At 64.1% G+C, this 57,671-nt stretch carries 47 protein-coding genes (1 of these 47 running past the window's edge); 29 read left to right on the plus strand and 18 right to left on the minus strand.

All coding sequences use genetic code 11. The features are described from left to right. The first annotated feature begins 219 nt into the window (after positions 1-219). From IPL79_17050 to IPL79_17060, 3 genes are all read left to right on the plus strand, one after another. Entirely contained in the window at positions 220-978 is a 759-nt protein-coding gene (locus IPL79_17050) for an SDR family oxidoreductase (GenBank protein MBK9072686.1), read from the plus strand. Positions 979-1,064: 86 nt separating this feature from the next. Then, on the plus strand, positions 1,065-2,621 hold the full coding sequence (locus tag IPL79_17055) for an AbgT family transporter (GenBank protein ID MBK9072687.1): 1,557 nt from the start codon (positions 1,065-1,067) through the stop codon (positions 2,619-2,621). 42 nt (positions 2,622-2,663) lie between these two features. Beyond that, positions 2,664-3,797, plus strand: a complete 1,134-nt coding sequence (locus tag IPL79_17060) for a hypothetical protein (GenBank protein ID MBK9072688.1) — start codon at positions 2,664-2,666, stop codon at positions 3,795-3,797. Between the two features lie 25 nt (positions 3,798-3,822). Here IPL79_17060 and IPL79_17065 read toward each other — a convergent pair whose 3' ends face one another. Then, positions 3,823-4,926, minus strand: coding sequence for a ChaN family lipoprotein (locus IPL79_17065; GenBank protein ID MBK9072689.1), 1,104 nt, complete (start codon positions 4,924-4,926; stop codon positions 3,823-3,825). Positions 4,927-4,982: 56 nt separating this feature from the next. Here IPL79_17065 and IPL79_17070 point away from each other — a divergent pair, with 56 nt between their 5' ends. The 5 genes from IPL79_17070 to IPL79_17090 all read left to right on the plus strand — a co-directional run bounded on the left by IPL79_17070 (position 4,983) and on the right by IPL79_17090 (position 9,796). Further along, a complete protein-coding gene (locus IPL79_17070) occupies positions 4,983-6,092 on the plus strand; it encodes a tRNA pseudouridine(13) synthase TruD (protein MBK9072690.1) in 1,110 nt (369 codons plus the stop codon). Further along, on the plus strand, positions 6,076-6,720 hold the full coding sequence (locus IPL79_17075) for a glutathione S-transferase N-terminal domain-containing protein (protein MBK9072691.1): 645 nt from the start codon (positions 6,076-6,078) through the stop codon (positions 6,718-6,720). The genes IPL79_17070 and IPL79_17075 overlap by 17 nt, the downstream gene beginning before the upstream one ends. A 101-nt stretch (positions 6,721-6,821) precedes the next feature. Further along, complete coding sequence (locus IPL79_17080; protein ID MBK9072692.1) at positions 6,822-7,061, plus strand: hypothetical protein; 240 nt, start codon at positions 6,822-6,824, stop codon at positions 7,059-7,061. Beyond that, positions 7,058-8,770, plus strand: coding sequence for a hypothetical protein (locus tag IPL79_17085; protein MBK9072693.1), 1,713 nt, complete (start codon positions 7,058-7,060; stop codon positions 8,768-8,770). The genes IPL79_17080 and IPL79_17085 overlap by 4 nt, the downstream gene beginning before the upstream one ends. A 123-nt stretch (positions 8,771-8,893) precedes the next feature. Beyond that, positions 8,894-9,796, plus strand: coding sequence for a hypothetical protein (locus IPL79_17090; protein MBK9072694.1), 903 nt, complete (start codon positions 8,894-8,896; stop codon positions 9,794-9,796). 37 nt (positions 9,797-9,833) lie between these two features. Here IPL79_17090 and feoB read toward each other — a convergent pair whose 3' ends face one another. Together feoB and IPL79_17100 are read right to left on the minus strand one after the other, a co-directional pair. Continuing rightward, positions 9,834-11,951: a ferrous iron transport protein B gene (gene feoB, locus IPL79_17095; GenBank protein MBK9072695.1), complete on the minus strand. Its 2,118-nt coding sequence runs from the start codon at positions 11,949-11,951 to the stop codon at positions 9,834-9,836. Further along, positions 11,948-12,181, minus strand: a complete 234-nt coding sequence (locus tag IPL79_17100; protein ID MBK9072696.1) for a ferrous iron transport protein A — start codon at positions 12,179-12,181, stop codon at positions 11,948-11,950. The genes feoB and IPL79_17100 overlap by 4 nt, the downstream gene beginning before the upstream one ends. Before the next feature lie 178 nt (positions 12,182-12,359). Here IPL79_17100 and IPL79_17105 point away from each other — a divergent pair, with 178 nt between their 5' ends. The 6 genes from IPL79_17105 to IPL79_17130 all read left to right on the plus strand — a co-directional run bounded on the left by IPL79_17105 (position 12,360) and on the right by IPL79_17130 (position 21,634). After that, positions 12,360-12,899 carry an HNH endonuclease gene (locus IPL79_17105; protein MBK9072697.1) on the plus strand — a complete coding sequence of 180 codons (540 nt, stop codon included), beginning with the start codon at positions 12,360-12,362 and terminating at the stop codon, positions 12,897-12,899. Positions 12,900-12,916: 17 nt separating this feature from the next. Continuing rightward, positions 12,917-14,584, plus strand: coding sequence for an acyl-CoA/acyl-ACP dehydrogenase (locus IPL79_17110; GenBank protein ID MBK9072698.1), 1,668 nt, complete (start codon positions 12,917-12,919; stop codon positions 14,582-14,584). A 135-nt stretch (positions 14,585-14,719) separates the two neighbouring features. Further along, on the plus strand, positions 14,720-17,440 hold the full coding sequence (locus IPL79_17115) for a hypothetical protein (protein MBK9072699.1): 2,721 nt from the start codon (positions 14,720-14,722) through the stop codon (positions 17,438-17,440). A gap of 41 nt (positions 17,441-17,481) precedes the next feature. Next, positions 17,482-20,058 (plus strand): hypothetical protein, encoded by a 2,577-nt coding sequence (locus IPL79_17120; GenBank protein ID MBK9072700.1) that lies wholly within the window; start codon positions 17,482-17,484, stop codon positions 20,056-20,058. Next, the gene (locus tag IPL79_17125; GenBank protein MBK9072701.1) at positions 20,010-20,564 is read left to right on the plus strand and encodes a DTW domain-containing protein; all 555 of its coding nucleotides are present in this window, start codon (positions 20,010-20,012) and stop codon (positions 20,562-20,564) included. The genes IPL79_17120 and IPL79_17125 overlap by 49 nt, the downstream gene beginning before the upstream one ends. Beyond that, on the plus strand, positions 20,564-21,634 hold the full coding sequence (locus tag IPL79_17130) for a SpoIIE family protein phosphatase (protein MBK9072702.1): 1,071 nt from the start codon (positions 20,564-20,566) through the stop codon (positions 21,632-21,634). Before IPL79_17125 ends, IPL79_17130 begins: the two co-directional genes overlap by 1 nt. Here IPL79_17130 and IPL79_17135 read toward each other — a convergent pair. Both IPL79_17135 and IPL79_17140 read right to left on the minus strand, forming a co-directional pair. Continuing rightward, on the minus strand, positions 21,588-22,562 hold the full coding sequence (locus IPL79_17135) for a hypothetical protein (protein MBK9072703.1): 975 nt from the start codon (positions 22,560-22,562) through the stop codon (positions 21,588-21,590). The two genes, IPL79_17130 and IPL79_17135, sit on opposite strands and share 47 nt — an antisense overlap. Continuing rightward, positions 22,555-24,213 (minus strand): carbon starvation protein A, encoded by a 1,659-nt coding sequence (locus IPL79_17140; protein MBK9072704.1) that lies wholly within the window; start codon positions 24,211-24,213, stop codon positions 22,555-22,557. The genes IPL79_17135 and IPL79_17140 overlap by 8 nt, the downstream gene beginning before the upstream one ends. Before the next feature lie 50 nt (positions 24,214-24,263). Here IPL79_17140 and rpsA point away from each other — a divergent pair, with 50 nt between their 5' ends. The 3 genes from rpsA (at position 24,264) to IPL79_17155 (ending at position 26,551) form a co-directional block, all read left to right on the plus strand. Beyond that, positions 24,264-25,451 (plus strand): 30S ribosomal protein S1, encoded by a 1,188-nt coding sequence (gene rpsA, locus IPL79_17145; GenBank protein ID MBK9072705.1) that lies wholly within the window; start codon positions 24,264-24,266, stop codon positions 25,449-25,451. Between the two features lie 10 nt (positions 25,452-25,461). Continuing rightward, on the plus strand, positions 25,462-25,713 hold the full coding sequence (locus IPL79_17150; GenBank protein MBK9072706.1) for a hypothetical protein: 252 nt from the start codon (positions 25,462-25,464) through the stop codon (positions 25,711-25,713). Positions 25,714-25,927: 214 nt separating this feature from the next. Beyond that, positions 25,928-26,551 (plus strand): hypothetical protein, encoded by a 624-nt coding sequence (locus IPL79_17155; GenBank protein MBK9072707.1) that lies wholly within the window; start codon positions 25,928-25,930, stop codon positions 26,549-26,551. A 168-nt stretch (positions 26,552-26,719) separates the two neighbouring features. On the opposite strand, the gene IPL79_17160 is transcribed toward IPL79_17155, so the two are convergent. After that, complete coding sequence (locus tag IPL79_17160; GenBank protein MBK9072708.1) at positions 26,720-28,321, minus strand: hypothetical protein; 1,602 nt, start codon at positions 28,319-28,321, stop codon at positions 26,720-26,722. A 264-nt stretch (positions 28,322-28,585) separates the two neighbouring features. On the opposite strand from IPL79_17160, the gene IPL79_17165 reads away from it, so the two are divergent. Continuing rightward, positions 28,586-30,697, plus strand: a complete 2,112-nt coding sequence (locus IPL79_17165; GenBank protein MBK9072709.1) for an elongation factor G — start codon at positions 28,586-28,588, stop codon at positions 30,695-30,697. 31 nt (positions 30,698-30,728) lie between these two features. On the opposite strand, the gene IPL79_17170 is transcribed toward IPL79_17165, so the two are convergent. Then, on the minus strand, positions 30,729-31,460 hold the full coding sequence (locus IPL79_17170; protein MBK9072710.1) for a hypothetical protein: 732 nt from the start codon (positions 31,458-31,460) through the stop codon (positions 30,729-30,731). A gap of 81 nt (positions 31,461-31,541) precedes the next feature. Here IPL79_17170 and IPL79_17175 point away from each other — a divergent pair, with 81 nt between their 5' ends. Next, positions 31,542-32,171, plus strand: a complete 630-nt coding sequence (locus IPL79_17175) for a DNA-3-methyladenine glycosylase 2 family protein (protein MBK9072711.1) — start codon at positions 31,542-31,544, stop codon at positions 32,169-32,171. On the opposite strand, the gene IPL79_17180 is transcribed toward IPL79_17175, so the two are convergent. Together IPL79_17180 and maf are read right to left on the minus strand one after the other, a co-directional pair. Then, on the minus strand, positions 32,172-33,218 hold the full coding sequence (locus IPL79_17180) for a COX15/CtaA family protein (protein ID MBK9072712.1): 1,047 nt from the start codon (positions 33,216-33,218) through the stop codon (positions 32,172-32,174). Positions 33,219-33,310: 92 nt separating this feature from the next. After that, positions 33,311-33,916 carry a septum formation protein Maf gene (gene maf / locus IPL79_17185; GenBank protein ID MBK9072713.1) on the minus strand — a complete coding sequence of 202 codons (606 nt, stop codon included), beginning with the start codon at positions 33,914-33,916 and terminating at the stop codon, positions 33,311-33,313. A gap of 218 nt (positions 33,917-34,134) precedes the next feature. On the opposite strand from maf, the gene IPL79_17190 reads away from it, so the two are divergent. Next, complete coding sequence (locus tag IPL79_17190) at positions 34,135-34,887, plus strand: hypothetical protein (protein ID MBK9072714.1); 753 nt, start codon at positions 34,135-34,137, stop codon at positions 34,885-34,887. Positions 34,888-34,893: 6 nt separating this feature from the next. Here the strand turns inward: IPL79_17190 and IPL79_17195 are convergent, their stop codons facing one another. The 3 genes from IPL79_17195 to IPL79_17205 all read right to left on the minus strand — a co-directional run bounded on the left by IPL79_17195 (position 34,894) and on the right by IPL79_17205 (position 39,062). Next, on the minus strand, positions 34,894-35,526 hold the full coding sequence (locus IPL79_17195) for an ATP-binding protein (GenBank protein MBK9072715.1): 633 nt from the start codon (positions 35,524-35,526) through the stop codon (positions 34,894-34,896). A gap of 56 nt (positions 35,527-35,582) precedes the next feature. Continuing rightward, positions 35,583-37,109 carry a family 10 glycosylhydrolase gene (locus IPL79_17200; protein MBK9072716.1) on the minus strand — a complete coding sequence of 509 codons (1,527 nt, stop codon included), beginning with the start codon at positions 37,107-37,109 and terminating at the stop codon, positions 35,583-35,585. Positions 37,110-37,178: 69 nt separating this feature from the next. Beyond that, positions 37,179-39,062 (minus strand): hypothetical protein, encoded by a 1,884-nt coding sequence (locus IPL79_17205; GenBank protein MBK9072717.1) that lies wholly within the window; start codon positions 39,060-39,062, stop codon positions 37,179-37,181. 191 nt (positions 39,063-39,253) lie between these two features. Here IPL79_17205 and IPL79_17210 point away from each other — a divergent pair, with 191 nt between their 5' ends. Together IPL79_17210 and IPL79_17215 are read left to right on the plus strand one after the other, a co-directional pair. Beyond that, positions 39,254-40,516: a (2Fe-2S)-binding protein gene (locus IPL79_17210; protein MBK9072718.1), complete on the plus strand. Its 1,263-nt coding sequence runs from the start codon at positions 39,254-39,256 to the stop codon at positions 40,514-40,516. Continuing rightward, positions 40,513-42,039, plus strand: a complete 1,527-nt coding sequence (locus IPL79_17215) for an FAD-dependent oxidoreductase (protein MBK9072719.1) — start codon at positions 40,513-40,515, stop codon at positions 42,037-42,039. The genes IPL79_17210 and IPL79_17215 overlap by 4 nt, the downstream gene beginning before the upstream one ends. A 132-nt stretch (positions 42,040-42,171) precedes the next feature. Here the strand turns inward: IPL79_17215 and IPL79_17220 are convergent, their stop codons facing one another. Then, a complete protein-coding gene (locus IPL79_17220; protein MBK9072720.1) occupies positions 42,172-43,137 on the minus strand; it encodes a hypothetical protein in 966 nt (321 codons plus the stop codon). Between the two features lie 49 nt (positions 43,138-43,186). Here IPL79_17220 and proC point away from each other — a divergent pair, with 49 nt between their 5' ends. The 3 genes from proC to IPL79_17235 all read left to right on the plus strand — a co-directional run bounded on the left by proC (position 43,187) and on the right by IPL79_17235 (position 45,563). Next, on the plus strand, positions 43,187-44,038 hold the full coding sequence (proC, locus tag IPL79_17225; protein MBK9072721.1) for a pyrroline-5-carboxylate reductase: 852 nt from the start codon (positions 43,187-43,189) through the stop codon (positions 44,036-44,038). Positions 44,039-44,046: 8 nt separating this feature from the next. Further along, positions 44,047-44,376: a YggU family protein gene (locus IPL79_17230; protein MBK9072722.1), complete on the plus strand. Its 330-nt coding sequence runs from the start codon at positions 44,047-44,049 to the stop codon at positions 44,374-44,376. A gap of 296 nt (positions 44,377-44,672) precedes the next feature. Beyond that, a complete protein-coding gene (locus IPL79_17235) occupies positions 44,673-45,563 on the plus strand; it encodes a hypothetical protein (protein MBK9072723.1) in 891 nt (296 codons plus the stop codon). Positions 45,564-45,584: 21 nt separating this feature from the next. Here the strand turns inward: IPL79_17235 and IPL79_17240 are convergent, their stop codons facing one another. Genes IPL79_17240 through IPL79_17255 form a run of 4 tightly spaced genes read right to left on the minus strand, consistent with a single transcriptional unit; the run spans position 45,585 to position 51,166 of the window. Next, entirely contained in the window at positions 45,585-46,676 is a 1,092-nt protein-coding gene (locus IPL79_17240) for a hypothetical protein (GenBank protein ID MBK9072724.1), read from the minus strand. After that, the gene (locus IPL79_17245) at positions 46,648-47,856 is read right to left on the minus strand and encodes a hypothetical protein (protein MBK9072725.1); all 1,209 of its coding nucleotides are present in this window, start codon (positions 47,854-47,856) and stop codon (positions 46,648-46,650) included. Before IPL79_17245 ends, IPL79_17240 begins: the two co-directional genes overlap by 29 nt. A 44-nt stretch (positions 47,857-47,900) precedes the next feature. After that, positions 47,901-50,381 (minus strand): hypothetical protein, encoded by a 2,481-nt coding sequence (locus IPL79_17250; GenBank protein ID MBK9072726.1) that lies wholly within the window; start codon positions 50,379-50,381, stop codon positions 47,901-47,903. Next, a complete protein-coding gene (locus IPL79_17255) occupies positions 50,378-51,166 on the minus strand; it encodes a DUF4159 domain-containing protein (GenBank protein MBK9072727.1) in 789 nt (262 codons plus the stop codon). The genes IPL79_17250 and IPL79_17255 overlap by 4 nt, the downstream gene beginning before the upstream one ends. A 117-nt stretch (positions 51,167-51,283) precedes the next feature. Here IPL79_17255 and IPL79_17260 point away from each other — a divergent pair, with 117 nt between their 5' ends. The 3 genes from IPL79_17260 (at position 51,284) to IPL79_17270 (ending at position 55,026) form a co-directional block, all read left to right on the plus strand. Continuing rightward, complete coding sequence (locus IPL79_17260; protein ID MBK9072728.1) at positions 51,284-52,264, plus strand: ABC transporter ATP-binding protein; 981 nt, start codon at positions 51,284-51,286, stop codon at positions 52,262-52,264. 23 nt (positions 52,265-52,287) lie between these two features. Continuing rightward, positions 52,288-53,115 carry an ABC transporter permease gene (locus tag IPL79_17265; protein MBK9072729.1) on the plus strand — a complete coding sequence of 276 codons (828 nt, stop codon included), beginning with the start codon at positions 52,288-52,290 and terminating at the stop codon, positions 53,113-53,115. Positions 53,116-53,223: 108 nt separating this feature from the next. Continuing rightward, entirely contained in the window at positions 53,224-55,026 is a 1,803-nt protein-coding gene (locus tag IPL79_17270; protein ID MBK9072730.1) for an OmpA family protein, read from the plus strand. 47 nt (positions 55,027-55,073) lie between these two features. Here the strand turns inward: IPL79_17270 and IPL79_17275 are convergent, their stop codons facing one another. Continuing rightward, a complete protein-coding gene (locus tag IPL79_17275; GenBank protein ID MBK9072731.1) occupies positions 55,074-55,451 on the minus strand; it encodes a PilZ domain-containing protein in 378 nt (125 codons plus the stop codon). A gap of 119 nt (positions 55,452-55,570) precedes the next feature. Between IPL79_17275 and IPL79_17280 the strand changes: the two genes are divergently transcribed. After that, on the plus strand, positions 55,571-57,671 hold the 5' portion of the coding sequence (locus IPL79_17280; protein ID MBK9072732.1) for a zinc-ribbon domain-containing protein. It continues 230 nt past the right edge of the window; only the first 2,101 of its 2,331 coding nucleotides appear in the window; the start codon lies at positions 55,571-55,573; the stop codon falls past the right edge of the window.

The raw sequence follows: 57,671 nt of genomic DNA on the forward strand, positions 1-57,671 counted from the left end.
TTGCGACCCAAAGTGCTTAATTTCCAAAGCCTGAATTCGCTGGATGTTGAAATCAAGCACTTTGATTTGCATGTGCTTTAGATCAATCGGGTATTTGACGTAGTACGTGACCCCGAGCGGTGGGAAGGGTGAGCGCTTGATCTCCGCGGCGCGCCGGCGCAACATCGCTCGGTCAGCGACCAACCCAACAGCCAGCTTGCCTACTAAGGAGTCATCCACATGCAAAATTCGCTAAAAGGACACGTCGTACTCGTTACCGGCGCCGCCCGCGGCATGGGCGCCGAGCATGTGCGGCAACTGGTGGGCCTTGGCGCACGCGTCGTTGCGACGGACGTGCTCGATGACGAAGGCCAAGCCCTCGTCGCGGGCCTTGGCGATGGGGCGGTCTATCTACATCACGACGTAACCGTCGAGGCCGATTGGGTGGCGGCGGTGGCCAAGGCCGAGGCCACCTTTGGCCCCATCAAGCACTTGGTTAACAACGCCGGCATCGTCACGTTCGGCGCCATCGAGTCCACGGCGCCGGCGGAGTTTCGCCGGACGATCGACGTCAACCTCACAGGGTGTTGGCTTGGCATGCACGTCGCGGTGCCGTCGATCCGCCGCGCCGGTGGCGGCTCAATCGTCAACATCGCCTCGACGGCGGGGTTACAAGGCTACGCCAATCTCGGCGCATACGTCGCCAGCAAGTGGGGCCTGCGCGGCCTTACCAAAGCAGCGGCGCTGGAGCTAGGACCTCTCGGTATACGCGTCAATTCGATCCATCCTGGGCCGATTCGGACGCCCATGATTGCCGGCCTTGATGCGGACGCTCTTGCCGCGACGCAACCGATTGCGCGCGTCGGCGAGCCGGCGGAGGTCACGGCGATGCTGCTCTATTTGTTGGCCGACGCGACCTACTCTACGGGACACGAATTCATCATCGATGGCGGCGCGGTGATCGGCCAAGTGGTGAAAACCCTCGTCGACCAGGGCTGACGCAAACGCCGCTTAGCGCACGACCAGGCAAAGCAAGGTCACCCAGTCGTCCCGAAACGTCAGGGGGCCGCGCTAGCGTGCGCGCCATGACCCAAGCCTCATCGCCGCCGGCCGCTGAGCCGAGGCCGTCTCTGGGCGCGCGCGCCCTTAATCTAATCGAACGCGTCGGCAACAAGTTGCCTGACCCTGCGGTGTTGTTTGTCATCGCGCTCGCTCTGGTATGGGTGATTTCCGCGCTGCTCGATGGCCACAAGTTCGACGTGCCATCTAAGGACGGCGTGGTCGCCAAGGCGGTTGAGAGCCAGCTCAGCGGCAAGGCGATCGCGACGTTTTTGAGCGACATGGTGAAGACCTTCACCAGCTTTCACCCGCTCGGCGTGGTGTTGGTTGCGCTGCTCGGCGTCGGCGTAGCCGAGCACTCGGGCTTTATTAACGCTGGCCTTAAGCGCTTGGTCGCCTTTACGCCCAAGGCACTGCTGACGCCGATGCTCATCTTCGTCGCCATTATTAGTCATACCGCGGCGGATGCTGGCTATGTGCTCGTCATTCCGCTCGGCGCTGCGATCTTCTACGCCGCCGGGCGGCACCCACTCGCGGGCATTGCTGCGGCGTTTGCCGGCGTCTCGGGCGGCTTCTCAGCCAATCCGGTGCCCTCGAGCCTCGATCCAATGTTGCAGGGCATTACGCAGCAGGCCGTTGGCATCTTAGATCCCGCCCGTACCGTCAACCCGCTGTCTAACTGGTTTTTCATGGGCGCTTCGTCGCTATTGATCGTTTTGGTGGGCTGGTACATCACCGACAAAATCATCGAACCACGCCTGCGCAAGGTGCCGGTCGACGCCGACACCAGCGACATTCCATCGATGGGCGACATGTCAGACGCTGAGCGCAAGGGGCTGCGCGCGGGCGCGATTGCGTTCGTACTGGGGCTGATCGCGCTGGTTGCCGTGGTGTGGCCGGCCAGCTCGGCGATGCGCGCGCCTGATGGCGGGCTGACCGCAAGCGCCGCGCCGCTGATGCAGTCGATCGTGCCGCTGATCTTTTTGCTCTTTTTGCTCCCTGGCCTCGCTCACGGCTACGCGTCGGGCACGTTCACCAGCCATCGCGATGTCATCAAGGCAATGGCCAAGGCGATGAGCAGCATGGGTTATTATCTAGTCATGGCGTTCTTCGCCTCACTCTTTATCTATTCGTTCAACAAGAGCCAACTCGGAGCGCTGCTCGCCGTCGAGGGCGCCACTGCCTTGCAAGGCGCCGCGCTACCAGTCTGGGTGACTATCATCGCGCTCATCTTGCTCACCGCTAGCGCAAATTTGCTCATTGGCTCGGCGAGTGCCAAGTGGGCGCTCTTGGCCCCGATCTTCGTGCCCATGCTCATGCAGCTCGGCATTGCCCCCGAGTTTACCCAGGCCGCCTATCGCGTCGGCGACTCGACCACTAACATCATCACACCGCTGATGCCGTATTTTCCGCTCGTCGTCGCGTTCTCGGCCCGGTATGTCAAGAACACCGGGATAGGCACGCTCACGGCGTTGATGCTGCCGTACTCGATGGTGTTTTTGCTGCTGTGGACGATTTTTCTTCTTGGCTTTTGGGTCCTGGGCATCCCGCTTGGCATTGGCGGCGCGTACGTTTATCCGTAACCCGGGCGCGCCCCCGCTTATGGTGTCGGTATACAATGCGGCATGACTACAGGCGACGAGCTACCATCGACTTCATTGCGTGACGATTGGCGGCTCGCGTCGCCACGGCAGCGCAAGTGGCTGCTTGTCTGGCTGGGATCGCTGATCGTAGCGTCGGTGGTCGCGGGCTTTTGGTTGGTCGCGCATCGGCGCGGAGAGCTGGCGCGCACTGCGGCGCACAACAGCGGCCTGATGGGCGAGAACGCCAGCCAAACCGAGCCGGCCCGCACGCCGCCCGCAGGGCATGAGCAAGACATCGCCATGCCGGTAACGGCAGGCATCTACCTCAATCGCGTTCCCACCGTCTCGCTCGCCGAGGGGACATGGAGCGTCGACTTTTATATTTGGTTTAGCTGGGTTGGCGCCGAGCTCGACCCCGGCGAAACCTTTGCGGTTGTCGACGGCGAGATTCTCGGCAAGACGCTGATCGAGCGCGCCGAGCGGCAGGGACGCCAATATGCGCGCTACTACGTCCAGGCGACCATCTCCAAGCCCTTTGATGGCAGCCGTTTTCCGCGCGACGAGCATCTGCTGACCATCGCCATCGAAGATCAGAAGCGGCAGTCGTATCAGCAAGTGTTCGTGCCCGATACCACCGGCACGGTGGTCAGCTCGCGCGTCGCCGTCCATGGCTACGAACTTGGCGCCGCCGATATAAAAGTTCGAGCGCACGGTTACAAGTCGCGGATGGGCGATCCAGGCCTGCCCGACGACTATCGCGCCACTTACTCGCAGCTAGTTTTTGGCGTGATGTTGCAGCGCCATTCGTGGGGGATTTTCTGGCGCCTATTCTTGGCGCTCTATATTTCGGTCGGTCTCGCCTTGCTCGGGCTCTTGCTGCACTCCGTCGGCGAGCGGCTTGCCATGGCGGGCACCGCCCTATTTGTCGCCATCATCAATGCCGAGACCATTGCGCCGCTGGTGCCCGAGACGGCCTCGGCGACCTTTGTCGACATCGTCAATGCGGTCGGCTATGTCGCCATCTGCATCGTCATCGTGCAGGGCATCATCTCGCAACGCTACTTCGCTCCTCGCGCGCAGCGGCGGCACGCGAGCCACCTATTCGACATCTTGACCTTGGCCGTTGTAACGGCCGCATATGTGGGCCTTAACATCGCGGTACTAGCCGCGACGTAAGCCTGCGCCTCACTGCATCGCGGCACTAGGGCTTACGCAGGATCATCAAGTAATCATATTGCCGCGAGGAAATTTCATCGGCGATCGCATCGTCGCTCGCATCGACGATCGGCCGCACCGAGGCAATCTTCTTGATGCCCCGGCGCTGGGCACGTGCGGGCACCCCGAGCGCATGGCAATGGCCGGTACCAGCAAGCACGATGACGCGCCGGTTCTTGTCGAGCCGCAGCCATTTGGTCGCGCCCTCGGCCATGGTCTCATCCCAGATTTCCTGCACCTGATAGTAGCGATGGCCACGCCCCGGCGTCTTGCTGCCTGCCTCATCGGTTGTGTCTGCCTCCGCACCGCCAGTCGTCGGATGGCCCAGGCCCATCATCTGCTGCCAAAACCACGTCTCATGCGCGGGCAAGGCTACGATGGGCGGCAGCTGCGCCTTCTCATCAGCCGACAGCGCCTCGAGCCCATCTCGCACCACGCGCCGGGTCAGCTCGCGCGGCGCATTGAGCGCTAGCAGCTTGATCCTGGTCGCGATCGCGGTGGCGAGGATTGGTTGATAGAAGCCAAAATCGTAGCCCCATCGCGTGGTCCATCCACTGCGGGTTAGAAAGGTGGCGACGTCGATCGCCTTGGCCTCGTAGTCATCGAGTACGCCCTGAAACGGCGCCTGCACCATTTCCAGCCCAAGCGCGAGGCTGCCCGGAATTGCGCCAATGCTGAGGTTCTTCACCAACTCGCGCTGCGCCCAGTGATGGCGGACGTCATCGTGTTCTTCACCAATGCACACCAGTTGTACCGAGCTAAGCTGCGCGAAAGCGGTCGGTGTGTCGATGCTGCGACCCGTCTTGCCGTCGATGAATGCATAGCTCATCGCGGCTTTCTCGAATTGCTCCGGCGTGATCGGCGGCGCGGCCGCCTTGGCCGGTTGGGTTGCCTTTGCCGCGGCCTTGGGCTCGCCGGCGACAGGCGTGGCGGTGGGTAGTCGCGCGCCATCCGCTGCTGGCTCGGCCGCCGCCGACGCAGTTGGCGCCGGACCTCGGGCCGCAGGGCGCGAGCCAACCATCGATTTGCAGCCGAGCAAGCCGCTCGCAAGCGCGCACAAAGAAATGGCAGTTATCGTCGGGCGCGGCATAGGCTTTTATTCTACGCTGCCCGCGCGCGCGCTGCACGCTACATGCGCGAACCACAATGTCGGACACCTACCACCTCAACGCCGACCCCACGTGGTTGACCACGACGCCGGGCGTAGGGGGACAAATCAAGACCTCACCCGAGGACTTTGTGGTTATAGAAGAAGGCGGGCCCGAGGCCAGCGGGCGCGGCGATCACTGGCTGGTGCGCGTGCAAAAGCGCAATGTCACCACGCCCTTTGCCATGAAGCAGCTCGCGCGCGCCCTCGACATCTCCGATCGCGACATTGGCTACGCGGGGATGAAAGACAAGCTCGCGCTCACCACCCAGCAGCTAACGCTCCCTGCCAAGTCAGTGACCGCCGCGCAATTGGCGGCTATCCGTATTCCGGACATCGAGGTGCTCGATGCCAAGCTGCATAGCACCAAGCTCCGGCTCGGCCACCTGGCGGGTAATCGCTTCGTCATCGCGGTGCGCGGCCTGGCCGACGCGGACGCCGCGCTCGCGCACGCCTCGCGCGCGCTTGCCGAGCTGGCCGCGCCGCCGGGCGTGCCTAATTGGTTTGGCGGGCAGCGCTTTGGCAGCGACCTCGATAATCATATCGTCGCGCGCGACATGTTAACCGGCGCGCTGCCGTGGCCGCTCGATCGGCGCAAGGCGCGCTTTTTTGCGTCGTCGCTGCAGTCGCATTGGTTCAACGCGTGGCTGCGCGCGCGCCTTGCCGATGGCCTCTTCGCCACGGTGCTTGGCGGCGACTGGCTCAAAAAGCATGCGGGCGGCCAGTTTACCGCGGAGGATGCCATCGCCGAAACGGCGCGGCTGCGTGGCGACGAGCTGGCAATTATGGGGCCGATGTTTGGTGCCGAGATGCGCCCCTCACCGCCAGGGAGCGACGCCGCGGGGCGCGAAGCGGCCATTCTCGCCGCCGCCGACGTGACGCCAACGAACCTGCTCGCCATGGCCCGGCATGCGCCGGGCGCGCGTCGCCCCTCCTCGTTTGCGCTGCGCCAAGCGAGCGCTCGCCACCTCGCACCCGATGCGATCGAACTTTCGTTTTGGTTGCCTAGCGGGGCCTATGCCACCGTGGTAATGGCCGAGGTGCAGAAGCCGGCGCGCGCCGCCCTGGACTCGCTGCGAGGAGAATCCAACGATGAGTCAAACGCGTGACTACGGGGCGCTCAGCCCTATTGACCTGTATTTCGCCAACACACCAAATGGACAAAAGATTGTCATTGGGTGCGAGGAAATGGGCGTAACCTACAAGCTGCACCGGATTAGCTTTGCCAACAAAGACCAGTTCACGCCCGAGTTTTTGGCGATCAGTCCGAACAATAAGATTCCCGCCATTGTCGACCCCACCGGGCCAGATGGCGCGCCCTTGGCGTTGTTCGAATCGGGCGCGATTCTGCAATATCTCGGCAACAAGACCGGGCTTTATTACCCAACCGCAGCGCGCGCGCGCGCGACTTGCGAGCAGTGGCTCTACTGGCAGATGGCGGGGCTGGGGCCCATGTCCGGGCAAGCGATGCATTTCGTTAAGTTCGCGCCCGAACGCGTGCCTTATGGCATCGAGCGCTACACGACTGAAGTGCGGCGGCTCTACGGCGTGCTCAACCAACAACTAGGGGGCCACGAATTTATCGCGGGCGATTATTCGATCGCAGACATCGCGGCCTATCCATGGGTGGTGCCCCACGCCGCCATTGGGCTCGACCTAGCGGATTTTCCGCACATCGCGCGTTGGCTCGGCGAGCTTGGCCGTCGCCCCGCCGTGGCACGCGGCATGTCCATGTAGGTAACTGCGCACAGCCACAGCCTGGCAAAATTGTCGCGATTGCTTGGAAGCCGTGGCGCCATGCGCCTTGGCTCTAACAATCTCAAGTAGAATAGATCTCGATGAGTCGCCGAGTAACGCGAGCGCCAATTGCCACGCCGGCCGCCTTGTATTTCATGGCTGCGATGATAACCGCGGCCTTTGCGGTTTCGCCGACGTCCAGCTGGGCTCAACCGCAGGCGCCGTACGACCCAGCGGTCGCGTTGCAGACGCTTGAGTTGCCGCCCGGCCCGCGGTCGTTTTGTCCGTCGACGACGGCCCTGTCGCGGCACCCAAACAGCTTAGCGTTGATGTCCTGGTGACCTATCTGACCAATCCGTTGGTCGTCTACACCTTGCGCGATGGCGAATTGGCCAAGGAACGCGCCGTGGTTGTCGAATCGATCGCCGCGGGTGAGTTGACATTTGCGTATGGCGTGGCGCGGCGACTGCAGCTTGGCGCGGCGTTGCCGATCACCTTCTCGATGCGCGGGCAGGGCCTCTCTCCAAACGACGCGAGGCCGTTGCCGGGGGGGCTCAGCATCTCTGGGCTGGGCGACGCCCGCCTTGAAGCCAAGTATCAATTGGTGCACAAGCATCACTTTGCGATTGCGGGCGCCGCCGGCCTTGGCGCGCCGAGCAGCTTTGGCAATGGCGACTCCGAATTCTTGGGCGATAACTTCGTCAGCGGTCGCGTTCGGCTAGGCATGCACTGGTCGAGCCGAGGCGGCGGCTTTATCATCGGTGCCCACGGCGGATTTATCGGGCGCAAGACGCGCGAGATCTACGCGGTGCGCGTTGGCTCGCAATTTACCTGGGCGGCCGGGGTGGCCTTTCGCATCACAGATCAATTTTCCCTATTTGGCGAAGGCTTTGGCCGCACCGATTTGGATCTGAATTATGAAAATTCCCCCATCGAGGCCGGTGGCGGCCTGCGGCTGCGCATGGGCACGTCGCTGACGTTTAGCGCCGGCGGCAGCACGGGCGTTTACGGCGGCATCGGCGCGCCCGACCTGCGGGTGTTTACCTCGCTAGGGTGGGCGCCAGATACGGGCGATCGCGACGGCGACGGCGTGCCAAATGCCATCGACAAGTGCGTCAGCCTGGCGGAAGACTTCGACGGCTTTAAGGACAGCGATGGTTGTCCCGATCCGGACAACGACGGCGACCTCAAGCTCGATGGCACCGACAAATGCCCCACCGATGCCGAGGATAGCGACGGCTACCAAGACGAAGATGGCTGCCCCGATCCGGACAACGACGGCGACGGCATCATGGATCGCGACGATCAATGCGTCGACGAAAAAGAAGACGGCAAGGTGCCGCACACCAAGGATGGTTGTCCGTTTGACAAGCGCGACACCGACAGCGACATGCTGCCCGACTATCTCGATGCGTGCCCTGATCAAGAGGAAGACATGGACGGGTTCGAGGACGCCGACGGCTGCCCTGAGCTCGACAACGACAAAGACGGCATCGACGATGTCGACGATGGCTGCCCGCTGTGTCCCGAGGATGCCGATGGCGTCAATGACGGCGACGGCTGCCCTGAGCTAGACAACGACGGCGACGGCGTCATCGACGCCAAGGACATGTGTGACGGCGAGGCCGAGACGGTCAATGGCATCGACGACTTTGACGGCTGTGCTGATGAAGGCGGCGCCGAGTTGGCGAGCTTTGATGGGAGCCGCATCATCCTGGTGCGCACGCCCGAATTTGCCAAGACCTCGCTTGGCCGTGTCGGCGCTTTGGTGATGGATCAGGTCGCGCTCATCATGGTGCGCGAGCATACCGTGACCAAATGGACCATTGCGGTCTCGACGCGCAGCAAGGTAGACGCCGAAAACGTGGCCAGGCGCTGGTCGAGCATCTCGCGGCGCGCGGCGTGCCGGCAACGCGGCTTTCGGTGGTGGCCGCGGCAGGTGCCGATCAGGTCGGCATCCTCGCACGCGAAAAAAATGAACCCGTCGAGGGCGCCGTGCCGACATACTGCCCCGCGGAGCTGCAGGTTAAGCCTCAGGCGCAGCCCGTAGCGCCGGTGGGGGGGCAGCCCGTCACGCCTGCGCCCGTGCCATAGGCGGCTGCCTTAAGGACACGCTCGTCGGGCCGCCCAACATTGTCGGTGCGCGGCGCGCGGCGCGTGGTACAACCCGCGCATGCAAGGCAAGGCGCGCGAGGTCCTCGATGCACGTTGCGCGTCAGGGGGCGTCGGGTTGCTCGTCGCCGGATGCCTCGCGCTGGCGTCGTCGGGGTGTCCCGCACCGGCGGGTGGTGACCCGGATGCGGCCTTGCCCGACGCGCCCGTAGTGCCGCCACGCGAGCCCATCTTTGATGCCTATGGCAGCCCGTCGGCGTTTGACGTCGCGACGTGGAATATCGAAGGCTTTCCCAAGAGCGCCTCAACGGTGGCTATCGCCAGCGTCACCAATTTTGACGCCCTCATGGAGGGGCTGCCTGACTACGAGGCGGTGTTATCGACCCATCGCTACGCGCCAAATTCCTATCAAAAAACTGGGCTCATCGCGCGCAAAGACGTCATCACAATTCGAGGCAGTGAGCTCATCTTGGTCGACCAGTCGGCGTCCATGCCGCGGCCGCCTTTGCGCGTTGCGCTGACCTATAACGGCCCCGATGGCGCCTTTGAATTTGACGCCATCATCATTCATCTCAAGGCTGGTTTTACGGCGCAAGATCGGCAGCAACGCGAAACCTCGATCTCGCTGCTCGATATCTATATTCGCGACCGTCTTGACGCGAATGCGAACGATCGCATCGTGCTGCTTGGCGATTTCAACACCGATCCATCGGAGTCGAGCGGCGATGAAATTCTCGCCCCCATTACCGACGGCAGCGAGCTTTATCAGTTTCCCACCAAGGCCCCCGCCGAAGCCGGCGACTACTCGTTTTTGCCGTCCCAGGCGATGCTAGACCACGTCGTATTCGCCGGCGATTTCGCCGCGGGGGCCACGGCCCAAGTGGCAGAGATCGACGACCAGTTTATTAACTTCGAAGACACCGTTAGCGATCATCGCCCCGTCGTCGCCGGCTTTGCGCCGTAGCGGTAGGACAGGCTACCGGCAGGTGGGCGCTCCCCCCTTAGGAGAATCCAAGCAGTCGGCCGCCTTGGTAAACGGCAAAGCTCGCCAGCCACGCCATGCCCGTCATATACAGCAGAACAAACATCGGCCAGCGATAGCCTTGGGTCTCGCGCTTGAGCACCGCCAGCGTTGAGATGCATTGCATGGCGAGCGCAAAAAACACCATCAGGCTGATGCCGACCAGCGGCGTAAACAACTTCGAGCCATCCTCGCGGCGCTCGGCGTGCATCGCGTCGCGCAGCGAGGTGCTGTGCTCATCGACCTCGCCGCCGACGCTGTAGACGACGCCCATCGTCGAGACAAACACCTCGCGCGCCGCAAACGCGCCGAGCAGGCCGACGCCGATCTTCCAATCAAAGCCGAGCGGCTCGATCGCCGGCTCGATGAAGTGTCCGAGCCGACCAGCATAGCTGTGGCGCAGCTGATAGCTCTGGGCGTACGCCGCAGGATCGAGATTGACCGGCATGACCGACGCGGGCGGGGCCTCAAGCGAAGGCGGCACGTCGCTACGTGGGAACGTCAGCAGCACCCACAGCCCAATCGTGCATGCAAAGATAACGGTACCCGCCTCGGTGAGAAACATGCGCGATCGCTCCCACATCTGGCGCAGCACGTCGCGCAGCCCTGGCATTCGATAGGGCGGCAGCTCGATGATAAAGGGCAGCCGCTTGGCCCGCAGCGGTTTTACCGTGCGCGACAAGACGAAGGCCGCCAGCAGCGACATCACGATCGAAAACAAATACATCGCCACCATCAGCAGCGACTGGGTGAATTTTTGCCCGACGAAGAGCGCGCCAATAATAAGGCTATAGACCGGCAGCCGGGCCGAGCAGGTCATGAGCGGAATCACCGCCATGGTGAGAATGCGGTCGCGTTGGCGTTCCATGGTGCGTGTCGCCATGATCGCGGGCACCGCGCAGGCAAAACCCGACAGCATCGGCACGAACGCCTTGCCGTGCAGGTTCATCGTGCGCATCACGCGATCCATCAGATACGCGACGCGCGCGAGATAGCCCGAGTCTTCGAGCACGCCGAGAAACAGAAACAGCAGCAGAATCTGCGGCAGAAACACCAAGACCGAACCAACGCCGCCAATCACCGCGTCGACGACGAAGTCCGCCGCAAGCCCTTGGCCCATCGCCGCGCGCACTGCGTCGCCGAGCATGGCCTGGCCGCCCTCGATGGTCGCGATCGCCGGATCGGCCCATGCAAAGAGCGACATGAACACGACAAACATGATGGCAATGAAGACCGCCATGCCGGCGAAGCGATTGAGCAGCACCGCGTCGATGCGATCGGCGCGCGTCTGCACGCGCGTTGGGGGCGCGACAAAGAGAGGCGCCAAGTTGGCGTCGAGCCATGCCCATCGCGCCTGCGCCACTTCGCCATCGATCGCAGGGCCATGCGCGGCGTGGGACGTGACCGCGGCCAGCAAGGGCGGCGAGACATGGCGCAGCCTATCGGCATCGGCGTCGTGGTCGTTGTCGACGCTTTGCAGGGCCCAGAGCGCCATCGCCCGCGCGTCGCGAGCGGAGGCGAGCGAGGTGGGCAAGTGCGGCACGACGTCGTCAATCATGGCCGCGAGCGCGGGCGACGGCTGCCAACGCCACTTCGGCTCCGGTGGCGGCTCGCCCGCGACGCGCACCATCGCGCGGGTTAACGTATCGAGGCCGCGGCCTTCGCGCGCCGCGACGGCAATCACCTCGCAGCCAAGCGCCGCAGCGATTGCGCGCGTATCAGGGACGTGCGCCGCCTCGTCGGCGAGCGTGAGCGCGACCACGATGGGGACGCCAAATTCCTGCAGCTGCATCGCGAAATACAAGCCCCGCAGCGCCTGGCTGGTCTCAACGCAAACCACCACGGCAGCGGGCGGCGCGCTGCCAAGGCCCAAGATACGCTCGATGGCGATTTGCTCTTCGCCGGTGCGCGCCACCAAGCTATAGGTGCCGGGAATGTCGACCAATTCGAGTTCGGGATGGCCGCGCAAGTCGGCGCGGCGCTCCTCGACCGTGATGCCGGGGTAGTTGCCGATGCGGACGCGCTTGCCGGTCAGCGCCTGAAACAGCGTGGACTTCCCCGAGTTGGGGTTGCCGGCAATGGCTATGGCCCGAGTCACGTCGCGCTCATCTCGACAATGATATTTTTCGCCTCGACGCGCCGCACCGAGAGGCGGGTCTTGCGCGCCTCAAATTCGATCGGGCAGCCGAGCGGCGCAATATGTGCCACACAAATTTCTGTGCCCGGCACGATGCCCATTTCCAGCAGCCGGCGACGAAACGTCCGCGCGCCGTGGATCGCCACCACCTTCATCGCCTGGTAGGGCTTTGCGTCGGCGAGCGAATTCATGTAGGCACACTAGCATAATGAAAATTGTTTTCAAGTTGGCGTCTAGGCTATAGGGTACGGATATCATTGCTGATTCGGCCGAGATCGGGGGCGCCCTAGGCAAAGTGTCGCGCCTACGGCCGATTGTGAGTATCCTTAATAGAGGAGGACGGAGCCACCGAGCCATTTCCGCGACGACATGACCACGCAAGCCCAGACCCTGCTGTTATCTCAGGGCTACGAGCCGATCAAAATTATCTCGTGGCAGCGCGCCATCACGTTGTTTTTTCTCGGCAAGGTCGAGGTCGTCGAGGAATACGACGCCGACATTCGCTCGGTGAGCTTGGTGATCAAGGTGCCCGCGGTGGTGCGCCTGCTCAAGGCGTTTCGTCGGCCGAATCGCCCCGTGCGCTTCTCGCGCGTTAACATTTACGCGCGCGACGGCTACAAATGCCAATACTGCGGCGTGCGCGCGGGCCTCCGCGAGTTGACCTACGACCACGTGGTGCCGCGCTCGCGCGGTGGCGTCACCGATTGGGAAAACATCGTGACGTGCTGCTATCGCTGCAATCGCGACAAAGGAGGCCGCACGCCCAAGGAGGCCGGCATGGCGCTTTTGTCAACGCCGCGCCAACCCGCATGGGTGCCCGCGGTATCTATCCGGGTCAGCCTGCGTTCGGTGCCAGATGCGTGGCGCGACTACCTGTATTGGACGTCCGCGCTTGATACCGACGAGTGAGCCGGTATGGTCATAACATGACCAAGTGGGCCGCGCCAATCTCGCAGATCGTTACGCCCCTGGAGGCCGTGGTCGCGGCGGCGCTATCGCAGGCGAGGGTGCTCGGCATCAACGAGCGAACGCTCGACGCGCACCAACCCTTGGTAGTCGCGCTCGCGTATGCGGCGACTGAGCTCGAAGTGGTGCGCCATCTTGTGACGGCACATGGCGCGCTAAGTGGCGCCGCGCGCATGGCCGAGGGCGATAGGCGCGACTTGGCGCAAGGGTATCGGGTGGCGATCGCCCGCGTGGCACGGCGCAGCCGCGATCGTTTGCACGCCGTGGCGTATGAACTCGGCGACGAGGCGAAGCTGGGCACGGCGCTGGCCGCGGTGACGGCGCCAGCCTTCGGCCAGGCGTTGCAACAGCTCGCCTCACACGCCGAGCTCACGAGCTTTGGCGAGCGCATCATCGCGCGCCGCGGTCAGGTGCCCGCGCACGACGACGAGACCACCGGCGACGTGCGGGCCTCGGTGCGGCAGTTTGCCAACAAGACCGTCGCGCCGATCGCCGCGCAACTCCATTTACAAGACCTCCTGGTGCCGGACGCGTTGCTAAGCGCCATGGCCGAGCTTGGTTATTTTGGCCTCTCGGTACCCGAGCGCTTCGGCGGCAATGAAATGGGTCATTTGGCGATGATCGTCACCACCGAGGAACTCTCGCGTGGCTCGCTTGCCGGCGGCGGCTCGCTGATCACGCGGCCCGAGATTCTTGCCAAGGCGCTGGTGCACGGCGGCAGCGCGGCGCAACAAGCAACCTGGTTGCCGCTAATTGCCAGCGGCAAAAAGATGGTCGCTATCTCCGTCACCGAGCCCGACATTGGCTCGGACGTCGCGTCGCTGCGCTGCCGCGCTGAGGCGACCACGGTCGAGGGCGTCGCGGGTTATTCAATTAGCGGCGCCAAGGCGTGGTGCACGTTTGCCGGGCGCGCCGATATCATCGCGCTGCTGGCGCGCACCGATGCCGACGCCAGCAAGGGCGCCAAGGGCCTATCGCTGTTCATCGTCGAGAAACCGCCGTTTGCTGGCCACGCCTTCGAGCTGGCGCAACCGGGTGGCGGCACCTTGCACGGCCAGGCGGACCACACGCCGGGCTATCGCGGCATGCATTCGTTTTCGCTCGCATTTGACAAGTGGTTCGTGCCGGCGACGCATCTGGTTGGCGAGGCCGCCGGCGTCGGCCGCGGCTTTTACTTGCAGATGGCCGGCTTTGCGGCGGGTCGCTTGCAAACTGGTGGTCGCGCCTGCGGCCTCATGCAGGCGGCGCTTGAAGCTACCTGCGGCTACGTTGCGGATCGCGCCCAATTTGGCCAGCCGCTCGCAACCTTTGGCTTGACGCAGGCATCCATCGCCGAAATGGCGAGCAGCCTGATTGCGGCGCGCGCCATCACCTATGTAGCGGCGCAGGCCATGGACGTCGATGAGCGCGCCGCCTCGATCTTGGCCGCGGGGGCCAAGCTCTTTGCCTGCGATGCCGCGGTCGAGTGCACCCAAATGGGCCAAGTCCTCCACGGCGGCTGGGGGTATGCCGAGGAATACGCGATTAGCCGCCACGTCGCCGATGCGCTAGTGCTGCCGATCTTTGAGGGCGTGCGCCCAGTGCTGATTCTCAAGGTCATCGCGCGCGGGCTATTTTCCGCGGCATAGATCGCAGCCGCCATGTAGGTATATATGCGCCAGCGAGGCCGTGCGCTGTTGCACAGCGCGAGCACGCGGCCACGCGCGCCACTTCCCGCTGCCAGTTTATGCGCGTATTATCAACTAATGCCGAGGTTTTTTGCGATGTCGTCACGCGCACGCGTTGGTGGGGCCACACCTGGCGCCGCGGCGAGTTGGCCGGTGTGGCTGGTCGGGTGCTTGCTCACGCTCGCTGGTTCGCTCGGCGCCACGCCCGCCGCCGCCGATACCGAGGTCAAGCCGTACGTTTTGCTCATCGTCGATACCTCGGGCTCGATGGGCTCTTCAACCAATGCCGGCGTCGCAAGTTGTCCGGGCAGCTCCAGCAGCAAGCTGGATCACGCGAAGTGCGCGATCCAGCGCGTTGCGTATAGCTACGCTGAAATGATTTTGGGTCTTGGCATTTATCGCCAGGCGCCAACGGGCTCGGGCAATCAAACCTGCGGCAATGCGCCGAACACGCAGAGCTGTCCTTCAAAAAATGTGGTGTGTAACGCCAACGGCAACCTCGGCGATTCACTCGACGTCTTGGTGCCGCTGTACGACGGCAACACCGGCGGCGTGGTCTCGTTTAACAACATGTCGTGTAGCGGCGGATGCACCAATGGCGCCGCCGACCCCGAAATCATCGCCTCTGGCGGCACCCCGATTGGCGGATCGATCGTCGGCGCGAAGCGCTACTACCAGGGCCTTGACTCGCCCAACTTCGGCCCTTACGCCACGGGGCTCGGCGCTGATCCGATTCGCAACGACCCGCTCAAGAACGTCTTCGTCGGCGGCGAGCAATGCCGCCCATACCTCGTAATTCAGCTTACCGACGGCGGGGAAACGTGTGGCGGCAGCGCGCCTGCGGCGGCGACGTCGCTGCTCACAACCGTGGTCGACGGCCTGACCTATCGCATCGAGACCCGCGCCATCGGCTTTGGCATTGCCGCCGGCGACGCCGCCATCGAGGCGCTGGCACAGGCCGGGGGACGCCCCAATGTGCCGGGGGAAAACGAGGGCTACTACGCCGCCAACGAGGAAGAGCTGCAGATCGCCATCTCTGATATCGTCGCTGAGTCGATCAAGTACGAGCTGTGCAACGGCGCTGACGATGACTGCGACACGCTCATCGACGAAGACTTCACCAACCTCGGTGACGCCTGCTTTGATAACGGCATTGGTGTGTGCCGCGGCTCGGGTGTGCTTGTCTGCAACGCGGGCGAGACCGGCACCACCTGCCAGGTCACCAATCCTGGCGATTCGCCCTCGACAGAAATTTGCGACGGCCTCGACAATGATTGCGACACCCTGATCGACGAAGGCAACGTCTGTGGCGGCTGCACCAACGTCGAGGTCTGCAACAACCTCGACGACGACTGCGACGGGGTCGTCGACGACAATCTTACGCGCACCTGCGGCAGCGACGTTGGCGTGTGCGTGAAGGGCACCGAGACGTGCGTCGCCGGCGTGTGGGTCGGCTGCGACGACGTCGGGCCGCAGACCGAGATTTGTGACTCGCTCGACAACAACTGCGACGGCCTCACCGACGGCTTCGCGCAAAGCTGCTCGGATTTGCCCGGTGGCAACCCCAATATTGGCATCTGTCATCCTGGGACGCAGATTTGCCCCGCCAATGGCGACGGCAACTTTTTGCCATGCACCGGCGAGGTCGTGCCGCAAACCGAGGTTTGCGACCTTCTCGACAATGATTGCGATGGCTTCGTCGATGAAGACACCGGCGGCAACGCCTGCGATGCCGCCTGCGGCGTTGGCGTGACCGTTTGCGTCGCGGGGCAAATCCAATGCCCAGATGGGCAGGCGGGTGTTGAGACGTGCAATGGCTTTGACGACGACTGCGATGGGGTAATCGACGACGGCACGTTTGGCGGTGGCGCCTGCAACCAAGGCGGCACCATCTGCAATGGCGTGCTCGAATGCCTCAACGGCGGCCTTGTGTGTGAAGGGCCGCCGGTGGGCGTCGAGATTTGTAATTGCGAGGATGACGATTGCGATGGCAGCATCGACGAAAACCCCGGCAGCCTGTGCAGCGGTGGCTCGCAATGCGTGCAGTGCGAATGCGCCTTTGTATGCGCTCCGGGCGAGTTCCCGTGCCCGCTCGGCCGTAGCTGCATCGATGGTTTTTGCATCACCGATCTGTGTTTTGACGTCGTCTGCGAACCGCTGCCCGGCGGCGATGCGACCACCTGTGTCGAAGGCACCTGCCTGCGCGCCTGCGACATTACGCCATGCAGTGCCGGCACGGTTTGCGTGCCCGAGCTTGGCGAATGCCGCTTCGATGATTGCCGCACCTTCCCCGAGCGCTGCGACGCGACGGACACCTGCGTTGCCGGCGAATGCATCGATAATCCGTGTGCCGGCGTCACCTGCGAGGGCGGCGAGTACTGCAGCGGCGGCGATTGCGTCGACTCCTGCGCCGGCGTGGCATGCGGCACCGGCCGCCGTTGCGAGCTCGGAGTTTGCGTTGAGGATCCTTGCGGCGGCCCCTGCATCACCGGTGAGGTGTGCAATGCCGCAGCCGGCGTGTGCGTCGGAAATCTTTGCGCCGAAGGCTTTATGTGCGACGTCGGCCTGGCCTGCAATCCGCTTAACGGCCTGTGCGAACCGGATGTCTGTGCGACGGTCGCCTGCCCAAGCGAGGAGCAGGTCTGCGTGCAAGGAAGTTGCTATTTTCCAGCCGACGTCGCGCCGGCGTCGCAACGCGTGACCGTTGCCGGCAAGGGCTGTTCGGCGCAAACCGGGGCAGGCGCAGGCTGGCTGCTGCTTGCCCTCGCGGCGTTGACGCTGCAACGCCGGCGCCGCGCCGCTAAGGAGGTCGCGTAATGTCTGCCGGACCTGACCGCGGTCCGTTGGTAGGCGGTGCGATGCTAGCGTTGACGCTGGCCCTCGCAACTGCTTTCGCCCTGGCCCTAGGGAGCTGCAAGCTCAATGAGTATTGCATTGATTGCCCGGTCGAAGAAGACGCCACGCCGGTCGACGCACCTGACGACAGCGCCGATGCCGACGCGCCGGATGTCTGCCTCACCACGGGCGCCGAGCAATGCGACGGCGAGGACAATGATTGCGATGGCAGCATTGACGAGGACACGGCCGAAGAACCGCTGGCGCAAGTTGGCGACGTTTGCAGCAGCAACGTCGGCGAGTGCAGCGAGGGCACCTATGCCTGCGAAAATGGCGCGCTCGTTTGCGTCGGTGGCACCATCCCTACGCCCGAGCTGTGCGACAACCTCGACAACGACTGCGACGCTTTCATCGACGAAGGCAACCCGGGCGGGGCGCTGGTCTGCGGCACCGACGTCGGCGAGTGCATCGCCGGCACCACGGCATGCGTCAACGGTATCATCGATTGCATCGGCGACGTCGGCTCGGTCGGCGGCACGCCGGAGGCGTGCGACAATCGCGATAACGACTGCGACGGCTTGGTCGATGAGGGGCTCAATGGCTTTGGCAATTGCGGCCTCACCGACGAAGGCGAATGCGCGTTGGGCAATCTCACCTGCACTGGCGGCACGCCAATTTGTATCGGCGCCATCAATCCGACGTTTGAGCTCTGCGATAATCTCGACCAGGACTGCGATGGCTTTGACACCAATGGCTACAACCTAAACCTCGACCCACTCAACTGCGGCACCTGCGGCACCGTCTGCGTCGTGCCCAATGCCATCGCGGGATGCGCCGGTGGCCTTTGCGCGGTCGCGGGCTGCAGCGCCAACTTCTACGACATCGATCTCGATCCGCTAAATGGTTGTGAGTACCCGTGCACGTATCAGGGTCCCAACGAATTATGCAACCTCATCGACGATGACTGCGACGGCACCATCGACGAAAACCTCACCCCGCCGCCCATTTGTGAGACGCAGGGCGAGTGCGCCGGCGCCGTGCCGAGCTGTGGCGTTAATGGCTGGACCTGCAACTATGGCCCCACCGTGTCGCAGGACGCCAACGGTCAGATTATTCCCGAGACCACCTGCGATGGCCTCGACAACGATTGTAATGGCCAAACCGACGAAGCCTTCCCCGACATCGGGCAAGCGTGTGACGACGGCACGTTTGGCGTGTGCACCAGCTACGGCACGTGGGTATGCGGCCCCACCGGTAATTCGCCGCTGGAATGCGATATCACCATTCCCGGCGCGTCCGAAAGCGCCGAGGCTTGCGATGGCCTCGATAATGATTGCGACAACGTCGTCGACGACGGCGCGGCCACCGGCAACCTGCCGGGGCAAAACTGGGTCAGCATCGGCAATGGCGTTTCAATGATGAAGTACGAAGCGTCGCGGCCGGATGCGACGTCGACGCTCACCGGCATTCGCACGACGGCGACGTGTTCGCGGCCCGATGTCCTGCCATGGACCAACGTCACGCCGCCTGAGGCGGCCGCGGCCTGCGCGTCGGTCGGCGCGCGGCTGTGCACCGAAGTCGAATGGCATCGCGCCTGCGCGGTGGTCGCCGGGCAAACCTATCCCGTGGCGCAGCCAGGCAGCGGCAACGGCGACGTCGTGCTCGAGGCCGAGAATTACTACCAGGCCGTCGCGGTCACCGATCCGGGCGATAGCAAAGAGCGCCGCTTCTTGCCAGATTCGGCCGGTGGCATCTCGGGGCTGATGGCGCTCAAGGTGTCGCCTAATAACGGGCAAAGCAACACCACGGCGCAAGCCATCACGCAGTCGACCTATGTTGACTATCGCATCACCATGGCCCAGACCGGCAACCACTTCATTTGGGTGCGCATGCTCGGTACTACCGATAGTGACGATGCGATCTATGTTGGGCTCAAGGCAGGGGCAAGCCCTGCGTTTGTTGCCGGCGATTTGCTCAGCATCGTGGATAGCCGCGGAAGTAATCAGTCGACGTATTTTTGGTATCGCGCCGCCGCCATCAACGTCGCCGGCACGGGCTTGCATACGCTCCGCATTTATATGGCCGAGGATGGCGCGAAGATCGATCAGGTATTTCTGACCAAGAATACGAGCACCTCGTTTCCGGCCCAGCGGGGTCTTGCGCCAACGCGGCCTCGTGCAAAACCGGCAACACCTACGCCTACGCCAGCTCGCCCAATACCTACGCAGGCACCACCTGCAACGCGCTCGAGTACGATACCAACACAGGCCTTGCAGGCGATCAGAACGATATCGAACCCACCGCCAGCCTGCCGCAATGCAATGCGGCGTGGGCGGATGGCGGCATCTTCGATCTCTCGGGCAACGCCAAAGAATGGACCGCGCCGCGGCTGCCAGGGGTCAACCCCTTGCGTGGTGGCGCGTCTAACAACACCGGCCTTGGCACCAGCTGCGCCTTTGACTTTACGGCGGCCGGCAACGGCTTTGCCTTCGGCAACGTCGGCTTTCGCTGCTGTCGCTGACCAGCACCCGCCGTGGCGAGCCAGTTCTGCGTGCGCTGCCGGTTGCCCGAGCGGGCGTGCGTCTGCGCGCGCCTGGTGAGGGGGCAAAGCAACATCGCCTTGACGATCGTGCGCCACGTCGGCGAGCGTTCGCGCGTCTCCAACAGCGCGCACTTGGTCGCGCTGGCCCTGCCGGCCACCCGCATCATCGATTACGGCTTACACGGGGCGCCCGTGGAACACATTGAGCTGCCGCGCACCCCCGGCACGTATTTGCTCTTTCCCGAGGGACCGCCGCGCCACGACCTTGCATCGCTGCCGCATCCGCTAGATCATTTGGTGGTGCTCGATGCGTCGTGGAGCCAGGTTCGCCGCATGCGGCATCGGCTGCCTGCGCTTGCCGGCATGCCACCGCTGCACGTCGCGGCCTCGGCGCAGCGTCGGCGCATGCGCGCACCGCCCAAGGCGGGCCTGGTCTCCACGCTAGAAGCCATCGCGCTGGCGCTCGACCTCGCGGGGGAGCAGGGCGCCGCGGCAACCCTCGAGGCGACGTACGACACGTTCACCGCCGCGATGATGGGCCTGGGCCGAACGGGGCACCTCTGATGCGCTTGCCACTTGGCGTCAAGCTCACGCTTACCACCTCGGTGGCGGTTGCCATCGCGCTGGGAACGTTTGCGCTCATCACCGGCAAGTCATTGGGCGGCGGCATGCCGTGGATCTCTGCCGGCGCGTTGTTGGTTAGCGGCGTGCTGGGCGCGGTGTGGCAGAGCATTCGCGTCGTGCGCCCACTACGCGCCATGGCCGATGCCACGCGCGACATTGCCGGCGGCGATCTGTCGCGACGCGTGCCAGTAGAGAGTCGCGACGAGGTCGGTGCCATGGCGCAAAATTTAAACACGATGGCCGAGGCGCTTGAGGCCTTGCTGCACGATCGCGAGGCGCAGGCGCGGGTCAATCAAGAACTCGAGCTGGCGCGGACGCTGCAAAAGGCGATGCTGCCGCCGAGCGATGCCGTGGCCTCGGCGGGCCACGTCGTGTTTGGCACCAGCCGGCCAGCCTCGCGCTGTGGCGGCGATTGGTGGCTACACCATGAAATTTCGCCGACGCGGCTGCTCCTGGTCGTCGCCGATGCCACCGGCCACGGCGTGGGGGCCGCACTCATCGCCGCCACGGCCCGCGGCGCCTTGCTCGCCGTTATCGAAGCCAAGGGTGAGGCACTCACCACGGACGACGTGATGCGCGCCTTTGCCGCCGGGACAATGCGTAGCAATGCCACCACCGGCGAGACGCCGATGACCTCGCTGGTTGTCATCTGCGACGTCGCCACGGGTGAGCTGCAGTATCGCAATTGCGGCATGCCGTTTCCGCTGCTCGTCGCGGGCGGCGGCGTAACGGCCCTGACCTCGCTGCAGGTCGCAACGCGGCACCCGTGGCGGCGCGGCGAGACGCTCGTCATGTATAGCGACGGCCTCACCGAGCAGCAGAACGCCAAGGGCATGCGGTTTGGCGATCGCCGGCTCGCCGCCGTCTTGCGCGCACAGGGTGGCACGCTGCTCGCCCGCGATCACCGCGCCGTCATCGACGCCGGCATTGAGTTCGCCGGCGGCATCGCCCCCGACGACGACATCACGCTGGTGATGTGCCAGGCGCCCCAAGGGCCGCAAGATAGCTAAACCCAGCTTGCATCGCGGCGTGCAGCGCCGCCAGCGACGCCGGCGTCTTGATATCCACCACGGGCTCGGTGTCGTATTGTTCGAAGAACAGCGTGTGCGGCGCTTCATCGGGCACACCGAGCGCGGTGCGAATGCGGCGGTGATCGGGCACAAAGCCGCGGTGCAGCAGCGAAGTCAAAGTGTTGCCGATGGTGCCCTGCAGCCCGCAAATCAGCACGGTGCAGGTGGTGGGGTTGATCGCCGGTACGCCGACCTGCGTCGCGAGGCGATCTAAGTTTTCGGCGACAAACAAGTTCTCGACGCGACCGGTTTGCCCGCTCCAGGTCGGCGATTCGGCCGGACGCGACACCGTCGGCACATAGCGCAGGCCCAGCGTCGCGACATATCCCTCCAGCTCCTGCCGATAACCGAGTTCGTTATCGCGCGACACGCCGTGCAAGATGGCGTAGCGCGAGAGGTCGGGCGTGCGACTGGGATGCGCGTCGATGGCCTCGCGCACCATGCTGACAAATGGCGCAAGCCCGGTGCCAGCGGCAACCATAATGCAAACGCGAGGGTCGCCGGCGCCGACGGTGTCGGGCAGCGTAAACTTGCCGGCGGCGACCGGCCGCATGTAAAGCCGAGCACCCGCCTGAAGGCCAAAGCACTGCGGCGTCAGCGGATTGGCCGATTCGGGCGTCGAGACGCGGCGGATATAAAATTCCGCGGCGCCGCGGTGGTGGGGTGACGAGGCGATGGACATCGAGCGCCGCACCGAGCCGAGTTCGGGCTGCGCCTCATTATTGAGGCCAATCACGCAGTATTGCCCGGCGACAAACCACGGGAACTCGGCTGGCGGCTCGTCAGGGCGCACAAAAAAATGTGCCAGGCCCGGCGCGATGTCGACGCGCGCCTCCAGCGTCGCGTTGTACTCAAGCAACTTAGCCATGGCTCACCGTAACAGGCAATGCCGGCTGACGCCATGCGCGCACGCCGAGCACGCCGATCGCGATGGCAAGCCCGGCGAGCACAAGCGCCACGACGGCATTTATCCACGCGGGCGAGCCCAGCGTCGCGGCCGCCAGCTCGCGTATTTGCAACACCAGCGAGGTCAGCGTGATGCTGGCGACAAACAAGCACGGTGCCAACGTGAACCAATAGCGACGGCCCTCTCGCCGCAGCCACAAGGTAATGGCGAGCAGCGAGAGGGCGGCGAGCAGCTGATTCGAGGTGCCAAATAACTTCCAGAACAGCGCGTACGCGCCTTGCCCTGCCATGAGCAAAAACACTAGCGGCACCGCGCAGGTGAGCAAGGTCGCGCCCACGGCCGCCAGGCGCGAAGGCGCCGCAAACACCTCTTGCAACAGATATCGCCCCAGCCGCGTCGCCGAATCGAGCGTGTCAAAAATGAAGGTGGACAGGGCCATCGCGCCAAACGTAATCGCCATGGTGCGATGCTCGGGCCCAATAATTTGCGTGAGGAAGGTGCCGATGCCCTTGGCATAAAGCGCGCCCGGCTTGTCAGTGCTCGTGGCCACGATCATCACCGTCGCCAGCGCGATCAGCGCGACGAACGCCTCAAGCAACATGGCGCCATACCCCACGGGGTGGCAATGCGTCTCCTTGTCGATCTGCTTGGAGGTGGTGCCCGAGCACACCAGGCCGTGAAACCCCGAGCACGCGCCGCACGCAATGGTCACGAACAAAAACGGAAACAGCGAGCCGCCGCTGGCGCTAAAGCCGCGAAACGCCGGTTGCTCGATGCTATGGCCGCCAAAGAAAATGCCGATCACGCCGATGAGCAAGGCGGCATACAGCACAAATCCGCCGAGATAGCCGCGCGGTTGCATGAGCAGCCACACCGGTGCGACCGAGGCCAACGCGCAGTAACCAAGCAGCACGAAGATCCACGCCTGCCACGGCAAGATGAGCAAGGTCGAGTATTGGGTGCCAACCCAGATGCAGCCGACGGTGGCGGGGACAAAGATAATGGTCAGCAGCCACAGCGGCCACTTGAGAAAGCGCTCGATGATGCCCATGACCATGGCGAGGCCCAGATAAAGCAGCGCCGCTAGCGCTACCGCGCCGCCCTGGTTAAACCGCATCAAGTCCTTGGTCTCGGCGTCGCCCGTGACGAAGGTCGAGGCGGTGACGTCGGTAAAGGCGACGATGACGTAGACCAGCGCGACCCAAATAAAGGTCGACATCATCAGCCACGCCGGGCGGCCGACGTGCACCCGCAGCACCTCGGCGATGCTCTTGCCGTCGTGGCGCACCGAGGCGACGAGGGTCGCCACGTCGTGGACGGCGCCAATAAATATGACGCCAAATCCTATCCACAGCACGCAGGGCAGCCAGCCGTACTGCTGGCACGCCAGGATAGGGCCGACGATGGGTCCCGCGGCCGCAATGGCGCTAAAATGTTGGCCAAACAGATAAAATGGCCGCGTCGGGACGAAATCGACCCCGTCGGCGTGCCGGTGGGACGGCGTTTGGGCCCCCGCCTGGAGCGCGAATTGGCGGGCGATAAAGCGCCCGTAAAACCGGTAACCTAGCGCCAGGAGCGCCACCATGGCCCCGGCCAACAACGCAAGATGCATGGCCTTGACTATAGCGAAACGCGGCAGATTTGGACTAGAGTCCGCCGCAAATGACCTCAGGTGGAATGGAAGAAGACTTCGGCGCACTCCTTGCCGAATTCGAAGGCAAGGCCAAACGTCCAGGCGAACGGCGTCCAACAGTGGGCGATACCGTCAAGGGATCGATCGTCTCGATTGGCCGCGAATCAGTATTTGTCGACCTCGGCGGCAAGGCCGAAGGCATGCTTGAAAAAGCCCAGGTCGTCGATGGCGATGGCAACGTAACCGTCAAGGTTGGCGACCAGCTAGAAGCTCGCGTCGTCGGCGATGAAGGCGGCGTATTCACGTTGCGCGTCAAGCTAGGTCGCGGCGTTCAGGCCAAGCAAGAGTTGGTGATGGCGTTCGAGACCGGCCTGCCGGTTGAGGGCGTGGTCTCCGATATCGTCAAGGGCGGGCTCTCGGTGCAGGTCGCCGGCGTGCGCGCCTTTTGCCCAGCCTCGCAAATCGATGCGCGCTTTGTGCAGGACCTCGCGCCGTTTGTCGGCCAGCGCTTTAACTTCCGCATCACTAAGTATGACGGCCGCGATCTGGTGCTGTCGCGCCGCGTGATCGTCGAAGAAGAAAACAAGATCAAGGCCGTCGAGACTCGCTCGCGTTTGCAGCCAGGCTTGGTCGTAGAGGGCGTTGTCACCGCGTTTAAGCCATATGGCGCCTTTGTCGATATTGGCGGCATCGAGGGCATGTTGCACGTCTCCGAGCTCGGCTATTCGCGCGTCAACGACCCGCAAGAAGTGCTCAAGCTCGGCCAGACCGTGCAGTGCGTGATCCTCAAGATCGAGCCGGGCGATCGCGGCGAGCGCATCAGCCTCTCGCTTAAGGCGATGGCGGAAGACCCATGGAACCAAGCGGCCAAGCTGCTGGTCGAGGGCGGGCGCCTCAAGGGCACCATCAAGCGCCTCGAAACCTTCGGCGCGTTTGTTGAAATCGCGCCGGGCGTTGAAGGCCTCGTGCACATCAGCGAGCTCGGCGCCGGTCGCCGCATCAATCACCCTAAAGAAGTGGTGACCTCGGGCCAAGAAGTTGAAGTAACCGTGATCGCCGTCGACGCCGAAAAACGCCGCATCGCGCTCTCGATGGCCTCGACCGTCGACGGCACGACCGAAGAAGTTCGCGAAGCCTCGGAACAGCAAACCGTTGGCGCCGCCAAGCATCTCGGCACCTTTGCCGACCTGCTCAAAGAAAAGCCAAGCGCACCGTAAGCGCTTGTAGATGGCACGTGACCTTGCCTGGCGCGGCACCGTTGCTCTCGCCGGGCTTTTAGTGCCAGGCCTGGGCTACGTGCTCCGGCGTCGCCCCGCGCTCGCCGCCGCAACCATGGCCGGGTCCATCGCCTTGGCCGCGCTCGCCCTGAAAATCATTCCGTCCCCGCTGGGCCCCGCAATCTTGTGGCCCGCCGGCATCGCCTACGCAGTCCTCGTCCTTGCCTCCGCCGCCCACGCGGCCGCTCTGCCAACGCCTTAACATCCCTTGTTCTGATGGAGCGCCGGGGCGCTGGCCACTTGAAGCCGCGCCCGGCGCCTGAGTTCCCCTGGTGCCCAGCCCCTCCCCCAACTGGGGTCTAAGGGCATCTGGCTTGCGTCGGTTGTGCTTGCCCGTAACCCAACAGAATGAGAGTGCTTTCTATTGGGAATACCATGGCGAATAACCTGGCATGCGACGTGCATTTGTTGCCGTCATGAAGACCGATAACCTCCTTGCAGGCTCCTTACTAATAGCTGCCACTCTCTCCTCCAGTGCCTGCGTCGCACCCCAGTCAGACGATGACAAGGGCGACGAAACCAGCGAAGGCGACAAATCAGCGAAGCTGTTTCCTTCGCTGGCAAAGCGCTGGTGGTACTACGATCAAAATGCGTGCACGCGCGAAGGCAGCGCGCGCACGGGGCGGTTTCTACAGGATATCTATCTCGTCGACCAGGCGGACCTCGAAGAAGGTGCCGCGCACCGGATGTACTTTAACCTAAATGTCGACAATTGCATCGATGGTGTATCCATCGAGCAAACCAACTACTACCACGGTTCGCTTGCGTTCAAACAAATCCTGCAATCAGCAAATCCAACCCAGGTGTTAGCCGCAACCCGGTTCGAACGCATCACGACAGTCAACGCCGAGACCGGCGCAGCTGTAGAACAGCCAACCGATGGCATCCAGCTTGATGTCAAGATCAAGAGCTACGACCAAAGTGGTGAAATCTATCTCGTCACCCTCGGCGGTTCGGGCTTTGAAGATGTTGGCTGGTCGATTCTCGGCGCCATTCACACCGACGACGTTTGGACCACCAAGACGACGACAGACTACTAGGGGGCGTATCTAGTTTCGGAACGATGGGGTCACTCTCGCCTCCCTCTTAACCTGTCATTGCCAGATATTAGATCCGGTGCTGCAGAATCACGTTTGCTGGAACGTGATCACGCAGTAGCCAAGTTAACCATTTGAAACAGTTGCTGAATTTCGGGCCGGGAGTGACCCTTACGCCGCGCGGCGACGCAGCAGCCAGCCGGTGAGCATGGCGGCAAAGAGCAGGTGAAATGCCAGCTCGCCTGAAGACGAGCCGTTGGCGGCGCAACCCGCGCAGCCTTCCTTAGAAGCTGGCCAGCACACGCCGGCGCTGCCAGCGGTCGCGAGGCACTCGAAGTTGGCGGGGCATGAATCGGCCGAGATGGTGTTGCAGGCTTGGCTGCAGCGCATTTCGCCGCCGGCTTCTTGGCAGCTCGCCGAGGTGCAAGCTTGGTTGTATTCGCAGGTCTCGCCGAGTTCTAGCGTTGGCGCGTTCCAGAAGCATTTGCCGGACTCACACAGCTGTCCTTGCGCGCAGTCAGTCGCCGCATTGGTGCAGGCGGCGCCCTTGGTGATGGTAATGGTTTCGATGGCTGGCGTGCCTTCGAGGTCGTTGTAGGCGCGAACTTCGAGGTCGATGACGCCGTTCGGCACCGTGTCCGGCATCCCGACGACATCCTTAGGTAGGATGATGGTGTAAGCGCCAGTCCCTTGGGCTTCGGGCGATTTGCCCGCGTTGGTGCCCCACAGCCAGCCGTTGACGTAGACGTCGATGCGATTGAGGCCGCGTTCGTGCAACGAGGTAAGGGCGACCGTGACATCAGATCCGGCGCCGAGCGCGGCGCCATCGGCCGGCGACGTGATGGTTAGCGAAGGTGGGGCTGGCTCGACGCCGGCGCCAAAAAAGCCGAGGAGCGACTTATGCGCGTTTTGCTTGGGGGCGCCGCATTTGCAATCGCGCGGGCTTTCCGACGGAAAGCTCGGCTGGTTGTTTTCAAACGCGCCACAGCGAATGTCGAGATTGCGAAAGTACTTGCGCGTGCCGCAGTAGCCCTCGTAGGTCATCGGGTCGGTGCACGAACCAACGTGGTCGAGCGTGAAGGCGTGGGCGGCTTCCTGGGCGGCGGCGGCACACATCTCCTCGATCATGGTGGTCGGGTTGGCGTAGGCCGCCGGGTGCTCATTGGCGAACACAAAGACGATGGAGTTTCTAAACGGCGAGCAGCCCGCGGCGCCTGGCGCGACGCCAAGCACGCCGCTGCCAGGCGGATATCCGATTTGCGAGGCAAAGCCGCCGGTCTTGATTTCGGTGTGGGCCGTGGTACCTGGGTCAGTTTCGGTGATCACCACGTCGTACGGCGCGAAAAGGTCCGAGACGCAACTAACGTAGGCGTCCCACAGTTCATCGTTGGCGGTGGAATTTGGATTGGTCATGCCGTCGTCGTCGACGTCAAAGGCCGACAGCGTCGAGTTTTGCGATGGAATCGTCGATTCGTCCGTCGTGGAATCGTTCCGCGATGAGGCGCGGACAAGACACGGCTCTTCGGGGTCGTTGCAACGGTTGAGGTAGATGACGTTGGCGACGTCGCCGGGAGCAAAGGCGCTGGCGGGCGTCTCGACAAATTGGATGGGGCCGGGATTGCTGCGTTTTAGCGGGTACTGCTCCGACGTTGTCGGCGCGACTGGCTTGGGCGGGCCGGCAAGCAGGGTGGTCGCGCCGCCCACCGTAAGGGCGAGGCCGGAGATCAGCGCCACGGCACGCGCGACAAAAGGCGAATTTGAATTGCGAATCATAAGAGGTGCACATACCAAGAAACCGTGCGTTTCCCAACCGGATTCGTCGCGCTGGATGGGCTAGATCACGGTTCGATCTCTCGTCGCATTAATTGTAAGGTCTTGTTATTTCAGGTAGTTGCGATCGCGCGGCAAAGCACGCCGCGCCGAGGCCTGGCGCTACCGCCTGGAAAGGCGGGGAGTTGCCTTGATTTCGCACCCTGGGCAGAGTATCCGACGCGGCGCGAAGGCTTATTTTTCGCGCGTAAAACCAAGGAGTCTGCGGTGATTACCGATCTGTCTAAAGTCCGGAATATTGGCATTTCTGCTCACATCGATAGCGGTAAAACCACGCTGACGGAGCGCATTCTTTTTTACACCAAGCGCATCCATGCCATCCACGAAGTTAAGGGCAAGGACGGCGTCGGCGCCACCATGGACTCCATGGAGCTCGAGCGCGAGCGCGGCATTACCATCCAGTCGGCCGCGACCTTCTGCGAGTGGGGCGGTTCCAGCCCCGCACGCGGCATCAAGCTGCATCACATCAACATCATCGACACCCCGGGCCACGTCGACTTTACCGTCGAGGTCGAGCGCTCGCTGCGCGTTTTGGACGGCGCCATCATGGTGCTGTGCGGCGTCGCTGGCGTGCAATCACAGTCGTATACCGTCGACCGCCAAATGCGCCGCTACAAGGTGCCGCGCATCGCGTTCGTCAACAAGCTCGACCGCACCGGCGCCAACCCGTTTCGCGTCCGCGACCAACTGCGCGAGAAGCTCAAGCTGCACCCGGTCATGATCCAGTATCCGATCGGCCTCGAAGACAAGCTCGAGGGCGTCGTCGACCTCATCGAAATGAAGGCCTACCGCTTCTCCGGCGACAACGGCAACGACATCACCATCTCGGATCCAACCGGCGAATTGCTCGAAAACTGCAAGAAGGCGCGCGAAGAAATGCTCGACGCGCTGTCGATGGTCTCCGATGGCCTCACCGAGGCGATGCTCGAAGAGAAAGTCACCGAAGAGCTCATCCGCGCCGAGCTGCGCAAGAGCACGATCGCGCTCAAGTGCACCCCGGTCATGATGGGCTCGGCGCTCGGCAACACCGCCGTGCAGCTGCTGCTTGACGGCGTGACCTACTACTTGCCAGAGCCACGCGACGTCGAAAATATCGCGCTCGATCTCGACAAGGAAGAGGCGCCGGTTGTCCTCGAATCCAATCCCGACAAGCCACTCGTCTTGCTCGCGTTTAAGCTCGAAGACGGTCGCTACGGCCAGCTCACGTACATCCGCATCTACCAGGGCAAGCTGCAAAAAGACGACTTCATCATCAACACCCGTACCGGCAAGAAGTTCAAGGTCGGGCGCTTGGTGCGCATGCACGCCGACGACAAGGACGACATCACCGACACCAGCGCCGGCGACATCTGCGCGCTGTTTGGCATCGAGTGCAACTCGGGCGACACCTTCACCGACGGCAAGGTCAACTACGCCCTGACGTCGATGTTCGTGCCCAATCCGGTCATCTCGGTGGCGATCAAGCCCAAGGATGCCGGCGCCGAAATGAACATGTCCAAGGCGCTCAACCGCTTCACCAAAGAAGACCCAACGTTCCGTTGCTGGGTCGACGAAGAGTCCGCCGAGACGATTATCGCCGGCATGGGCGAGCTGCACCTCGAGGTCTACATCGAGCGCATGAAGCGCGAGTACAAGGCCGAGGTGGTGACCAGCCCGCCGCAGGTGGCGTACCGCGAGACCATCGGCATCAAACAAGAGTACAACTACACCCACAAGAAGCAAACCGGTGGTTCGGGTCAGTATGGCCGCGTCGCCGGCCACATCGAGCCGTTCGATGGCGACTTCGAGTTCAACGACGAAATCAAGGGCGGCGCGATTCCGCGCGAGTTTATCTCGTCGGTGGAAAAGGGCTTCAAGTCCATGATGGCCAAGAGCCCACGCCTCGGCGTGCCGGTGGTTGGCATGCGCTTTGTGCTCAACGACGGCCAATCGCACGCGGTCGACTCCTCGGACATCGCGTTCCAGGAAGCCGCGCGCGGCGCCTTCCGCGAGGCCTTTGCCAAGGCCAAACCAAAAATCCTTGAGCCGATCATGAAGGTCGAAGTCGAAGGCCCATCCGAGTTCTCGGGCAACATCCTCGGCACCATCATGCAACGCCGCGGCATCATCATGGGCCAGTCCGAAGACGACGGCTACGTGAAGGTCGAGGCCGAAGTGCCCCTCGCCGAAATGTTTGGCTACTCGACGCCGCTGCGCTCAAGCACGCAAGGCAAGGCCGAATTCTCGATGGAATTTGCCCGCTACGCCGACGTCCCAGGCAGCATCTCGGAAGACCTGCTTGCCAAGGCCGCCAAGGCCAAAGAAGCCGCCCGCAAGTAGCCTGCGCGGCACGGCGATACACGCCAGTACGTCAATCGTCTTGAATTCGCGCATTCGCGATGGCCTCAATGATGGCCATGATCTGCGCCGGTGGCGTGTGCTCGTTGATGTGGCAAAAGCCGGCTTCGACGTCGTCATCGGGGCCAAAGGTTTGGGCCAACCGAAAATTCATGTAGTTGCAAAGATACGCCGAACTGTCACTCGCAAACCAGCCGCCATTTGCCGTGGCACTTGTTACGGTCTGGACATCGCCAACATGCGGGGTCTCAGGCCGCGACGCCGCGAGGGCGCGCTCAACATCGTCGACGGCAAGGTCGCTTGGTATGCGTTCGCCTAGCGGCATGGTGCCGTCGATTTGCTGAGGTGCGGGGGTCTGCTCGGTGTAGAGGGCATTTTGCGCCGAGTGCTCGAATTGGACATCGTTAGGCGTGACGCCCATGGCGATGATGCAGCGCGGCCGCAAGGTCCGCATCTCCGCGATGAATTCGTCGACCGCGGCCGGCGTGACCGCAAGAATCCGCGACATAATGTTGAGGCCCAACTCCGCAGCGAGGTCACACACCTTGTTGGCCAGCACCTCAGATGGGTTAACAGCGATTGACTGAAAGGGACCAAAGCCGGTTACGACGCACAAAGGGGCGGTGGCAAGGTCAGCGCTTTGCAAGGCGAAGTGCAGGTCGGTGTAAGCATTGTTGGATGGTACGTCGCTGCGCACGCCGGCTTGCCCTGCCTCCTGCGCCAAGTTGCTTCGTAACCGGCGCATGAAACTCATTGTACTACAACGGTCGCAGCGATGCGGAACAACAACGCACCCCGAACGCCAACCAAATGATAGAATTTGGCCATGCAAGCGGTGAATGCGCCGGTGAAAGATTGGAAGCCGGCGGTTAGGCACTTGTGCAAGGTGGAGCCGCGGTTTGCGCCGTTGGTAAAGCAACACGGGCTGCCGACGATGGCGCCGGCGCGCGACCTTTACGGGTCGCTTGGGCGTGCCATTGTCTATCAACAGCTCAGCGGCAAGGCGGCGGCGACCATCTTGGGCCGTGTGCAGGCGGCGCTCGGATCGCCCAAGGTCTTTCCCAAGGCTAGCGTGCTGGTGCGCGCAGAGATGCCGGTGCTGCGCGGCGCGGGCTTGTCGCAGGCCAAGGCGCTGGCGCTGCTCGATTTGGCGGCGCGGGTGGAAGATGGCCGCCTGGATTTGCGCAAGGCGCGGCAGCTGCCGCACGCGCAGCTCGTCGAGACGCTGACCGCCGTGCGCGGCATTGGGCCATGGTCGGCAGACATGTTCGCCATGTTTGCCCTGGCCCGGCCCGACGTGTTTGCCTATGGCGATTTGGGCGTAAAGAAGGGCCTGCAGACGTTTTTAGGCCTGCGACAATTGCCCACCGAAAGCGTGATGGAAAAACGCAGCGCCGCGTGGGCGCCGTGGCGCTCGGCGGCGGGCTGGTACATGTGGCGCGTACTTGAGTCGTAACTAGCGTGCCGCTTGGTTGGCCAAAGCTACGCGATGCGCCGTCAGCGTCAGCAGCCCGAGCAGCACGACCGCGCCAAATTGGTGAGTGACGCTGACATGCACGGCGGCTTTGTGAAACCACAAGATGGTGAGCACGCCGAGGAGAAATTGCGCGCTGGTGGCAGCCGGCACCAGCCAAAAGCCTCGCGCCTGCGAAAGATAAAGCTGCCACCCGAGGCCGAGGCTGGCGAGCAGCACACAGGCACCGAGCCAGCGGTGAATCCATTGCACTAGCGCTGGCAGATTAACCGCGGCGCTCCAGAGGCTGCCGGCGCCCCCCAGCGTGGCGCCTGGGAAAAAATGCCCGCCCATGAGGGGATAGGTGTTGAAGAGCAGCCCTGCCTTGAGCCCAGCCACAAACGCGCCGTACGTGAGTTGCAGCCCGAGCAACACGCCAAATGCCATGACCCACTTGCCCGCCGTGCTGGCGCGCAAGCCGCCAAATCGCGCCGCGCCGCGCCGCAAATCGAGCGCGGTCCACACAATGAGTACAAACGTCAGCAGCGCCGTCATGAGATGCGCCGCGAGGCGAAAATGGCTGACGCTTGGGCGATCGACGAGGCCGCTCTTAACCATCAGCCAACCGAGCAGGCCTTGGAACGCGCCGAGCCCAATGAGCAGCAGCAGGCGATTGCGCAGCGGCGCCGCAAGCGATCGTCGTACCCAGAAGAAAATCATCGGCAGCACCATGTAGATGCCGAGGAAGCGCCCGAGCAGGCGGTGCGCATACTCCCACCAGAAAATATTCTTGAACTGCGCGAGGTCGTAGTGCGCATTGACCTGCTCGAATTGGGGCGTTGCCTGATACTTGGCAAACAGCTCCTGCCAAGCCGCATCGGAGGTGGGCGGCAGCGCGCCGCGCACCACGTTCCATTCGGTGATCGAAAGCCCCGAGCCGGTAAGCCGGGTGGCACCTCCGACCAACACCATGGCGGCCACTAGGGCGGCGGCACCCCAGAGCCAAACTTGCTGTGCGCGCGCCATTTGGTTATGAGGTCCCATGGCCATGCTTGTAGCGTAAAATGTGATGTCCGACGACGGCTTAATGTCGCACGTTACCGGCTGCAGCGGCACGCGCGGTGGGGGCGGGTGACGCTGCCTTAGGGGTTGAGCGGCAACGTAGCTCGGGGGCCGCCAAGGTCAAGCAGCGCTAGCCGCACCTCAGCCAGCGGCAGGCCGATCACGTTGGTGATCGAGCCGCGCACCTCGCGGACAAACGCTGCGGCAATGCCTTGCACGGCGTAGCCGCCCGCCTTGCCATCCCATTCGCCACAGGCGACATAATCCGCGATGTCCTGCGGCGAAAGCTCAGCAAACAGCACTGCTGTGGTGACCACGCGCGCCAACAATTCGCGGTTTGGCTTGGCGATGCAGTAGCCGGTATGCACGAAATGCTGCCGCCCGCTCATGACCCGCAGCATCTCGGCGGCTTCATCCGGCGAGGCCGGCTTGCCCAAGATGTGCGCGTCGACGGCGACCGTGGTATCGGCGGCGATGATCCATCCCAGCCTCCCCGCATCGGCGCAGGCGAGCGCTTTTTGCGTGGCTAGGCGCAACACGTAGTCATCCGGCGCTTCGCCTGGTGCCACCGACTCTTCAATATCGCTGGGCGCGACGTCGACTAGGTAACCGATACGCTCGAGCAGCTCGCGCCGCCGCGGCGAGGCCGAGGCCAAGATGAGGTGGGCCGTCACGCGGCGAAGTATGCCATGAAACCGCTAGGCGACCGGCGCGCCGCTCGTCGCCGCTTAGCCGCGGGATGGCGATGGCGGTAGCCACGAGGTGAGGATCGATGGCCCCGGGCGGCGTCGAGGGAAATTTATTATGTCTGGTTTGTTAGTGAATGTTTTGGTGCAACACGTTGAAATGACTTTGTAAACCACCGGGCCGTGGCTTGGCCCAAATGCTGCAATCACTGCTTCGCATGAAGCTATCCAAACAAGTATTCATTTCGTTGCTATCGGGCATCGCAGCCACCGCGATGGGTTGTCTTGGCAGCACCGGCGACGGTGACACCGAACTGCCGCCCGGATTTTCAATCGTCGGCGACGACGTGCCCAAGGGCGAGGCGTCGCGGGTGTGGATCGAGAGCAACGAATCGGGCCACGGCTTTTTGGTGCGCAGCCGCAAGCCGGTGCCATGTCCGGGGCGCGGCCTGCAAACCACCTGCGCGGTTGACCGGATTCAAATCATCAATTCGCTGGCGCCAAGTGGCTCGGCGAACGCGGCCGAGATCATCGAGCGGATTGAAGCCAATACGATCGTCTTTGACGCCGTCATCAGCAACGGGCTCGGCATGTCAAGCGACGGCGAGCTCGGCATAAATGGCGCCACGGTCTCGCTTGTCTCGGCCTACCGTGGGCTGTGGGACGCCAAGGAGTCGAACATGGCGGGAACCGGCCCCGATGAGGCCGCCTTGCACGGCTGGGGTCGATATCGCGGTGGCGTCGACTACGACCGCTGGGATTTGTTCCTCGACGACACCCTCGTGCATTGCTTATACGGCAATCGCATTGCCTACAACACTGGGCTCGAAGAGGCGTTTGACGCCATCGGTGCCCCCGATGGGCCGGCGCTCGTGACCGTCCACTTTAGCGTGTCTCCGTCGCGCAACTGCTTGCTCGACGTTGTTCAGGTGTATGAGGAAATCACGCCGGCGATACCAGACCCTGAGTGATGCGCGTTAGTTATTGCGCACGGTCGGCGCGCTCAGCGAGATGAATTCGGCCGAGGCCGCGACTTGGCGGACCGGCTCGTCGGCCTGGCGCGCCGCCACCCGATCGCGCAAGACAAAATCGATGGTGCGCACGCGCTCCTGCATGGAGGTCGCGGAAATAGGCAGGTATTGCACGCGGTGTTGCTCGAGCATGAGCTTGATCATGCCGTCGATGCGCAGCACGGCGTCCCATTCGACGTCGGCGCGCACGCCGTCTTCCTTGAGGCACTCCTTGCTCGGGCGCACAAAAAATACGATGCCGTCGGTGACCCATTTCATGTAGTCGGTGAACATCTTGGAGGCGAAAATGTCGGCGACGTTGGTGGCGTGATCGGCCGCATAGGCGAGGTTGTCAAAGGCGCGATCGCTGACGAAGCCATCCTTGGCCTGCAGCTCGACCGCAACCTGGCGCGCAAAGACCTTTTTCTGATACTGCCCGACCAGCTCCATGTCGGTGCGAATGGCGCCGAGGTTGGTTTCCATCTCGGCGAGCACGGTGCGCGCCACCTCGGTGATCATCGGCAGATTGTAGTGCCGGGACACATAGCGGCACAGCGTGGTTTTTCCGGTTGCATGGCTGCCAATGAAGTAAACTCGCATGGGCAGCTTGTACGAGATCCCTCTGACAGGCGACGAGCGCCAATAGATTCAGACGGTTACGGTGTTTGTTGCACCGGGGACACCGCGGTAATCACCACCGCGCTGCTCTCGCGGGCATTTTCGCCTACCGCGGTTACCGCAAAGCTGCCCTCGCCCAGCACGCGCGTCTGCGGCCCCGCCATGACCTCGCGCACCGTCCAGCTGGTCCCTATGTATTGATAGAGGACAAACCGCCCCATGCCGGCGATCGTCAAGCGTCGCGCCTCGTCATCGAACTCAAAAGTCGGCACGCCCGGCACGGCCGCATCTGCGACCACCGGAGGAGGCAGCGCGGGCTCGACCCACGCGGTTGCAAACAAGTTTCCGAGATCTTGATTGCCGGTTACTTTGGTTGCGCTATAGGCGATGGCGCCGCGCACGCCCGGGGAAATATTGTTATCGGCGAGCGCGAGTTGCGTTTGCATTTCGGTAAGGTCCCAGGCTGGCGTGGTGGCATACGCTGCGGCGTTGATGCCCGCTACGACAAAGCGGCCGCTATCGCCTGCGAGCGACGCCCACCACGGCAGCAACGTAGCGTAGCTCTGTGCCGTCTGCGTCGTCGGCCAATAGAGTTGGGGCGCCAAATAGTCCACCCATCCTTCGGTGATCCACGTCGGCGCATCGGCGTAGATGGCGTCGTAGGCGTCGAGGCCGGTGATGCCTTCGGGTATGCCTGGGCGATAAATGCCAAACGGGCTGATGCCAAACCGCACGTGTGGCGCGGAGGCGGCGAGCTGGTCGGCGACGCCGCGCACCAACAAGTTGACGTTGTCGCGCCGCCAATCACCGAGCCCAAGCGTGCCGCCTGCGGCGAGGTACTCATTATATGTAGCCGTGTCGTCAAAGGTTTGCCCGGCTACGGGGTAGGGATAGAAGTAGTCGTCAAAGTGAACTCCGTCGATGTCGTAGCGCGCGGTGAGGTCGGCGATGACGGCGAGCACATGGGCGCGGACCTGCGGCTTTCCAGGGTTGAGCCAACGCTGGCTGCCGTAGCTGACAACGAGCTCGGGATGGGTATTGACGATATGCGTCGCCGCGGTTTGGGTTACGCCCGAGATGCGCGCGCGATATGGATTAAGCCAAGCGTGCAACTCGATGCCGCGGCGGTGCGCCTCGTCGATCGCGACGGCAAGTGGATCAAATCCAGGCGCCGCGTCCTGCGTACCGGTAAGGACGCGAGCCCATGGCTCGAGCTCCGAGGCATACAGCGCGTCGGCTTCGGCGCGCACTTGCAAGAATACCGCGTTAAAGCCCCGATCTGCGAGTGCGCCAATGAGCGCGCGCAGCTCGGCCTCTTTGGCGGCAGCCGTGGCCGAGGCATCGCGCGGATAATCAAGGCCCCAAACGGTTGCCACCCAAGCGGCGCGTAGCTGGCGCTCATGCGTGGCGGCAACGAACTCGCCGCTGATGAGGCCCGGTGCCAGGTCGAGGCGCTTGTCGCCATCAAGCGGGGGCGCGGTCGGTTGGCTTGCGACGCAGCCGGCGGCGGGGGCCCACGACGCGGTTGCCGCCAGCGCGGTTATAAGGATGCCGGCGCCTCGCATTGCCGCTAAGGCGTATCACGAGCCGGGGCGGCTTCCCAAGACAATTTGCCGGCGTGGCAGGGGCAGCAGCTACGCCTGTCCAGCTTGGCCGCCCTGCGTTTTGCCGCCGAGCAGCTCCGTGACGATTTTAAACGTGCCGGGTGCGGCGAGGGTCCACACGCCGAAGTAACCGACCGCGACGACGATTAGGCGAAGCCCGATCACCAGGCCATGGCTGAACGTGGTGGCGCCCATCAAGCCCAACATAAAGAGGATTGGCTGGATGACGACCCACGCGATGACGATTGCCGTTAGCAACGGCGCGAAGGCCTCGAGGGATCGGAGCGCCGGCGGCAATTTATCCGCGGGCACGGCGAGCGCGCCGCTGGCAATGCCGGCGAGCAAGACGGCAAAAAACAGCAGGTTGTGGATGACCAGGAAGGCGGGCATATGTTCGAACGTGAAAATAAATTCGACGGCATCAATCATAAACACGAGCCAGAATATGGCCCCGAGCGCAATAATCGCGCGTGGTGCCATGGCTTCGGGGAATTGCAGGCGCGCCATCAGGCCAAAGAGGAGCGCCGCGAGGCCGAAGTAGTAGGTGTTGCTGCCAAGCGGGTTACCGCTGCTTTCGCCGCCCATCGAAAACACGCCGACGATGGCGACCACTGACAGCGCGGCGCCGACCAGCGCATGCGACACGAGATTGCGCGCGACGGCGATGTAAAAGGCGCCGGCCAGCACGGGAAACACCAGCATGGAAAACTTAGGCACGCCTTTGCTAAAGGCCCAAACATTTTCGCCCAAGGTCGACATGGGCAGCACCAGGCACGAGCACAGCATGACGCCGAAAATCATCAGCAGCAGGTTGCGCATTTCGAGATTGGCGAAGAGATCGAGGGAGTGGCCAAACAAGGTGCCGCGCTGCGAGCTCGGCAGCTTGCGCGCCCAGTCGTCGAGCGGGCCGGGGGTGTCAGGTCCAACGTAAGCAGGGCCGCCGCCGTAGGATTGCGCAGGAGGCATCGTCGGCGGTTGTCCATACGAAGGTTGCTGCATCGGCGGCGCGACGTAGGCTTGCTGACCCGGTTGCATCGGCGGCGCGACGTAGGCTTGCTGCCCCGGCTGCATCGGCGGCGCGACGTAAGCTTGCTGACCCGGTTGCATCGGCGGCGCGACGTAGGCTTGCTGCCCCGGCTGCATTGGCGGCGCGACGTAAGCTTGCTGCTGCGGTTGCATGGGCGGCGCGACGTAGGCTTGCTGCTGTTGCTGCATCGGCGGCGCGACGTAGGCTTGCTGTGACGCGGGTGCCATGGCAGCGGGCGCCGGGGCCTGATAGGCGCCGGCGTGGTGGCCGGCAAAAGGCGATTGCATCGCGGCCTCCGGCACCATGGTGGCGGCGGTGGCGGCGGCGGACATGTTTGGCGCAGGCGGGCTGCTCGCGGGAGGAATTGTCGTTGCCGCGTACGCAGGTGGAGGGCTGTTTCCTGGCGGAAGGTTGGTTGCGGCGTGGGGCGGCGCCGCTGCCTGAAGACCTGGTTGCGGCGCGAGCGTAAACATCGGTTGCGGCACCAGTTGCGCCGTGTGCGGCACGCTTTGCGGTGCCACGTGTGGCGGCGCGCCCGTGATGGAAGCGGGGGGGCGCCAGTTGCCTGGTGAATTCCCAGCCGAGGCGATCGGCGTTTGCACCTGCGTCGGGGCCGTTGCGGCCGCGGCAGGGGGTTGGTGACCTGGCTGGCCCGTCGGTGCTATCCCGGGTGCGCCAGGCGTGCCAGGCGCGGGAATCTTTGGGGCCGCATATCCAAACATTGTGCGCGCCGGCGAGGGGCCTGCGCCGGCCGCTGGGGGCGAAATAGCCGGCGCCGCGGGCGCGGCGGCAGCCGCGGGAAATGGCCGATTGCAGGCGATGCATGCGGCGGCAGCGCCGAGGTTCATCGCGCCGCAATACGGACAAGGTTTGGTCGAGGTTGCCATTGCCGCGAGCGTACCCCAGCCGATCTCGCATGGTCAACGTAGCCGCCGGTTATCACGGCCAAGTTAAGGGCAATGGCGGCGGTCGTTGGCGGCTATGGAGATGGCACGCGGCACGTAGGGCAAAAAAACGACCGCGCACGATCGCGCCGCGCGCGCGCATATCGCAAACTGCACGCGCGATGGCGCGGCGCATGACGGTAGCAGAGGAGCGAAATCCCGTGACGTTGCGCGTCGATGGCGTGTCCGTGCGCGCGTATGCCGGCGACACCGTAGCGGCCGCGCTTATCGCGCAACAGCTGCCAACGATGCGCTCGCTTAAGTATCACCGCCCGCGCGCGCCGTTTTGCATGGATGGCCACTGCGGCAGTTGCCTGATGCGGATTGACGGCGAGCCGAACATGCGCGCATGCATGACGCCAGTGCACGACGGCCTTGAGGTGTGCTCGCAAAATGCCTTGCCCACCGCGACCCATGATGCGCTCGGCATCATCGATCGCGTCTATGCGCAGGGCCTTGATCACCATGCCATCATGACCGGGTCGCGGTTGCAAAACCGCGTGGCACAAGTGGTCGTGCGCCAGCTAAGCGGGCAGGGGACCTTGCCTGTGCGCGCGAGCTCGCAAGAGGCAAGCTTACCGGCCGAGCGTTTGGTGTGCGACGTCTTGGTGGTCGGCGGAGGTGTGTCGGGGTGCATTGCGGCGGCGAGCGCGGCGGCGGCTGGCGCGACGACGCTGCTGATCGACGATGGGTTCGCGCTTCGCGGCGTGCCAGGGGCCGCGCGCGTCTTGACGGCCACCGCCTTGCTCGGCGTGTTCCACGAGCATGGCCGCGCGTACGCGATTGCAGCCTCAGCATCTCATACGTACCGCCTTGAGCCGCGGGCGTGGGTGTGGGCCACGGGTAGCTACGCGCAAAATGCGGTGTTCGCCAATAACGACTTGCCCGGTGTATTTGCGGTGCGCGCGGTCGCGCCGCTGCTCGCCGCAGATGTATTAGTTGGAGAGCACGTGCTGATTGCTAGCGACGCGGCATCGATGGCGCACGCGCAGGACACGGCGGCGCTGCTGCGACCTGATGGTACAGAGGTGACAATCGCCGCGATCGAGACGCTGGTAGCCGCCCACGGCGACGGCTGGGTGCGGGGCGCGACGCTTGCAACACCGGACGGCGAGGTGGAAATTGACTGCGATGCGATCTGCGTCGCGGTGGTGGGCTCGCCCGCGTTCGAAGGGCCGGCGCAACACGGCTGTGAGGTTGCCCTGCGTGAGGCGCAAGGCGGCTTTATCGTCACCGTCGATGCGCGGCAGGCGACGTCGGTCGCGGGTGCATTTGCCTGCGGTGCCGTGACCGGTGAACTCGATGAAGCGGCGGCGTTGGCGCAGGCGGAGATCGCTGGGCGAGCGGCGGCGGCCTATGCGTCAGCGGCCTATCCAACAACGGCTGTGGCGAAATGAGCAAGGCCATTGTATGCCGCTGCGAAGATGTTACGGCGGACGACGTCGCACATGCGGTGGCGTGTGGCTATCGCGATTTGGAAGAGATCAAGCGCTTCACCGGCTTTGGCACCGGGCCGTGCCAAGGCAAAGAATGCCATGCGTTGGTGGCGCGGCAGTTAGTGCAGCTCACCGGCGCCCCGCCGGCAACCATGGCGCCGTTTACCTCGCGGTCGCCGCTGGTGCCAACGCCGTTTCGCGCGTTAGCAGGCCTGGGAGCGCTGGAATCGCCATATCGCGCGCCCGCTGCCGCGACGTTGCCGCCTGCGCCGCAAACACCACGTGAGGCCGACGCGGCGCTCGCCGCGCATGCGCCAACGTTGCCCGCGCACGCCGACACGGTCATTATTGGCGCCGGCGTGATTGGGCTAGCCATCGCGTACTACCTGACGCAAGCGGGCGTGACGGATGTTGTCGTCATCGATCGCAGCTATCTCGCGGGCGGCGCCTCAGGGCGCAATGGCGGCGGCATTCGGCAACAATGGTCGACCGAAACAAATGTGCGCTTGATGCAGGCCTCGGTGGGGCTATGTCGCGACTTCGCAACCGAGCTCGGCGTCAACAATTGGTTTCGCCAAGGCGGCTATCTATTCTTGGCGCGCACCGATGCCGAGGTCGCTAAGCTTGCGCGTAATGCCGATTTGCACGCGCGGCTCGGCATCGGCACGCGCCTCATTTCGCCGGCGCAGGCAGGTGAGCTGGTGCCGGAGCTCAATCTGCAAGGCATCGTCGCCGCGGCATATAACGCAAGCGACGGCATTGTCTTTCCGTGGCCATTTTTATGGGGCTACGCGCAAGCGGCGCAGGCCAAAGGCGCCAAGCTATTTACCCACACCGCGGTGCACGCGCTCGAGCGCGATGGCGGCGAGGCGGGCGGCGGCTTTATCGTGCGCACGGCCCGCGGCAGCGTGCGCGCGCGGCGCGTCGTCAACGCGGCAGGCGCATGGTCGCCTCACATCGCCGCGATGCTTGGCGTTGCGCTGCCGACGTGGCCGGTGCGTCATGAAATATGTTCGTCAGAGCCGCTTAAGCCATTCTTGCAGCCGATGGTCTCGGAGCTAGCGAGCGGGCTGTATTGCAGCCAGTCGATGCGCGGCGAGCTGGTGGGCGGTTGCACGGTGCCCGATGAAGGCAGCGGCCTCGACATGTCGTCGACGTCGCGCTTTCTCGCCACCTACGCCGCGCGTCTTACATCGCTCATGCCGTCGTTGGCGCGGGTCAAGATGCTGCGGCAGTGGGCCGGCCCGTACGAGCGCTCGCCTGACGGCAACCCACTGCTGGGTTCGCCGACGGGGCTGCCCAACTTTTATCTCGCCGCAGGCTTTGTCGGCCATGGGTTCATGATGGCGCCGATCATCGGCAAGCTGTATGCGGCCTGGTTTGTCGGTGGCGATGCTGCCAAGCACGACATTTTTTCGCAGTATGCGGCCGATCGCTTTGAGCGCGGTAGCGGCGCCCCGCGCGAAGATTTCTCTATCGGCTAGACAGAACCGCATTGCGTGGGGACCTTTCGGTGTACGGCTTCGCGAGCCTCGTTACATCCAGACGGATGCGCCTCGGCATCGCTGCAGGCGTGCACCGAAATCTCCTCCACCCACTGCGGTCTGTTCGCTGCGCTACTTGTAGTTGTAAAGGCGGACCGTGTTGCCACCAAACGTGGGCACGAGGATTTTCTTGCGCGCGCGATCCACCGCGATATCCGCAGGCGACTCAACGTCGGAAATCATGGCGGTAAACGCAGCGCCGGGCCTGCCGACGTAAACCGTCTTGCCTTCCCAGCTCGAGACAACGAGGCGGCCATCGCCCAAATGGTCGAGGCCGTCGAGGCCACCGGTGGGCATGGTCTGCGGGTCCACCTTCTTGCCGCCGTCGATGCGATAAAACTCTTTGCTGCCAAAGCTAGCGACCCACACCTGGCCATCATGGACCAACACGCCATTGGGCGCCTCAAAGCCCTCGCCAGCGACATATTTGATTACCTTGCCCGCGGCGTCGAGCTTATAAATGGCGTGCTTACCATTGCCCTTAAAGGTGCCGTCGACGCCAGTGTCGCTGACGTAGACGCCATCGCTGCCGGCCGCCATATCGTTGAGAAAGCTCGCGCCCTCGATCGCAATTTCGCCGGTCGGTGCGCCGGTCGCGGCATCGAACATGCGGACCGAGGTGATATCTGCGACGTAGAGCTTGCCGCCAAAGATCGCCATGCCCTTGGGGGCGCTCAGCTTTACCTTGTCGCTGCCCCCGTCAATCCATTTTTGCTCCAGGATTGTGCCGTCAACGCCAACCTTGCTGATGAAGCCATTGTCGTCGATGTCGAGTGGGCCGCCATTGATGTTCGAAACCAGATAATATTCTTGTCCCTCTACGACCAGCACTGATTCCGGCGTGGCAAACCCGGCCACTTCTACAAAGCCGGAGTTCTCGGGCTCGGTTGGCGGCACGGCAACCGCGGCATCAGGCGCGGCGGCCTTGACCGGTGGTGGCGGGGCTTGCTCTACTTTTTTGCCACAGGAGGTGGTGGCGAGCGTTAGCGCTGCCGCCGCAAGAAATCGAGTCATTCGCATCATGGGCATGGTCTTCATGGTGGCGCGCACTGTAGTGCGGGCTGCGCCAACTTGCTATGCTGGCGCCGTGTTAACCGGCAAAACCATAGGCTTCATCGGCGCGGGCAACATGGCCCAGGCGATCATCGCGGGGCTCGTTCATACCGGCGCGGTCGCGCCGCGTAACATTTTGGCGTCGGCGCCACGCGAAGAGCGAAGGCAGGAGCTTGCCGTCTCGCTTGGCATCGAGGTGACCAGCGACAATCGCGAGGTGGCGCGTCGTGCCGATATCTTAGTGCTGGCGGTAAAACCGCAAATCTTTGCCAAGGTCGTGCACGACATCGCCGCCGACGTGCGCGACGCCGCGGTGGTTGTCTCGGTGGCCGCCGGCATCAGCACGCAGTCCATTGAGGCATGGTTTGGCCGCCCCTTGCGCGTGGTGCGCTCCATGCCCAACACCCCCGCCTTGGTGAAGGCCGGCGCGACCGCCATCGCCAAGGGCGCGCACGCCAGCGCCGACGATCTGGCCGCGGTCAAGGTAATTTTTGATGCCGTCGGGCTCACCATCGCGCTCGATGAACATCAGCTCGACGCGGTCACCGGCCTTTCGGGTTCCGGCCCCGCATATATCTTTCTCATCTTAGAAGCGCTCGCCGACGCCGGCGTCAAGGTTGGCCTTTCGCGGCGCCATGCACAGGCCCTCGCCGCCCAAACCGTCATGGGCTCGGCCAAGATGTTGCTCGAGACTGACGAACACCCCGGCCGCCTCAAGGACATGGTGACCTCGCCCGGCGGCACCGCCATCGCGGGGCTGCACACGCTCGAGCAAGGTGGCCTGCGCACGACGCTGATAAATGCGGTCGAGACCGCGACCAATCGCGCCAAAGAGTTGGGCGCGATGCAGCGCGACGCCGGCGATGCGCAAACGGCGCGCAAATAGGTCGCGTGATGGCGGAGGCACCCACCGCCCCCGGCACGGCGCCATGGCGACGCATTGGCGCCGCGTTGTTGATAGACATCTTGGTATCGCCACGCGCCTCGCGCGAGAAATTGGGCCCCGTCCACGGCGACCGCCTCAAGGTTTTTGTGCATGCGCCGCCGGTCGAGGGGGAGGCCAATGCCGCTATTGTGGCGTTGTTCGCCAAGACGCTGAGGTTGCCCCAGCGCGATATCTCGCTGGTCTCCGGCGAGGGCTCGCGGCGCAAGACCGTCAGCGTGCCAGCCAGCGACGGCGTGCTTACGATCTTGGCGAGTATCGCGTCGGGACGCGCATGCTGACCAGCAGGTGGGTACTGACCGGCAGGTGATCGCACGTTTCTTCCGCGAGCATAGATTGCACGGCCGTGGTGTTGGCACCGACCGCGGTGGATACCACAAGCGTCTCGCACGACCCCGGAGGGTCGCTATCTGCGAGCAGGAAGACACGTGCGATCACTTGCCGGTACGCCAGCGCGCCGCTGACCACCGCCCCGATGAGACAAAGCAGTGGGGACACCCCCGAGTAGGTGCCATAACCACAGCGGAGCGATGGTGGCTGCGCTTGAGCTGGCCTCATCATCTCGTTACTATCAGCCGTGACCATCGAGAAACCGTCGGATCGCTATCGCAGCTCGGTGCCGCCGCGCCTCGCGCGCGACAGCCTGCCGGACCTTGCGGCCCAGGTCGATGAGCGCCTGCTGCACAACGATAAGATGTCGTCGCTCGGCCAGCTCATCGCCGGCATCGCGCACGAAATCAACAATCCGCTCAATTTTATCTATGGCAATCTCGATTTCCTCCGCCAGTACATGAGCGATTTAGTTGGGCTCATCGACAGCATCGATGCGCTCGAGCTGCCGCCGGCGGTGCGGCAAAAGCTCGCGGAGCACAAGGCCAAGATCGACTATCAGGCGCTGGCCGCGGATTGGCAGCCGCTCATCGCGGCGATGCAGACCGGCGCCGAGCGCACGATGTCGCTGGTGCAGGACATGCGCGACTTCTCGCGCATTGATCACTCGGAGCTGGTGCCGTGCAACCTCGCGCAGATCCTCACCAGCACGCTGCAATTGCTCACCACGGGCCACGCCGTTGAGATTCGCAAGACCATCGCCTCGCCCTTGCCCGACGTGCTCGGGCACCCGGGCCGCCTGGGGCAGGTGATGATGAACATCGTCTCCAATGGCATTTCCGCCGCGCGCGCCAATGAGGGCGTCGCGCCGTGGGTTGAGATCGAGATCGCGGTAGAGCAGACGCGCAAAGACGAGCCGTGCGTCGCCATTCACGTTCGCGACTCCGGTAAGGGCATTGCGCCCGAGGCGTTGGCGCACATTACCGAGCCATTTTTTACGACCAAACCGGTCGGCCAGGGCACCGGGCTTGGCCTCTGGATCTGCCACATGATCGTGCGTTCGCTCGGCGGCACCATCTCGTGGGGCAATCACGACCGCGGCGGCGCCGAGTTCATCGTGCGGCTCGCGCAGCAATAGGCCGCGCCGCCTCGCCGGCCGTTAGCGGTGATCCCAGATCGCCAGCGTCGCCGCGTCGCTCGAGATCGCGACCGGCGGCGGTGCCTTGGTGCCGGAACGTTGGCCGCGCAAGAGCTTGCCGCCGGTGGCCTCGCGCATGAGCGCCCATTCGCCCGAGGGCGAGATATCCAGCGCGGTGTGATGTTCAAAGCAGCGATAGTGGCCCCCGGTGGCGGCGATGATGCATGCCTTGTCGTCGTCTTGCACCAACACCCATTGCGCGTCTTCGGACCACGCGATCGGCTTGGCATCGTGCGTGCTGCGTCGCTTGGCGCTGGCGCCATCGAGGCGCAGCGAAAACAGCCGTGGCGCGGTGGTCTTGACGCCTGCCTGGCGCACGGTGGCGTCGAAGCGGCCAAGCGCTACCGTGCCATCGGGCGCGACGGCAAAGCGCTCGCGCGGCGCCTCGGCGCCCACGACGCGGGCGTGCGCGATGTCGAGGCCCTTGGCGCGCATCACGCCCGTGGGGCTCGTCCACACCAGATCGCCGTTGTGCAGCAAGTTCGCCTGCGCCCCCGCGGGCAGCGTCAGCGTGCGCGGTTTTGCCAGCGGCAGCGCGCCCGCGCCCCAAAGCTGGCGCGCGGCATCGAGCAAGCAAAATACCTGGTCATCGTGCAGCGTCACCTGCGCGGCGCACGGCAGCTTTTTCCACGTGACCTCCTTGCCGTCGCCCGGCGCGAGGCCGTACCACCAGCCGCCGCTCACCTCAACGGCCAGCGTCTTGCCGCTGGGGCTCGCCATCAGCGCGGTGGCATCGCCGCCTTCGCCCGGCAGGTGGCCACGGCGTTTGGGCGCGCCACCCTTGGTCCCCACGTGCCAAAGCGCCTGGTCGCGGACCAGCCACACGCCCGCGGGCAGCGCGGTGAAATCGCTCTTGACGTTGCTGCGATCAGCCCCCGTCTTGGGTTCGCCGGCCTCATCGGGCGCGGCTTCATCGCTCTCGTCATCGCCTTCGTCCTCGGCCCAAGCATGCGCCGGGGCAACGGCGAGGGCAACGGCGAGGGCAGAGCCAACCAGCAGGCGCCAGCTGGCGCGCGATCCGTGACTAGAGCAGTTTGATAACGTCCGAGGCATGGGTGGTGGCGGAGGTAACATAGCGCCCTCGGCCGGCGAGATCGATAAGCACCACGGGCCCAAAGCGCGGGAAATGCACGGCCATGGTGCGCGTGCCGCTCGGTCCGGGCTCGCTGCCCGCCTCAAAAGCCTGCTTGTTCAAGGGCTTGCCGTCGACAAACACCTCCGACAGAAACTCAAGCGGTGCCACCCATTCGGCGCCCTCGCGAAACATCCGATCGCGCTGTGACCCGCTGAGGCCGTCGTTGGCCGTGATGATGCGATCCCAATCTTTTTTGCCCAAGGCCGCGGCGATCTCGAGATCAAAGCGCTCGGCGGGAAAGAGCAACATCAGCTTGGCGCCGACCTCGGCGCTGCGCAGCGGCGGACCTGCTGGTGCTGGTGCTGGCGCGGCCGCCGGCGCGGGCGAAGGCGCGCTTGCCGCGGGCGCAACCGCTGCGGCCGCCGGGGCCACGGTGCCTGGCACCTCCTTGCGTTTGCTCGCCGGCGCGCCGGGAATAAGCGAAAAGCGGTCGATCGCCGCGAGCATTTGCTCCAGCGCGATCGAGTGCCGCAGATCCCAGTGCCCATTGTGATCGAGCACGTCGACGACGATCAAGTCGCCACGACGTTCCCAGTTGACGCCGCGCAGGCTCGCGAGGATGTCGTCGTCGGAAATTTCGTCGAGGCGTTTGTCGAACGCCATGATCTTTTCTTCGAATTCTTTTTGCGCCAGCGGCGTCGCGCGGCGCTTGCCGGAGACATCGGCCTGGGGGTCCATGATCCACATCACCAGCGCCATGCCGCGCAAGTCGCGCGGCGAGCGCGCGACCATCACCGCATCGCCGACGCTGCCCAGGGCCATGATGCGCCCCAGCTTGACCGGCAAGGCCTGGCACATCGCGATCAGGGCCTCTTTGGCCGGACGCAGATCTTTTTCGACGACAAAATCTTTTTGCGGGTCGGCGCGGAGCGGCGCGACCGAGTCGTCGACGATGAGCAGGCGCCCCTCGCCACGACCGCGAAAGGGGCGCGTTGGCCCAAGCTGGACGTCGAGCCGCGGGTCGATGGAATCGGGCTCGATGACCGCCTTGGACGCCAGCGCCTCCTCGCCGCCGAGCGCCGCGAGCAGCGTCGCTTGATCCATGGGGGCGTTGGCCTTGAAAATCAGGTCGGTAACGAGGCTATCAACCGGCAGCATGCCGTCTTGTACCCCCTTGCGGCAGCGGTGCCAAGCCGGCGCCGCTACAGATAGCCGCCGCGGCGGCGTAGGAGCCATTCCGCGAGCCAGAGCGCCACCAAGGCGGCAAACAACAGCGGATGATTCCAGATCCGAATATTTGTCGCGGCCGCGATCCGCGCCCGTTTCGGCGTCGCAAAATTCAGCGTTCGCGGCAGCGTCGAGGGCTCGATCAAGTGGACGCCAGCGGTTGCTTCGCTAAGGCGCGCCAGCCGCGCAAAGTCGGGACTTGGGTTGCTTAGCTCATGCGCCGCGCCCTCGACCAACCAGCGCAGCGTCGCCGCATGCGCCAGGCCGGCGATGGTGGCGCGCGCGGTGGCGACATGGGCGCCTGGCGTGCTGGCGCCTGGCACCGACGCCAGCGCCAAGGTCGCGCCGCCCGCGTCGTCGGTGGTGAGGACATGTTGCGACGTCTCATCGATGGTTAGGCGCACCTCGGTTGCCTTCATCGGGTCACCGCGGGGCGATTTCAGGGCCACCGTCAGCATGGCGGCCGGCGCCTCGGTGGACACTCGCTCGGCGCCGCCCAAGGCGAGCAGCCGGCTGTTGTCATCGCGCATGGCCCATTGCGCCATGGCCTGGACGAGCAATTGATAATCGCGACCGCTCGACGTCTTGGCCTCGCTGCCCTCGAACCACAAGCGCCAGAGCGAGTCGGTCGTCAGCGCCAAGACGCGTCCCTCGCCCACGGCGTGCGCGGCGAGCACGGGCATGGCGCGCCCCAGCGGCGTGAGGCGCGTGGGATGTGTCGCGAGCGCCACCGCGCCGTCGACGAGATCGCCGACGACGTGGGTGCCTTGGTGCAGGGCGCTGCCAAGCCAGATCTCGCGATTGATCGCCTTGTCGGGGGCGATGCGGGTGGCGGCGTGCGTCGCGCCGGCGGCGGTGAGTTGCGGGCGAAACGGCGTTTCGTCGCGCGTGGTTTGCGGCGGCAAGGCAAAGGGCAGCAGCGCGCCCAGCGGCGTGCCCGCGTACGCGCCGGGGCCATCGCTGCCAAACGCAAGATCGCCGCCGAGGATGATCAGCCCGCCACCCTTGGTGACATAGGCGGCTAGCTCGTCGAGGTGGTCGGCGAGGTCATCGGTTTGGTAGTCGAAGTTCTGCAAGATCACCAAATCAAACGACGGCAACACCTCATCAAACAACTCCGCCGAGGGGAATGCGATCAGGCTGAGCTCGGCGTCGCTGGCCGGGGCGACATCGTCTTGGTGACGCAAGACGTAGAACGAGACAACCTCGAGATTGGGGTTGTGGCGAAGCTGCTGGCGCATGGCGCGGACGTCCCATGATGGTGCGCCCGCGAGTTGCAGCACGCGCACCTTGTCGCGCACGACGGAGATGGTGGTGGCGACGCGATTGTTGTCGGGGCTGGCCTCATCGGCCAGGGGCGCGACCTCGATCTCGACGATCATGGTGCCCGGCAGTTGCGGCGCAAATTCAAAGCGCAGCGTGGTGCTGGCCTCCTGCTCGTCACCGCCGCAAAGCGTTAGCTCCTTGCGGCGCGCGGGGACGCCGTTGAGGCGCAAGGTGGCAACCGCCGCGCTGGCGGCAAAGCCGCGGCAGGTGACGCGTGCGGTCGCCGAGGCGACGGTGCGCACGAAGGCAAATGGCTCGGCGACGAGCTCGGTGACCGCTACGTCGCGCAGGTGGGTGCCGACGCCGATCGTATGGATGGGCGCCTGCGCGGCGCGCAGCGCGGCCAAGGCGGCGCTGACGTCGGCGCCGCTGGTATCGATACCATCAGACACGATGACGATGCCCGCGAGCTCGCCGTCCGCGGCCTGCTTCGCCAAATCGCCAATGGCCGCGAGCAGATTGGTGTGCATGCGCGCCGGGTCCGCGGGCGCCGAGGTTGCGGCCGCCTGCGCCGCCAGCGCGGCGAGGCTGGCGGGCGCCAGCGCGCGGCTGAGCGCATACCAACGCAGCTCGTACGTGCCCGCGAGGCTGGCCAAGGCCGGCGCCGAGCGCTCAAGCATGGCCATGGCGGTACCGAGCCGTGACGCCGCGCCATTGCGCGCCGCCATCGACCATGACGTGTCGACGATGATCGCGACGTGACCCTGCTGCCGCACCACGCGGCGCAGTTCGATGGCGGGGCCTAGCGCGACAAAGCACAACAGGGCGACCCCGGTCGCGCGCACGGCGGCGATCGTCGTGCGGCGCTTCCAGCCCAGGCCGCGGCCACCGCGCCAGCCGAGATAGATTGCCGCGGCGCCCGCAGCAAACAAGCCGCCGCGCACGGGCCATGAAAGCGGCGAGGTAAAGATCCACCGCAGATCATTGTACTCGTGGTCTGCGATGGCCTGGCTTACCAGCAACGACAAGCCCATGTCGACGCCGATTAGCATCACCACGGAAATGGCGACCGCAAGCAAGAGCGTCGCCGCGGGCACCGAGCGCCGTCGCATCGCATGCGCGGCCAGCGCGGCCGCGGTGGCAAGCACAAGGGCGATCGCGAGGGCCCACGGCGAGAGGAGGGCGTTCATGGCATGGCCGTCGCGCCGTCTTGCGGGCGATGACGTCGCCGCTCCAGGATCGCCGGGAGATGAGCTTGGTCATTTTTGTAGTCCAGGCACAGCGCGTACATGGAGATATTGACGGCCAGCCGCATCGCCTGTTCGCGTTGCGCCTCGCCGCCTGGCGCGCACGGCAGCGCAAAGGCGCCGGCGGGATTTTTAAGCAGCGCCCCAAGCAGATCACATCTGGTGTAGATAATGCCGAGCCGCTCGCCGATCACGGCCGCTTCCACGGCCTGGCCAACGGCAACGCGTCCCACGGCGCCGGGTAGGACATAAAAACTTCGATACAGCACGTGATCGGCCTTGAGCGGCGCAAGCTCGGCGCCCCCCGTTTGCGCCGCAAGCTGATCGACTAGCTGACGCACCGATTGATCGAAGCGCGCGCTGAGCGCCGGCTCGAACGAGTCGATCACCAACGTGCCGCCAACCGTAAGGTAGCGCGCAAGCGCGGTGATCTCGCTGGCCGACAACGGCCGCATCGCGGTTTGGCCGCACAAGATGACCAGCGGATACTGCTTCAGCTCGCGCCAGCTCGGACCAATCATCGGCACCGCGGTGCCTGGGGTAGCGGCCGTGCGTTTGCCAAGTTCGATGGCCCACGTGCGCGTCGCCACCGCGCGCGCCTCGCGATCCGAGGCAAGGTCAAGCCACGCGAGCGGCGTCACCGCACGCGAGGGCGCGGCGCTGGCGAGCGCGGTCAAGGCGGGAGCCAGGCCGATCGCAGCTAGAAAATCTCGTCGCGTGGGCAGCAAGCTGCGCCGAGCCTAGCGTGAATCCCTTGAAATTGCACAGGGCTACGCTCGACACCTCGTGGCCGGGTGGCTAGTATTTCTCGCAAGGGGTTGGCCGCGCTGGGCCAAGCAAGGACTATGGTCGCTACCACGCTAGAGCGCGAACGCAAGGCTGTCATTTCGGTTTCAGACCTTACCAAGGCCTATCGCACGCCGTTTCGCCGCAAAAAAGTGCAGGCGCTTGGCGGGGTAAGCTTTGACGTTCGGCAAGGCGAAATTTTTGGTTTTCTGGGGCCCAACGGCGCCGGCAAGACCACGACGATCCGCATCCTCATGGGGCTCATTCACGCCACCAGTGGCAAGGCCTCTATTTTCGGCAACCAAATTCCAAGCCGTGCGGCTCGCGCGCGCCTCGGATTTTTGCCGGAGCATCCGTACTTTTACGACTACCTTACGGTCGAGGAGCTGTGCGATCTGTCGGGCCGGATCTACGGCGTCGACGCGGCCACCCGCAAGCAACGCGCCAACCAACTTATCTCGCGCGTCGGCCTAGATCATGGCCGTGGCAAGAGCTTGCGTAAATTTTCCAAGGGCATGATGCAACGCGCGGGGCTGGCGCAGGCGCTCATGAACGACCCCGAGCTGGTGGTGCTTGATGAGCCGATGAGCGGGCTCGATCCGATCGGGCGCAAAGAGGTGCGTGATCTCATTGTCGAGCTCAAGGCGCGCGGCAAGACGGTGTTCTTTTCGACGCATATTCTCAACGACGTCGAGACCATCGCCGACCGCGTCGCGATCGTTGCCAAGGGTGTTATCCGCGCCGCCGGCACGCCGCAAGAGTTGGTCGCCGCCGGCGATCGCGGCGCTGAAATTTCATACCGAGATGGTGATGCGCCGCTCGCGCAGGCCTTGCTTGAGCTTGGGCCCACGCCGCCCAAGTCCGAAGTCCGTGGCGCCTTGACCGTGATCTCGTTGCCACCCGATATTTCGATCGATGCCGCGATTGGCGTCATCCAAGCGCATCACGGCAAGATCGCGCGCGTCGAGCCGAGGAAAGAATCGCTCGAAGATGTGTTCATGCGCCATGCCGGCGACGCCGTCGAAACCTTTGTGCCGTAACGCAACCTCGCAGGGAATGAACCATGGGATTTTTGGGACGCATTTGGGCCATCGCCCTCAACACCTTTCGCGAGGCCGTGCGCATGCGCGTGCTCTACGGCATCATCGCCTTGGTCTTCTTGGTCAACGGCGTGGGCCTCTTCATGTCCGAAATGAATCTCGCCGATCAGACGCGCATGATGCGCGATGTCGCCGTGAGCAGCATTTCCTTCTTTGGCTCGCTGATCGCGATCTTTCTCGGCGTCGTCTTGCTCTATGTCGAGGTGCAGCGCCGGACCATCCATTCGATTATCTCCAAGCCCATTGAACGCTGGGAGTTTGTCGTCGGTAAATATGTCGGCATGACGTTGGTGCTCTCGGTGCTCGCGGCATTTTTTATCGGCGGCATGCTCGCGATGATGATGCTCGACATCGGGCACGGCAGCGACCTCGTCAAGGGCGAGCTTGGCGTGATGAGCAGCAACGTGGTTAAGGCCACGTGGTTGGCCTACGTCGGCATTCTCACCGTCGCCGCGGTCGCAATCTTCTTTTCATCGTTTTCCAGCCCCTTTTTGTCGGGCCTGTTCGCGCTCGGTCTGTTCGCGGTCGGCAACCTAACGCCAGACCTGCAGGCCATCGCCGCCAAGCAGTCTGGGTTGGCCGGGGCCGTGGTCAAGGGCATGCTGTGGGTGATCCCCGACCTGCACACCTTCGTGATCTCGGGCCGCGAGGTCGCGGGCCAGCACGTCAGCCTTCATGGCGGCTTTGTTGGATGGGAGTACGTAACGCAGGCCACGGCGTATGGCGCGCTGTGGATCGCCGGTCTGCTCGCGCTTGCCTGCGTTATTTTTCAACGCCGCGACTTTGTGTAACGACGCGGCGCGCGTAGGCGTGGGGGATACACTTACATAACCCCGGCGACAAAGCCGCGCCAGTTTGTTGCGTTGGTGAGCGGATAAACCCAAAATATTAGCCAACATATGAGTACCAGCAAGCATTCGTTGTGGATGACGGCGGCCGTGGCGGTGGGAGCGTTCGCAACCGCGATGCCGACGGCCTCCGCGCAAGTCGTCGATGAACCGGCCAACTTCTCGGTGGAGCGCTATCGACTCGCGGCCGACAAGCTTGGCATCCTGACCGCGGAAAGCGCTGATATTCCTTATCGCGGCTATTGGGACGTCAGCGCGTGGTTTGGCTACGCCAACGATCCGTTGGTGCTTTATCGCCTTGTGGACGGCGAGCGCGTCCGCCAAGGGGCCTTGGTCCACGAGCGCTTCGGCGGGGAACTCGGCCTCTCGTACGCGGTGCATGCGCGGCTGCAGGCGTTTGCGGCGCTTGGGCTCATTGGCACCACCAATCGGCCGGCAAGCAATCCGGCCGTGGTTGGCGAGCTCGATGACATTTCGGGGTTTTCGCTTGGCGATACCCGCCTTGGGCTCAAGGCCCAGCTGCTCAAGGGTGGCCTAAATCTGGCTATCTTGGGCGAAGGCATCATCGGCAGCGGTGGCGGCGAGGCCTACCGCGGCGAGCGCGATTGGGCGCTTTCACCAGCGTTGCTCGCGTCTTTCGGCGCGGGGCCGCTGCGCTTCTCGCTAAACCTCGGCTACATCATGCGCAAGCAGTCAACGCTCGCCGACCTGGTCGTCGATGACGAGCTGTTTGGGCGTGCGGCGGTCGCGCTGGGCGTCGGACCAGATCGCGCGCTCGAGGTGCAGGCCGGGGTTCAACTTGGCTCGGCCAAGGACGAATTTTTCAGCCGCGTGTCGTCAGACCCCGCGGAGCTCTTGTTCGGCCTCGCGTACAATTTGGGCCGGCGGCAATCGGTGCAGCTGTTCGCGACCGGCGGCGTGGGCCTAAACGAAGGTTTTGGGACGCCAGACTGGCGCGCCCTCGGTGGCGTCCGCATCGGCGGCAGCCTTGCCGATGTCGCCGCCAAGTCAAGCGACACCGATGGCGACGGCATCAGCGATGCGAATGATGCTTGCGTCAACGATCGCGAAGACTTCGATAAGTACGAGGATGTGGACGGCTGTCCCGAGGCTGACAACGACAAGGATGGCTTCTTAGATGGCGCCGACAAGTGTCCAAATGAGCCCGAAACCGTCAACCAGTTCGCCGATGACGACGGCTGCCCAGACATTGGCGATCGCGATGGCGATGGCCTCGCCGACGACACCGACAAATGCCCGGATGAAGCCGAAGACCTCGATGGCTTCGAAGACGACAACGGCTGCCCAGATCTCGACAACGACAAGGACGGCGTGTTCGACGCCACCGATAAGTGCCCGCTCGAGCCTGGGCCGGCCGAAAACAATGGCTGTCCAGATACCGATGGCGACGGCGATGGCGTGGTCGACCGGCTCGACAACTGCCCATCCGAGGCAGGCACCAAGGAAAATCAGGGTTGCAAAGCCAAGCAGCAGGTGGTCATCACCGACACCGGCCTGCAGATCCTCGATATCGTGTACTTCAAGACCAACAGCGACGTGATCTTGAAGAAGAGCTATCCGCTGCTGAATAACGTGGCGGCGGTGATCACCGCGCAAACGCGCATCGCCAAGATTCGCGTCGAAGGCCACACCGATAGCCAAGGCAACGATGACAGCAACCTCGACTTATCGCAGCGGCGTGCCGATTCGGTGAAGGCGTATCTCATCGAGCGCGGCGTCGCAGCGGATCGGCTGCAAGGCCAGGGCTTTGGCGAGACCATGCCGGTCGACTCAAACGATACCAAGGCCGGCCGTGCCAAGAACCGCCGCGTCGAGTTCAAGATCGTCAACTAGCCCGTCGCCGCTAGTCGGTCACAACGGGTACGTAGGCTAGCGCGCCGTTAGCCTGCGGTCAGCGCGCGCGCGATCCAACTCTTGAGGCGCGCATGGTCTTGCGGCTGGCACTCGACAATGCGCACCCCAAAACCGCACCCATCGGGGTCGGCGCTCGCGGGGGCGGAGTCTTCGGCGACAATGCGCACGACCTCGGCGCGACACGAGACGGATTCATGATCATCGTAAAGCTCGACGTCGAGCACCGTGCCGACGCGAAAGGGGTACATCTTGACGACGCGCGTCGCCAAGAACAGCCCCGCGGTGGACATATCGCGGGTGCGAAAGACAAACTCCTTGGCGTCGCCACGTGCCATGACGCGGACAAAGGCTGACACCGCAACGCGCTCCGCGGCGCGTTGTTGGGAGGAGCCGGGACTAGGCATCCCTCCATGGTAGCAGAAGCCGCCCTGCCGCCATAGGGGGGAAGATCTGCCGCGCCGCGTCCGCGTCGGGCAAGAAAGATGACAGCCCCAGGTGGCCGTGGTACCTAGACGACTGCGCCATGGACGTTAGGTGCGATCAATGTCAGACGGTCTACGAGCTGGACGACGCACGGCTGAAACCGGGCGGCGTGACCGTCAAGTGCACCCAATGTCTTCACATCTTTCGCGTCGGTGAGACGTCGACGCGTGGGGGCGCCACCGATCCGATCGCGCTTGCGACCAACAACCCGGCGGCGCAAAATCCCGTGAGCGCCCCGCGCGGCCGGCAAAGTCGCAACACCAGCCTTGGATTTGGCGCGCCTAACAATGCAGCCTCGTCCAAGCAATGGTTCGTCCGATTCGCCGACGGGGGCACGGCGACGTGTGCCGAACTTTCGACGTTGCAACAATGGATCGTCAGTGGACGGGCCGATCGCGAAGCGTTTATTTCGCGCAATGAATCGACCTGGAAGCGGCTTGGCGACATTCCCGAGCTAGCGCCATACTTTAAGCTCGCCGACGAATTGCATGCGGGCGCCGCGCCGTTGCCAGGACGCGTGCGGCCGGACGCGCGCCCATCGGGACGCGCGGCGAGCGAGAGCCAAGACACCGCCCAGCGCAAGCGTCCAAGTACGGCGGTACCGCAACCACTTGGGCCACAGGCGACCGAGCGCGTCTTTGGCGTGCCGGGCGTGGTCGCCGCGCAAGCGGGAGCCGCTTCGTCACCGGCGGCGGCTGCGGCCGGCGAGCGCGCGGCGCGGCCGTCGCGTGCGTCGGTGCCGCCCCCGGTGCCCGCGGCCGCAATGGCAGCGGCGTCGGCAGCTGCGGCAGCCGGTGTACCTTCAACCTCGCGCGCTCACGAAATACGCCCAAACCCCGAGCCTGGGTTTCGCGGCCGCGCGCGTTTGGCACTAAATACCGACGCGCCGGCGGAAGCTGCCTTTGTGCGGCGCGACGCGGCGCGCAGCGAGCCTCCGCCTGACTATCCCGAGCTGCCAGGCTATGCGCGCGGCGGCGATTCGCGGCTCGGCAAGTGGATCGCCTTAGTCGCGGTGCTGGTGATCGTTGTGTCGGGGTTCGTGGTGGCGCGCATGCTTGGTTTTGGCGGGTCGTCGGGCTCGGGGCCGGTGGCGACGCCAATGACGTCGGGTGATGCCGCCGTGGGCGATGGCGCGCCGGCGCTAGATGGCGCGCAGGACGCCACCAATACCGCGACGTTGCTTGCGGAGGCCCTGGCGTCCTACGACGCCATCTTGGGGCGCGACGTCTTGGGTGAGCTCGAGGCTGCCGCGCTGGAGCTGGGAGCGGCCAGCGATGCAGCGGCGCAAGGCGCGCTGACAAACGCGCAGCGTCAAGGTCTGCAAGCGCGGATGCTTGTTGCCGTGGCTCAGCAACACTTTGATCTCGAAGCGTTAGCGGACGAAGCGGACAAGCGAGGGCGGCGCGATAAGGCGCAGGCCGCCTTGCTTGCGGCCGTGGCCGCCGCGCAGCGCGCGTTAAAAGAAGGCGCCAATCCCGATGCCTCGCTCGCGATGGCGGGGATCGCGAGGCTGCAAAAAAAACCAGCGCGCGAGGTCGAGACCTATTTGTCCGCGGCGGGCGCGCCCGCTTATGCGGTGGCCGTCGCCCTCGAACGCGCGATGGTGGGCATTCGCGATGGCGCGACGGCGGCGAGTCGAGCCGCGCTTGCCAAGCTGGAGGCACAAGGCGCCTCGGCGCGAGGTGAGGTTCGGCCGCAAGTTCGGTTGGCCATGGTGGCGGCGTTGGCGACCGAGACCGAGGCGGCGACTTCCACCGCGGCCGCGGTGCTGGCCGTGGTGCCTACCCACGTTGTGGCGCGCCGCATCGCCGAGAAATTGCATGCCAACGTCGACAATGCGACGACGTCGGCGGATGGCGTCGTAACGAGCGACGGGCAGGGAGAAGAATCCTACGATCGCGTGCTGGCGCGCGCCGACCGCGCTGCCGAGTCCGATTGTCGGACAGCCATGCCGCTCTATCAAAAGGCCTTAGCCATGCGCCCCGCCAGCGTTGAGGCGCTTGCGGGTGCCGCCTTTTGCCATCTCTCGGCAAGCGAATTTGCGAGCGCGCACGCCAAGTTTCGCCAGGCGCTTGCGGTTTCCCGCAAGTTCGAGCCTGCGCTGCGCGGCGTTGCCGAGGCTTATGTGCAACAGGGCCGCA

The organism is Myxococcales bacterium (genome assembly GCA_016716835.1).
Lineage (GTDB): Bacteria > Myxococcota_A > Polyangia > Haliangiales > Haliangiaceae > JADJUW01.

What these genes read in the sequence shown, in the direction of transcription:
- IPL79_17050 (MBK9072686.1), top strand. Translation starts at nt 220, where the DNA reads ATGCAAAATTCGCTAAAAGGACACGTCGTACTCGTTACCGGCGCCGCC.
- IPL79_17055 (MBK9072687.1), top strand. Translation starts at nt 1,065, where the DNA reads ATGACCCAAGCCTCATCGCCGCCGGCCGCTGAGCCGAGGCCGTCTCTG.
- IPL79_17060 (MBK9072688.1), top strand. Translation starts at nt 2,664, where the DNA reads ATGACTACAGGCGACGAGCTACCATCGACTTCATTGCGTGACGATTGG.
- IPL79_17065 (MBK9072689.1), bottom strand. Translation starts at nt 4,926, where the DNA reads ATGCCGCGCCCGACGATAACTGCCATTTCTTTGTGCGCGCTTGCGAGC.
- IPL79_17070 (MBK9072690.1), top strand. Translation starts at nt 4,983, where the DNA reads ATGTCGGACACCTACCACCTCAACGCCGACCCCACGTGGTTGACCACG.
- IPL79_17075 (MBK9072691.1), top strand. Translation starts at nt 6,076, where the DNA reads ATGAGTCAAACGCGTGACTACGGGGCGCTCAGCCCTATTGACCTGTAT.
- IPL79_17080 (MBK9072692.1), top strand. Translation starts at nt 6,822, where the DNA reads ATGAGTCGCCGAGTAACGCGAGCGCCAATTGCCACGCCGGCCGCCTTG.
- IPL79_17090 (MBK9072694.1), top strand. Translation starts at nt 8,894, where the DNA reads ATGCAAGGCAAGGCGCGCGAGGTCCTCGATGCACGTTGCGCGTCAGGG.
- IPL79_17100 (MBK9072696.1), bottom strand. Translation starts at nt 12,181, where the DNA reads ATGAATTCGCTCGCCGACGCAAAGCCCTACCAGGCGATGAAGGTGGTG.
- IPL79_17105 (MBK9072697.1), top strand. Translation starts at nt 12,360, where the DNA reads ATGACCACGCAAGCCCAGACCCTGCTGTTATCTCAGGGCTACGAGCCG.
- IPL79_17110 (MBK9072698.1), top strand. Translation starts at nt 12,917, where the DNA reads ATGACCAAGTGGGCCGCGCCAATCTCGCAGATCGTTACGCCCCTGGAG.
- IPL79_17115 (MBK9072699.1), top strand. Translation starts at nt 14,720, where the DNA reads ATGTCGTCACGCGCACGCGTTGGTGGGGCCACACCTGGCGCCGCGGCG.
- IPL79_17120 (MBK9072700.1), top strand. Translation starts at nt 17,482, where the DNA reads ATGCTAGCGTTGACGCTGGCCCTCGCAACTGCTTTCGCCCTGGCCCTA.
- IPL79_17130 (MBK9072702.1), top strand. Translation starts at nt 20,564, where the DNA reads ATGCGCTTGCCACTTGGCGTCAAGCTCACGCTTACCACCTCGGTGGCG.
- IPL79_17135 (MBK9072703.1), bottom strand. Translation starts at nt 22,562, where the DNA reads ATGGCTAAGTTGCTTGAGTACAACGCGACGCTGGAGGCGCGCGTCGAC.
- IPL79_17140 (MBK9072704.1), bottom strand. Translation starts at nt 24,213, where the DNA reads ATGCATCTTGCGTTGTTGGCCGGGGCCATGGTGGCGCTCCTGGCGCTA.
- rpsA (MBK9072705.1), top strand. Translation starts at nt 24,264, where the DNA reads ATGACCTCAGGTGGAATGGAAGAAGACTTCGGCGCACTCCTTGCCGAA.
- IPL79_17150 (MBK9072706.1), top strand. Translation starts at nt 25,462, where the DNA reads ATGGCACGTGACCTTGCCTGGCGCGGCACCGTTGCTCTCGCCGGGCTT.
- IPL79_17155 (MBK9072707.1), top strand. Translation starts at nt 25,928, where the DNA reads ATGAAGACCGATAACCTCCTTGCAGGCTCCTTACTAATAGCTGCCACT.
- IPL79_17160 (MBK9072708.1), bottom strand. Translation starts at nt 28,321, where the DNA reads ATGATTCGCAATTCAAATTCGCCTTTTGTCGCGCGTGCCGTGGCGCTG.
- IPL79_17170 (MBK9072710.1), bottom strand. Translation starts at nt 31,460, where the DNA reads ATGCGCCGGTTACGAAGCAACTTGGCGCAGGAGGCAGGGCAAGCCGGC.
- IPL79_17175 (MBK9072711.1), top strand. Translation starts at nt 31,542, where the DNA reads ATGCAAGCGGTGAATGCGCCGGTGAAAGATTGGAAGCCGGCGGTTAGG.
- IPL79_17180 (MBK9072712.1), bottom strand. Translation starts at nt 33,218, where the DNA reads ATGGCCATGGGACCTCATAACCAAATGGCGCGCGCACAGCAAGTTTGG.
- IPL79_17190 (MBK9072714.1), top strand. Translation starts at nt 34,135, where the DNA reads ATGAAGCTATCCAAACAAGTATTCATTTCGTTGCTATCGGGCATCGCA.
- IPL79_17195 (MBK9072715.1), bottom strand. Translation starts at nt 35,526, where the DNA reads ATGCGAGTTTACTTCATTGGCAGCCATGCAACCGGAAAAACCACGCTG.
- IPL79_17200 (MBK9072716.1), bottom strand. Translation starts at nt 37,109, where the DNA reads ATGCGAGGCGCCGGCATCCTTATAACCGCGCTGGCGGCAACCGCGTCG.
- IPL79_17205 (MBK9072717.1), bottom strand. Translation starts at nt 39,062, where the DNA reads ATGGCAACCTCGACCAAACCTTGTCCGTATTGCGGCGCGATGAACCTC.
- IPL79_17210 (MBK9072718.1), top strand. Translation starts at nt 39,254, where the DNA reads ATGACGGTAGCAGAGGAGCGAAATCCCGTGACGTTGCGCGTCGATGGC.
- IPL79_17215 (MBK9072719.1), top strand. Translation starts at nt 40,513, where the DNA reads ATGAGCAAGGCCATTGTATGCCGCTGCGAAGATGTTACGGCGGACGAC.
- IPL79_17220 (MBK9072720.1), bottom strand. Translation starts at nt 43,137, where the DNA reads ATGAAGACCATGCCCATGATGCGAATGACTCGATTTCTTGCGGCGGCA.
- IPL79_17230 (MBK9072722.1), top strand. Translation starts at nt 44,047, where the DNA reads ATGGCGGAGGCACCCACCGCCCCCGGCACGGCGCCATGGCGACGCATT.
- IPL79_17240 (MBK9072724.1), bottom strand. Translation starts at nt 46,676, where the DNA reads ATGCCTCGGACGTTATCAAACTGCTCTAGTCACGGATCGCGCGCCAGC.
- IPL79_17245 (MBK9072725.1), bottom strand. Translation starts at nt 47,856, where the DNA reads ATGCTGCCGGTTGATAGCCTCGTTACCGACCTGATTTTCAAGGCCAAC.
- IPL79_17250 (MBK9072726.1), bottom strand. Translation starts at nt 50,381, where the DNA reads ATGAACGCCCTCCTCTCGCCGTGGGCCCTCGCGATCGCCCTTGTGCTT.
- IPL79_17260 (MBK9072728.1), top strand. Translation starts at nt 51,284, where the DNA reads ATGGTCGCTACCACGCTAGAGCGCGAACGCAAGGCTGTCATTTCGGTT.
- IPL79_17265 (MBK9072729.1), top strand. Translation starts at nt 52,288, where the DNA reads ATGGGATTTTTGGGACGCATTTGGGCCATCGCCCTCAACACCTTTCGC.
- IPL79_17270 (MBK9072730.1), top strand. Translation starts at nt 53,224, where the DNA reads ATGAGTACCAGCAAGCATTCGTTGTGGATGACGGCGGCCGTGGCGGTG.
- IPL79_17275 (MBK9072731.1), bottom strand. Translation starts at nt 55,451, where the DNA reads ATGCCTAGTCCCGGCTCCTCCCAACAACGCGCCGCGGAGCGCGTTGCG.